Source organism: Pseudoalteromonas fuliginea (assembly GCF_000690055.1).
Lineage (GTDB): Bacteria > Pseudomonadota > Gammaproteobacteria > Enterobacterales > Alteromonadaceae > Pseudoalteromonas > Pseudoalteromonas fuliginea.
Genome location: NZ_JJNZ01000001.1, coordinates 57,672 through 115,342, shown reverse-complemented (window position 1 = coordinate 115,342; position 57,671 = coordinate 57,672). Strand labels below are relative to the sequence as shown.

Below are 57,671 nucleotides of genomic sequence, written 5' to 3'. Positions count from 1 at the left end.
TTAGAGTTTTCTGCATTTGCACAGTCATGTGTACTTCAAAAACTAACAAGTAAATCAACATTACTTTCGTCAATTGTTGGTGTACCGAACTCTTTAGGCCCAGGTGAATTATTACAACACTATGGTACAAAAGAGCAAAAAGATCATTACTTACCGCGCTTAGCGAGCGGTCAAGAAATTCCATGTTTTGCGTTAACTTCGCCAGAAGCGGGCTCTGATGCAAGCTCAATTCCAGACTACGGTGTGGTATGTAAAGGGCAATGGAATGGTGAAGAGGTTGTGGGTGTTAGTTTAACGTGGAATAAGCGTTACATTACACTTGCCCCAGTTGCTACCGTACTTGGTCTTGCTTTTAAGTTACAAGATCCAGATGGCCTAATTGGCGACAATAAAGAGCCAGGCATCACCTGTGCACTTATCCCAACGGACACTCCTGGAGTTGAAATTGGTCGTCGACATTTCCCGCTAAACGTACCATTTCAAAATGGTCCTACTCGCGGTAAAGACATTTTCGTACCACTTGATTATATTATTGGTGGTCCAGATATGGCTGGTCAAGGCTGGCGCATGCTGGTTGAGTGTTTATCGGTTGGTCGTGCAATTACATTGCCGTCAAATTCTGCTGGCGGCATTAAAATGATTGCCGTTGCAACGGGTGCGTATAGCCGCATTCGTCGTCAGTTCCGTTTACCTATTGGTAAAATGGAAGGTGTTGAAGAGTCACTAGCAAAACTTGCTGGTTACGCTTACAGCTCTGATGCTGCGGTTAGTATGTCTACAGGTGCGGTTGATTTAGGCGAAAAGCCATCTGTTGTTTCTGCCATTATTAAATACCACCTGACAGAGCAAATGCGTGATGCAACTATTCATGCAATGGATGTACTTGGCGGTAAGGGCATCATGCTTGGGCCAAATAACTATTTAGGTCGTGGCTATCAAGGTGCACCTATTGCCATTACCGTTGAAGGTGCAAATATCTTGACCCGTAATATGATTATTTACGGTCAAGGTGCAATTCGCTGTCATCCATTTGTACTTACCGAACTAGGTGCGTGCGAAATTGAAGACCGCGAAGAGGCGCTTAACGTATTTGATAAAGCGCTAATGGGTCACATTGGTTTTACTATGTCGAACCTTGTCCGTACTAAGTGGCTTGCACTGACTGGCGCTCGTTTTACAAGTGTGCCGTACAACGACGAAACCGCTGAATTTTACCGTATAGCGTCGCGCTTTAGTGCATCACTTGCTCTTATGTCTGACATTAGCATGGCAGTATTTGGTGGCTCACTTAAACGTAAAGAACGTATTTCAGCACGTTTAGGTGACTTACTTAGTTACCTATACTTAGTATCTGCAACGCTTAAGCGTTACAACGACGAAGGCCGTAAAAAAGAAGATTTTGCTCTAGTAAAATGGAGTTGCCAAGATCATCTTTACCATTGCCAACGTGCACTTGCTGATTTAATTAATAACATGCCTTCGGCTCCACTGCGTGGTGTTTTAAAAGTATTGTTATTCCCGTTTGGTCGCCCGGTTCGTAAACCAACTGACCAACTTGAGCATAAACTTGCGCAACTACTACAAGTACCTAGTGAAACGCGTAACCGTTTAGCAAGCTACGTATACTTAAAAAATGAGCCGCTAAACCTTGTGGGTCGTCAAGAGCAAACGCTTAAAGACATCCTAGACGTTGAGCCATTATTTGAAAGAGTATGTAAAGAGAAAGGCCTTAAACTGCCATTCTTCCAGCTTGATAAAGTAGCGCAAATGGGACTTGAAGCAGGCATTTTAAGCCAAGCAGAGGCTGATAAACTAGCTGCCGTTGAGCAATCTCGTTTAGATGTTATTAACGTTGATGACTTTGACCCTGCTGATTTACTTGCAGGCAAAGCAGCACGAAATAGCGTTAAAAAAGAAGCTGATGCGGCTTAACTAAGTAAGCATTTGAATACTAAAAGCCAGCGCCTAATGCGCTGGCTTTTTTGTGTAAAATCAATTCTTATATATCAAATCGCACATTTCAAGCAATCAAATACTCGACGAAAAGTGTAAATTAGCGCTTAGTTATCAATCGCTTCCATGCTAAAACTATGCCTGTATACACTAAAAAACATGCGAGCAATGATGCCAAACCAGCTAATGTTTGCCCTAAAAAACCAAAGTATTCACCGGTATGTAAAAATCGAGATGTTCCCCATGCTTGATCACCTCGCGTCCAATCCGATTTTTTTAATGTTTTAGCTATGTCGCCCGTGCGAGTATCTAAAAATAATGAATACGCATATTCTTGACGATTCCCTATACTGGTATCAATATAAAAACGTGCTTCGTGTTTTTTGTCACCTAATTCTAACCACATTGAATACCAATCAGCGGCACCATTGTTAATTGCATGTACTTTAGCTTGTTGAAATAAAGTATCGTACAGTACTTCATCTGCCGATAAATCGAATACTGGTAGATGCTTTTCTCGCTCGGGTACGTTTTGCCCAAACGCGCCATATAACGCTTTATTCGCCCAGTCAAAATGAAACAAAGTAGCCGTTAATGACAAAACGAGTAAAACCGGTAAACACCAAATCCCAAAAACTAAATGCCACTGCCTATTTCGATGATGTGATGATTTGTAACTCTTTGCTAGTAATAAGTATCCTTTTAACGCAGAGCGGTTAAATCGCTTTGGTAACCACAGATAAGCACCCGATAGTAATAAAAAGATAAAAAATAGATTAGCGTAGCCATTTATATTTTTACCAATCACCTGCGAAGCGCCATGCAGTAATAAATAACGATGTATATCAGTTACAACGTGAAAAAAGTCAGCCGCCAATCCCTCTCCTTCACGAAGCACGTCTCCTGTATAAGGGTGTAATAAGTAGCTATGCTTTCCAGCCCAGGCAGGAATGGCAGCCCCTTCTCGATTAACCCAACGAATATAAATATGTGATTGACTCGGATGCGATTTTCGCAAAATATCCACAACATCATCAGCCGATAGTCGCTGTTGAACATAGGTGTTATTTACAGTAAATCGCATTTCATCTAGCTCAACAATCTGTCGTTCATAGGTTAATAGAAAACCCGTGAACGACATGCTAAAAATAAATAAACCGGCGATTAGACCTATAATTAAGTGGGCCCAAAAGACCCACTTTTTAAATAGTTTTAAGAACATAAAATAAGTTACTTATTCTTAAAACTGGTAGGAAATCGATAAGCGAATATCGCGCCCAGATTCGTATGGACCAACAACAGTACCAAATACTTCACTGTAATCACCCACACTTGAATGATCGATATATAACTCATTAAATAAATTAGTAGCAGCAACATTCAATAATAATGAATTCGTCACATTCCACTGTCCATATAGATCAAAAGTGGTATAGCTTGGTTTATTTAGGGTATATAAAGAATCGGTCCAACCAAGATCAACGGCTTGATGAAGAGTATCAATATCAAGCGAATCGACTTTAGTTACACTAAAACCAACCTTTGCATCGGTGTTAACATCGTAATCAACGCCGGCAACCCATGTATTACCTCTGCTATTACCTAAACCGACAAACTCATAACCATTAATATCAATTGCATCATAGCTTACAGTATATAGACCATTACGAGGGTCAAGCTCTGTATCAGTAGCTGAAAATCCAATGAAGAAATCAAATGAATTTAAGCGATATGCTAGGTCAAACTCAAACCCTTTAGTATCTAACGTGCCTATATTGTTATAAACCGAGTCTCCTTCATATCCTTCAAATATCACATCATCTAAAGAAGAATTGTAAATACTGGCCTTAGCGGATAAATTTTCACTTGTGTACGTTATGGATGCCTCAATATTGGCGACTGTCTCAGGTACTAAACTTTCATCCGCCACGGGAATATCTGAGCCATCATATAAATATCCATCGATGGTAAAGCCATCGCCTATTTGTTTTCCACGCGCAGCTTCAGCATACCCAAGCCCTACTGTCCAAGCATCATTTATGTCGTATGCTAAACCTATATTAAAACTTACTTCACTATCGTCTAAACTCGATGCACTTTCTGTAATTGCAGTGCCATAATATTCATCTAATAAGATGTCTTGTTTAAACTTATAACTATCAAAACGCACCCCATAGCTCAGTAAAAGTTGTGGGGTAATATCACTATAACCTTGCGCATAAACCCCAAGTACACTGCCTTGTTCTGCATTTTCTTTTGTACCTGCTGCAGATCCGCTCGACACTTCATCGTTTCTATAATCAACACCATAAATAAATTTATGTTCATCAATAATACTTGTATTGCGAATATCTAAGCCATATGTATCAATGTCAGCAAGCCAAGCAAAACGACCACCATTAAAAGATGATTCGGTTTTGTATGCTGTCGCCTCTAAATACAATAAGTTATTGTGAGAAAATATATAATTAGCAACGTAAGTATCTCGTTTTGCTTCGCTTGGGTACAAAGCATCACCTTCTTGCACCGCCCAGTTAGGACGTGCCGAAAAATCCCCTTCTTCGTCGCGTTTTTCAATACTTAACGATAAATGATGATTATCTGCTAACTCACCACTGGCTTTAATAAACATCATATCTTGATCAGCAGCTGTACCATAAATAGTATCGCCATCACCATCTTCCATGTTGTCGCGATCCACAGTACTGAAATATCCTAATAACCCCCATGTATCACTTAATTTACCGTATACACTGGTACTGAAACGCGTGCTGTCATTTGAAAAATAACTTGCTTTAACACGCCCACCAAATTGTTCACCTTGATTAAGTAGGTCTTGTGCGTCTTTAGTTTTAAAGCGTATAGAGCCACCAATCGCACCAGGACCACTTGTTGCTTCACCGGCCCCCGCTTGTACATCTATTTGTTGCAGTAGGTCTGGATCTATTGTTACACGGCCAATATGATGAAATAACGTTGATGTTTGTTGTGCACCATCAACCGTTATATTTAATAAAGAATCTTCAACACCACGAATATAGATCTTTTGCGCAACGCCTACCGAGCCACCCACGCTAACAGAAGGTGAATGTCGAAAAATATCAGCCAGATCACTTGCTTGATATTGTTCTATTTCTTCAGCTGTAATACTCAAATTAGTTGCAGAGCCAACTACAGATATTTTTTCAACAGATGCTTTACTTTTAGCAAGTTCTTGCGCGGATATAGGTGAACTGAATGATGTACAAATGGCACTCACTAAGGCTAACTTTTTCAAGGGGAACGTTCCTTCTTAATGGTAAATAAGAAGGATTATCATTTTCTTTTAAGGAAAAGCATAGCAACTTTACATTTGTTACATTTAGCGTGAATAAAACACAGAAATGAAACCTACTTAAGCTATAGGATTAATTAAGATGCTGATTTAATTATTCATTAATTGGATGTATTAACAATAATAAATATAATTTTATACACCTTTAGGTACTGTTACCGTCATGATTAAGCCACCGGCAATGCTATTTGTAGCAAATACTGTTGCTGCGATCGCGTTTAATTGTCGCTGTGCTAAAGCAAGCCCTAAACCAAAACTATCACTGTTGCACGAACGGGCTGAATCAATCCGAAAGAAAGGCCTAAAAATAGTATTTAAATGCTCTTTAGGCACTCCAGGGCCTTGATCTGAAATAATAATTTGATATTCATGATCATGATCAATGAGACTAACGCGCACTTGTTTATTAATAGGTGTGTAACGTAGTGCATTTCTAAGTATATTCTCAAGTGCTTGACCTAATGCCCTATGATTACTGTTTTCAATATGAGCTTGATTAGGTAAGTCAGCAGAAATCAGTTTATCTGGGTACTCAAAACGTCCATCTTCAATGAGGATTTCGAGTAAATCGACTAAGTCCAAAGATTCAATACGTAACTGAGGTGATTCATTATCTAACCAAGACAAAGTTAGCGTGTCATCCACTAACTTACGAATGTGCTGTGACTCTTTATGAATACGTTCTAATTTAATTTGTGTGTCCTCTACGCCCTCCTCCCTGTGAGAGAGTAAGTTATCCGTTGCGATATCTAAGCGTGTTAAAGGTGTTCTCAACTCGTGGGAGAGATCCGTTAATAATACACGTTGGTGCATAATTTGCTCACTGATCCGCTCAGCCATTAAATCAAATGTTTCAGCTAATTGAGACAGTTCGTCGTTACGTGAGCCCAACTGCTCCCGAACCCTGACGCTAAAGTCTCCTTTACTAAATGCCCTACTTGCTAAGTCGAGTTCTTTAATTGGATGCATGATATGACGATATAACACAATAGATAAACATACCAATATAGACATTGGTAATAAAACTTGTAACGACAAGCGTGTTAAATTCCAAAGCGACCCCGGACGCATTCTTTGCGGCAACTGCACAACAAGGCTAGTTGTACCATCTTTAAAAGGTAACTGCATAGCCGGTGCACGGTCGAAGTACAGATGGATTTTCCAATCAATGCTACGCCCTAAATTATACCCGGTATACTCATAACGATGAGAGCGATTACCAGCTAACTCAACCACATTCGCTTTGGCAATTACAGCCCAAATATTTTCTTGTTGCTGCAAGTTATCGACCCAACGCTCAAGCTCGCTCATATCGCCTTGATCAAATATAATCTCAGCCTTTGTTTGCCAATCAGTTAATTCTGTTCGGCTTGAATCACTTAACATACTCATATCATTTTCAAAGTGATTAACCGCGACATTAATTAAATAGAACATCGCAACAACACCGGTACCAATAATTAAGCACAGCTTCCAAAATAGACGTCGTGTCATTTAATACAGTATCCTTGGCCATGCACTGTGTGTAAACGACTGCCATCCCAGCCAGCATTATTTAACTTTTTTCGAATACGACTCATATGCATATCTAAACTACGATCGTACTGGCTAAAACGTTTGTTTAGCACCACTTGATATAAGAAAGGTTTTAACAGTATTTGTGCTTGGTTTTTCATTAAAATTTGCAGTAAGCCAAACTCAATAGGCGTAAAAGTTAATAGCTCACAATGTAGAAAAACCTGTTGATGTAAGCTATCTATCTCAAGTCCATCAATATTAGCAATATAAGGAGTATTAGTGTCTTGTTTAAAAACACGTCTTAGTACTGAATCTACGCGTAATAATAATTCTTGGCTATTAAAGGGTTTCGCTAAATAATCATCCGCACCGGCTGATAGACCTAGAATGCGCTCTTCTTCAGCATGTTTTGCCGATACAATTATGACAGGGGTGCTATTACAACTACGTAAAATATTGAGCACTGCCAAGCCGTCTTTTCCCGGCAACATAACATCTAATAAAATAAGGCTAAAGCGCTGAGCAACTGCTAAATCAAGTGCATGATTACCATCAAAACACTGTGTAACAGAGTACCCTTGGTTAGCTAGTAATTCAGTAATTTGATCATTAAGTAATGTATCGTCTTCAACAACTAAAATATCAAAATCAAATTTGTTGCGTTGATAGGCCTGTGGTGCAGACATAGAAAGCCATAATTTTTATAGTATTAAAACAAATTAAAGCAAATGGTAATACAAATCAATATCAAAAATGGTGCGCAGGAAAAAAGTTAACTATTTGAGTGTTTTGAGTGTGTTGAGTGTGTTGAGTGTGTTGAGTGTGTTGAGTGTGTTGAGTGTTTGAAATCATAAACTTGTTATTGAGGAAATAACAAGTGGCGGAGTGGACGGGACTCGAACCCGCGACCCCCGGCGTGACAGGCCGGTATTCTAACCAACTGAACTACCACTCCGCAGTGGTATGTGCATGGGGTAATGCACTTACTAATTTTAATCATGATATCAAATGGCGGAGTGGACGGGACTCGAACCCGCGACCCCCGGCGTGACAGGCCGGTATTCTAACCAACTGAACTACCACTCCGCAGAGATATCATTATACTTGTTATTACTTAATTTGTTGGCGGAGTGGACGGGACTCGAACCCGCGACCCCCGGCGTGACAGGCCGGTATTCTAACCAACTGAACTACCACTCCAGCATACAAATTTTGTAATATAACATTGTTTAAATAGTTGGCGGAGTGGACGGGACTCGAACCCGCGACCCCCGGCGTGACAGGCCGGTATTCTAACCAACTGAACTACCACTCCAGCGCATATTTAAACTGTTATTTTTTCTTATTGGCGGAGTGGACGGGACTCGAACCCGCGACCCCCGGCGTGACAGGCCGGTATTCTAACCAACTGAACTACCACTCCATAATAAGAATATGTTTTACAACCATACGTTGTGTAAGTGTTGGCGGAGTGGACGGGACTCGAACCCGCGACCCCCGGCGTGACAGGCCGGTATTCTAACCAACTGAACTACCACTCCAGCTTTTACTTACAATTTTTCGAAAATGGCGGAGTGGACGGGACTCGAACCCGCGACCCCCGGCGTGACAGGCCGGTATTCTAACCAACTGAACTACCACTCCATATTTTCGTTGCTGTTTAGGTCTCCCTGACAGCGGCGTGAATAATACGAACCAACCCCTATTTCGTCAAGGGCTTTTTTGTTTTTTTATAGGTTTTTTAGTCATCTGTCATCGAAAGGTTTAAAATTTCACCTGATTTGTCACTTTTTGAGCCATTTTTACCGACTTGATTTTTTTCTGAGTCAGTAACGTCATCTTCACTTGCTTTCTTTTTCTTTAAAAAAGGCAGCCTGACGTTAAATTTAATCGACTTTTTCTGAACAAATATACGAATTAACAGCCAACCAACCAATAATATGAATATATTACAGCCGACAATCAAACTAATTATTGTTGATGTGGTCATTTTTCCTTCATCAGGATCGCTTTTAATCATTTCATCAGGCGTAATAATCGTTGCAGGGTCAATTTCGGGCACCGCTTCTATGGGTCGTTCTATCTCAAATTTATATGTGGGTAGCGTTGCCATAAATTCACGATCATTTATATTAGTGCCAAAAACAGACAGTTCAACACTATACCGACCCCAGTCATAATTTTTTATCGTAAGCTGGCGTGATACATTTGCCATTGCATCAATCGTAAACATTTGTTCTTCATTATTGGGATAATATATTTTGCCCTGAATTATCACGGTTTCAGGTTTAACAATGTTTGCATCAATAGTTATAGCTAAAATATGATCATCAAAATCCTCTTTAGCTAAAGCTATATCAAACTCAAAAGGCGGCTCATGAATAATAAGTGCTTTTTGGGTTATACGCCTTTGTAGCAAAGGAGTCGCAATGTAAAGTTCTGGTGTCCACTCTCCTGCAGGGAAATCTAATTTAAATTCACCGGTAAATACACCATCTTTTGGTCGTTCATCAAACCCACGACCATCATCTTTAAACTCAGCAACTTCTTGTATACCAGCACCGAAATTCGCAAAACTCTCGTTGTTAGTACTGACAAAATCGACATGTAAACTAACCACATCTTTAAATAAGTTAGCATTAATTGGTTCGCCATCATTTAATACTCTACCCGTAACCTTTACAGATTCGCCTCTAAATAACACCGATGGTAACGACTCTGCCTGCAACGACACCTCACCTAATACCACGATTCGACTATCTGGTAATATGCTGCCTATAACTTGCCAAGGCCCAGGCGTTGGCTTTTTAATTGTAACGAGATCGTAGTTAAGTTCATCAAACCATTCAATGTTAGGATCTTTAACTGAGTCGGGAGCAAAGTATTTACTGCCATCTGGCCTTACTAAAATAACAGCAGGTGTACCTGCCTTTCTAAAAAAAAGTAACGTTATTTCATCAATTTGACTATCTATACGAAAACGATTTTCTAATAAAGGTATTTCATTTTGTTGGCCATCGCGTTTAAGTACTTCCACTTGCTTAGCGCTATAAGCATTATTTGTAAAACAGCTAACCGCTATTAGCACAGTTACAAAACACATCGTTTTCATATTATGGCCTTATTCAGCGCGCCATAAACATTGGCCGCCTTCTTTATTTACAAGATCTAATCGGGCTTCGTGTGCGCTTTGCTCAGCATCGCTTGCTCGCAATACAACTAGTGGGGCTCTGTCACTATTTAAACGCTTTATACCCCCCTTTCGCTGCTCGCTGCCGTCATCTTTGTTTTGATTCAAATTTAGTTTTGTTTGACCGCCCGTCATGGCAAGGTAAACATCAGCTAAAATCTCAGAATCCAGTAACGCACCGTGAAGCGTTCGCTTGGCGTTATCTACATCGTAACGACGACATAAAGCATCAAGATTGTTCTTTTGACCTGGATGCAAGTCACGCGCCATTTTAAGCGTGTCAAGAACTTCACAAAACGTACTCGTTTTAGGATAACCCTGATTAAGCAACGCAAATTCGTTATCCATATGACCAACATCGAACGGCGCATTATGAATAACTAGTTCAGCCCCTTCAATATAGTCGAAAAACTCTTGCGCGATTTGATGAAACAGTGGTTTATCACGTAAAAATTCGTTAGTGATACCGTGAACGTCGATTGCTTCTTCTTCGCTTGGGCGTTGTGGGTTTATATAAACGTGAAAGTTATTGCCTGTTAAACGGCGATTTACTAACTCTACACACCCAATTTCTATAATACGGTGCCCTTGTTTAGGGTCGATGCCGGTGGTTTCTGTATCTAAAACTATTTGTCTACGTGCCATATCGAATTTAGCCTGATTCTGGTATCTTTCTATAATCACTTTATTGTACATAAGATCAAGGTAAAACAGTGCAAAAAACCGTAGAGATTTACACCGATGGCTCATGTTTAGGTAATCCAGGCCCCGGCGGTTATGGTATTTTTATGATTTATAACGGTCACGAAAAAGAAATGAGCCAAGGTTATAAACTCACAACGAATAACCGAATGGAAATGCTCGCGGCTATTGTAGCCCTAGAATCACTCACTCGAGAATGCGAAGTAAATCTAACAACCGATAGCCAATATGTTAAGCAAGGTATTGAATCGTGGATCACTAACTGGAAAAAACGTGGCTGGTTAACATCAGCTAAAAAGCCGGTTAAAAACGTCGATTTATGGAAACGCCTAGATAAAGCCTGTAGCGAGCACAATGTAACCTGGAAATGGGTTAAAGGGCATAGCGGCCATAAGTACAACGAAATAGTTGACGATTTAGCGCGCGATGCCGCAGGCAGTAAAGATTTACTAGAAGATGTAGGCTACCAGCCTTAAATTTATTCTAAGCTAGTTGTTATACCAATTTATTAAAAACATGTTCATTCTATCGCATTAAATAACTCACTAACTGCGTTAAAAATTATTCATATAGAACAACTATATGTCACAATTTTCGCCTTGTTAATGTGCTATTTTCTTAGCGCTATAATAGATCACTTATTTAATGCAATTGGTATTATTTTTTTGGTCACACGTTTTGTAATGCTGCTTAGAGGTTTGCCTAAGCCCTGCCCCTTTTACGGGTGCAAACTGCGGCCTTGCATGCCACTTAGGTTTTATCGGCGTAAGTGGCGCAACTCTTTTTCGTGCCACCAGCATATAAACACTGCCCATTGGTTTTAAATACTGTTTTGCAAAAGTCCGCCAAAACTCAAATCTTGATAACCTGTTACCTCTTGCCAGTGATGAATAAATAAAACGTTCGTCACTTACAATTTCAAAACCCAATAAATTTAGCCAATCTTTAACCCTCGCAGGGGTAAAAAAGCGCCCTGTCCATGGTAATTTCTGACCACTAAAAGGCAGCATTTGTGCAAGCCCGCACAAACTAAACGGATTAAAACCAGTCACGAGTATATAACCGCCTGGAATAAGCGTGCGATGTGCTTCTCGTAAAATATGATGCGGGTCTGAATGATACTCTAAGCAATGGCTTAGTATGCAAGCATCAATACTGTGCTCGTAAAATGGCAGTTCATCTATGTCAGCAACTACCCCGGTGTAAGGTCCTGGCTCTGCAACACACACTTGATGTTTAATCGTACTTATACTTGTGTTTAATTCGCCACTTAAATTACCCAACTTAAGCATATGATAGCCAAACATACGCGGCAGCCATTGCTCCATTTTGCGTTCAATATCTGCACGCAAATAATCCCCATGAGGAAACTGCTGCCACGACAGTGGTTTGGGTCCTTCTTGAAAACTAAGGGCTGGTTTCATTTTTTGAGCTCGTTATACTATGCGATAAGTGTCACTTTATAGAGCAATTTACCATGGTGCAAGTCAAAGCAATTAAAGCCTTTTCTGATAATTACATTTGGTGTTTAACTACCGATAACAGTAACCAAGCATGGGTAGTCGATCCAGGCCAAGCACATCCCGTATTAACGTACTTAGCTGAGCATAAACTAACGCTTGGTGGCATTTTAATTACGCATCATCACTACGACCACACCGATGGCGTAACTGAGTTAGTTGACGCCTATCCAGATATATCGGTTTATGGCCCTGCAAATAGTCCATTTAAAGGCGTCACTCACGCACTCACTGATGGACAAAGCATCAGTGTGCTTAATATTAACTTTACTATTTTAGCAACTCCCGGGCACACGCTTGATCATATTTGTTACACAAATGATGAACTTGCTTTTACCGGCGATACATTGTTTAGCGGTGGATGTGGGCGCTTATTTGAAGGCACGCCAGAGCAAATGTGGGAGTCTTTTAATAAACTAAGAGAGCTGCCTGCAAGCTGCAGTGTGTATTGCACGCACGAATACACGCAAGCTAACCTTGCCTTTGCCAAAGCCGTTGAACCACGTAACCCAGAACTCCTTGCGTACAGTAAAAAAGTAGATGAATTACGCAGTAATAACCAAATCTCCCTACCCACTTCTATTGGACAGGAGCTAAAAATAAATCCATTTATGCGTAGCGATTTGCCAACCATTACAGAGTTAGTGCCAGAAGAGTTTACCTCGGTTACAAAAAACAATGAACCTTGGGGGAACTTTGCTAGTCTGAGGCAGTTCAAAGACAATTTTTAATGCACAAACTAATACTTTAACATTTATTTTATTAGAATCATTAACTTAAGATATAGTGATGATTCTATTTCTGCGTTTTAAAAAGTCATTCAGTGGCAATGTTAACTCATAACAGGTAGTATTCGCCGAGTTTTTTACCCGATGTATTGGTATTTATGAATAAATCTCCCCTATTAATAGCCTTGGCGTTAGCGCTAAGTGGTTGTCAAACTGTGACAACTTTAGACTCAGACTCTCAAGTCGCCACGCAAACAAACCAACAACTCGAAGGCGCAAGTCCTAACGACATTAACAATGCATTGATGGTAAACGCACAATATCAGCAAGTCGACCCTGATGAGCAAGAAGCTCCCGTGTTTGATGATGTGTGGGAGCGAATTCGCTACCAACTTTCTATCGAAATACCGCAAAACCGCCCTGTTGTTACTGAACGTAATTATTATGCTCGCCACCAAGCCTATTTAGATCGTATTTCTAAACGTGCAGAGCCTTACTTACACTTTATTGTTGAAGAAGTAGAAAAGCGCGAAATGCCAATCGAAATTGCACTACTGCCTATTGTAGAAAGTGCATTTGACCCGTTTGGTTATTCTAATCGCAGCGCATCGGGCATTTGGCAGTTTATGCCTGCAACCGGTGAGCGATTCGATTTAAAACAAAACTGGTGGTACGACGGTCGTCGCGACATAGTGCAGTCGACTCGCGCAGCACTTGATTACTTATCGTATTTACATAAAACACTTGAAGGCGATTGGCTAAATGCGATTGCTGCTTATAATTCAGGTGAAGGGCGTTTAATGCGCGCGATTAAAAAGAATCGTAAAAAGCATTTACCTACCGATTTTTGGTCTCTTGATTTACCAAGCGAAACAACAGCCTACGTACCAAAGTTATTAGCACTTGCCGATTTATTAAAACGCTCAGATGATTTTAACGTTACATGGCAACCAGTAATTAATGCACAAGTGGTTGAAGTGGTTGATGTTGGCTCGCAAATAGATTTAGCACTTGCTGCTGATATGGCTGATATGACGCTTACTGAGCTATACAGATTAAACCCCGGTTTTAATCGCTGGGCAACTGATCCCAATGGCCCACATTCTTTATTATTGCCTGTTGATAAAGCAGAGGAATTTAGCCAAAAACTAGCAAACACTGATGTTAAAAACAGATTACGCTGGCAGCGTTATATTGTGGCTCGAGGCGACAGCTTATCGGTAATTGCCAAAAAGTTTACAACAAGCTCAAGCGCAATCCGATCGCTTAATAAACTCAAATCAAATACGATTAAAGTAGGCCAAGAATTATTAGTCCCGCTTACTGATGGCGCTATAAATAGTGAGCATTTACCAAAGCAGATGCGTTTAGCTGCTAATAAAGCAACTCGCACAAAGCTTTCGCACACAGTTAAAAGTGGCGACACGTTATGGGACATTAGCCGCGAATATGACGTAACTATGGATGAGTTGGCTAAATGGAATAAACTAAAGAAAAACTCTGTATTGCGCCTAAATCAAAAACTAACTGTTTATAAGTCAGCTAATAAACCACAAGCAACGGCAAGCACCAACCGTACTATTACATACAAAGTACGCCGAGGTGATTCACTTGCACGTATTGCGTCTAAGTTTAATCTAAGCGTTAACGAAATTATTAAGTGGAATAATTTAGCCGGTCAAAAATACTTACAACCTGGCCAAAAGCTAAAACTTAAAGTAGATGTTAGAAGTAGTTAATTTATAAAGCTATAAAAGCAAAAAGGAGCGCATGCGCTCCTTTTTTAATACCTTAAAGTTAAGGATTAAGCAGGTAGTTTTTCTAGCCATACTTTTAACCAAGGCTCAGTTACTGGCCATGGTTCAAAATCTTCACATGCATCTATTTCTAGGCGGTTGCCCACAGGCTTTGCTTGTAAATCGCGTAGTAGCTCGTCAAAGCTTCGCCCTGCGCCACAAAATGTATCGCCGTAGCATCTGTCACCCATTGCAATTACACCAAACGGTTTATCGGTAAGCATTGGGAAAGTGCTATTCATTGCAAAGTACAATCCTGCCAAATTACTCGGTACATCACCTTGCCCTGTTGTGGAGGTGACAATTAAAATATGCGATGCATTTTTTATATCATCAAGTGATGCTTCAGTAATTACTGTAGCAGTATGACCCGCTTGCTCAATTGTGGCTGCAACTTCATCGCTTAAACGCTCAGCACCGCCATTAACGCTGCCTACAAAAATACTAATATGTGCCATTAATAATCCTTTTCTTGCTCTGGCCAACCTAGCTGCTTACATATTTCAAGCATGTCTTCACCTAGTGGCGCTTTAATTTTTATTGATTCATTACTATAAGGGTGCACAAAACTAAGCTCTGTTGCAAATAACATTAAGCGTCTTAGTTCAAAATGCTCTCTAAAAAATTGATTATGCTGATTATCACCGTGATTTACATCACCAATAATAGGCAGTGATAAGTGCTTTAAGTGTCTGCGAATTTGATGCTTGCGCCCGGTTTTTGGAAAACACTCAACTAACGAGTAACGCACTGTTGGATACTTACCTATAGGAATAGGCAATGCAGCTTGGTGCAAGCAATTAAACTGGGTTTGCGCTTCTTGCGGTGCTTTATCTTGATCTGCAAACTTATCGGCTATTTTATCAAGTTCTTCTTTAAGCGGTTTATCTAAAAATACTGACTCTGGCGCAAAACCGCGCACTAAGGCTAAATAGCGCTTAGCAATAGTACCTTCAATAAATAGCTGGTTCATATCGCGAGCTGCTTCCGAGCTCAATGCAAACAGTAATACGCCCGACGTAGGTCTATCGAGCCTATGTACTGGAAATACATGTTGCCCTAGCTGGTCGCGCAACATTTGCATAGCAAACTGGGTTTCGTGTTTATCTAAAAACGAGCGATGCACTAATAAACCTGAAGGCTTATTTATAGCCACATAGTTTTCATCTTGATACAAAATAGTCAGCTCGCCATATTCAATAGGCGCTGGACGCTCACTCATTTGGTTCTCCTAAAAAGGTATCAAGGGCTGTTAGTAATTCAATTATTTCATCGCTTCCGGCTTTATTCACAAGTGTCATTTGCGCCATAGGGGCAATAGCAAAGTTACGCGGCAGTGGTTGCCTATGTGTTATTAATTGCTGTATTTTTTCAATAAATACAAACTGTAACCACTGCTCAAATGCCATTGTATCGTGACAAAAAGGAGTCTTTGAAAGCAGTGCCTCAGCGTCTATTGGCCCACTTTGCCAAAGCGCGTGTTTTTGTAAAAGTGCCGTTAGCTGCACTAAATAAGTTTGGGTTTGCTGGTACATAACCACCCTCTTTTATATATGTAATGCAATTATACCCTGTTCCCTCATAGGCGGCTATGACGTATAATTAATGTAATTTTGCAGTAAAAACAGTTGAGAAAACAATGAGTGATCAAATAGCTACATTAGGTCAGCTTTTAGATGGTGCGGGTACTCAGTGGCGTGCTTTTGATATTGGCAGGCACATTACTAAGCTTGATAAAAAACAATTTTTAGCTATTGAACAAGCTCAAGTGCCTTACCCTTACCCACTTGCTGGTCATGCATGGCTCGCTATTCAATTTTGGGATACTAAAGCCAGTAAAGAACCTTATGTATGGTTTTTAAAGTTTCCACTTGATGAGCAAAGTATGCTGGTAAGTGCTAGTCGCGATCACTTTGCTGATATGGTTATTCAAGCGCTAGGCACTGAAATTACAGGCGAACAAGCCGATGGAAAACTTGATAATAATCCTTATGTTTTTACGCCAAACGCAAATAAATTAGCGGCATTTAACGCCCAAGTAAAAGTACTATTAAAACAGCCTGCGTCACAGTATTACGAGCATGCACAGCTGTACTTTAGCGGTAAAATTGGTTTTGATAATTGGCAAAGTGTTGCACTGCAGGGTATTGCCGATTTTGCACTACGCTTGGGCAGCGATACAAACTTATGTAATCTGCAAAAAGCATGGGCGCATATACCTATTGAAGTACTGCAACCACTCAGTGCCATGCTTGAACACGTTGAAATACCAACATCAATGAGTGAGTTACTTGTTGATTACACGCAGGGTGCAATTAGCAACAACGATACAGTGGCTATAACCGCAGCACTCAGATCAGTTTCAAAAGGTCAAGCTCAAGGGTTATGCGCTCAATTAGTTGATACTGTACTAAGCTCACCTGCAGGGCAAGATTCAGATGTGTTATTAACGGTAGCTGGGCGTTGTTTTAAGCAATTAGAAAACCCTGAACGCTTGCATGTATTTATGGATAATTGCGCGCATCATCAAAAAATTGAAGAATTGTTTCCAAGTATTTTTGCTGATTTAGTTGCAATACCGACTATTCGCCCGCATTTATTAGGCTTATTACGTAAAGAAAATCGCAGCGAAACCCTCGCGCGTGCAATTGGAAGGTTATTCTCTTAAATGGCAAGTTTATGGACGTTCATACTTATTGGTAGTGTAATTTACTTATTTTGGCTTAACCGAAAGGTGGCAGAAGCTGCGAACGTTCATGCTAAACGCCAAAGTGAGCAACTGCAGGTGCAGTTGATGAGTGTTGCTTGCACAAAACGCCGCTTTGGTTTTTTAAAGAGCGGCAAGCCTGGCATCAAAAGTGAATTTATATTTGAATTTTCAAGCGATGGTGAAAATGCTTATCAAGGTGTGTTAATTATGGAAAATGAGTTTTTGAAAAGTGTGGTTGTTCCACCACATAAAATATAAATGGATTAAATTTAGGGCTAAATTAAATTTACTCAAACACAAAAAACTAAGGCGTAACTAAAGTTACGCCCCAATTGGACTGCATCCTGCTAGATATCCGTTATCTATTAATCCGTATTATCATCCCCTGAACGAGTAAACAGCCTTATTTACCCTCACATTGCATCCTGCAATATCCATAACCATCTTGGCAAATCCACGCAAACTAACGCTTAGCTACATCCTGTAGCATCATCCCTGGTAATCCTTTGAAGTAGCTCCTGCCACTTTTGCATCCTGCCATGTCCTCTCGCCACCTTGGCCTATGCGTAATCTAACGCTTGGCTATATCCTTTAGCATCATCCGTGGTAATCCTTTAAGTAGCTCCTGCTACTTTAGCGCACCTTGCACTTCCTATTCGTCCTTGCTTTCCTTGTTAACTTGTCCTTTTTGCTTCCTGCTAGCGTCCGCTACGTTGCCTATTCCATATCCTTGGCAGTAACTCAATCATTGAGCTATGTCTTCTTGACAAAGTAAAGTTTAAAGCAAACGAGTGTGAGTAATAGGACTTAACATTAAATAAATAAGCGTCACAAAAATGAAAAAACAAAATAAACATTTAATAACAGCAACTTAAATTTAAAAAATCCACTTAATAGTAGCCTTAAACTGATTATGCTCACAACAATGTAAGAGATGTCTCACGGCCTTATGTCCGTTTGGGCGCATTGGCTTACATTATAATTTTAAATAGCTGGCTCAATTATTGATTTAAACAGTAATTCGCCCTCTACTTGGTTAAAAGTAAGGTGTTTAAATGCTTCAAACTTTTCAGTTTTAAAAAATTCAATGTGCTCCTTACGTGTTACAAATACAGCCATCCCTGTTGACTCAGCGTTACATTTAACTAAGTCATCCAGCCCACGTAGTAAGTAACGGCCAAATCCTTGCCCATGAAAATGCGGATCTACGGCAATAAAAGCTAAAAAATAGTAATTACCTTTCTGTTTAAGGGCGTCTCTAATTGTTTGTTCTTTATCTATTAATTGATTTGTTTGCAAGTAGCCCGCACTCAGCATTAATTTTAAACGCCAGTGCCAATAACGCTGCGCTTGTAATTGGCTATTAGATTCAAATACACACGCTACTGCTTTTAATTTATCGTTGCGGTATAGGCCAATTAGTGGCTGTTTTTCTTGCCAAAAACTACTGAGTTCTTCGCGAATTAATGATCGTAGTTTTTTTTCGTAAACTGATTTATTTTCATCACTGTAGCTAAGCATGTTTAGTAATACAGGATCGTCATGATAAGCCTGATAAATTAGGCTCGCTGCAGTACTAATATCTTCTGCAGCTAAATACTGTACGCTGAACGTATCAGCTGGTGTGGTTACACTCATTGTATTTCCTTTATTATTTTAGCTATAGGCTGTTTAACTTTAAACCTAACTATATACCTAAAATTATTAACCGTAAATTCAGCGAGAGTTTAACTAGCAAGAGGTACAGTTAGGCACTAGTATGAGTTTTCATTCATTTAAAGGAGCAATATCATGGATACGACAAAACACGACATTAACACACTTTTTGCACAGCTTGGATTACCAAATAGTAATGAGCAAATAGATGCGTTTATTGCCTCACATGAATTAGAAGACACAACACGACTCCAAGAAGCTTCTTTTTGGGATGAAGCACAACAGCACTTTTTAGCTGAATCCCTTGCAGAAGATGGAGATTGGAGTGAAGTAATTGACGAGTTAGATGTACGCATTCGTCAAAGTAAGTAATTTTATTTAATGTACCCTCCCTTATTTATTGCTAACATAGCATTTGCGCAGCATTTATATGCTGCGTATTTATTTTATTAAAGAGTTATATATCTAATGAATTCAGTTGTATTTGATGCAATCAAAGCCCTTCTCGATGAAGGCAAAACCCCTACTGTAGCACTAACTAAAAGCCGTTTGGCGCAACCGGTTCCAATGCCGATGATTATTGCAGCAGTAAGCCAATATAAAAACAATCCTGATTCAATTAATAACTTCATGAGAAACCCACAGCAGTCAGATAATACTGAGCTTAAAACAAGTCAATTAGATAGAATTGAGCAAAAACTCGATAAACTTCTTGCGCTGCTAGAACAAAAATAATTTGAGACTATAAATGTTCGTTGTTGATTTAACTTTTGATTGCTACCAAGACACCACCCTAGAACAAGCCGAACAAGCAATAAATCGCTTAGTAAATGCACTGCGTTTTAATGGTCAAATAATGGGGGAAGAATTTCCAACCGTTTTAAAAGATGGATTTTTTATTACCCGCGTAATGTGCCCTACTGAAGATGCAATGCACCCGCTAAATAACAGCCCGTTTGTTAAGCACAGTATCGAAAAGTTACATAGTGCTGGGCTACTTGCGCCAAAAGTAAAAGTAATTGGACAAGATATTCACTCCAACGGCGCTGATTGCTGCAAAGAACCATCAAGTTATATTTTATATACAACCTATGTGCATACGTGCAGCCCGCTTTATTGTGGTGATGACTTTTTGCCTGTGCCGCTATTTCGTATTCCGGCAATTGCTAATGGTGACTATAAAACGCTTATAAAATGGCAAGAAGATTGGCAAGCCTGCGATCAAATTCAAATTAATGGCGCAACCCGTTGTGAGTTTCCGGCACTTGAAGAAATATCGAGTGTCCAAAGCGACCTATATAGACGTGGAAAAGACATAACAAAGCGAATTAGTTTTTTAACTAAAAAGCCAACCTATTATTATTTATACCGTGTAGGCGGCGTAGATAAAGCGTCTGAACTTGAACGAAAATGCCCTAGTTGTCATGGCGACTGGAAATTACCTGAATCGTGGTTTGGGTTATTCGACTTTAGGTGTGAGCCATGTGGCTTAGTGTCTAATATATCGTGGGATTTTCAGTAACCACTTTAATGAGTGCTTAAAATCAGCTTAGTGATGACGCTAAGCTGATTTATTAAACACGTTTTAAACCTCTAATGCCTTTAAAAAAGCATTAATGTTAGGTGCAAGTACATGGTGTGTTTTTTTGCCTACGTGCTCTAAACATACTTCACCAGTGTGCACCAATACACTTACTAGTAAATCATCTTGATCAGTTAAACCAATAAATACTGTTTCTGGTTGCTTGAGCTTGCGTTTCATTAAAACATGGCCCGTTATATTTTGCTGTAGCAAATGAAAGTCTTCTTCGTTCCATGCTTGTAGTAATTCAACCTGATGCCCATCAATACTTGCTAAAATACTTCCACCGTACATATGCCCGTATAGCTCGCTAAGCGCTTTTGGAAACTCAAGTTCTAGTGCACTGGCTAAATCATTAAGCGAACCTGCAGGTTGCTGACGCGCGCCCTGCCATTGAATGTTTCCTTGCTCGTCAACCTCACCAACTTCACATGGGCTTGGCCATTGCTCGTCGTGCGCAATAAGTGGGTACTTTGTAGTGTTTTTAAGGGTATTTTCGCTAAATGTTTGATGAAGTTGTTCTATAAGCAATGCAACAGACATACTGTGAAACTCATTTAAATTAGATATAATGTCCCTATTGTAACTATTTAAGAGCAAACATGACAGATTACAGCAATTCTCCAGACCTTAAAGGTAGCGTATTAGGCCAATCTACTGAGTATGTAGATGTGTACACGCCAAGCTTGCTTTTCCCTATTGCGCGCAAACTAAATCGTGATGCTTTAAATATTGACGAAGCAGAGCTTCCATTTAAAGGCCAAGACATTTGGACAGGTTACGAGCTTTCATGGCTAAACAATAAAGGTAAACCGCAAGTTGCCGTGGCCTTATTTACCTTTGAATGCCAAAGCAGCCATATTATTGAGTCAAAGTCGTTTAAACTTTATTTAAATAGCTTTAACCAAACCCGATTTGAAAGCATTGATATAGTAAAACAGCATTTAATTGATGATTTATCAAACGCAGTTAACAGCCCTGTCAAAGTGACTTTATATAATCCTGATGATTACAATTGCTTACCGTGTACAGCGCTGCCAGGTGAATGTATTGATGATTTAGATATTGAGATTAATAATTACGATATTGATGCTAATTCACTTAAAGCAAAGAATGATAACGTAGTAACAGAAACGCTCTACAGCCATTTACTTAAATCAAACTGTTTAATTACCTCCCAGCCTGACTGGGCAAGTGTAATTATACGATACACAGGCGAGCAAATATGCCGCGAATCGTTACTGCGTTATTTAATTTCGTTCAGAACGCATAACGAATTTCATGAGCAGTGTGTTGAACGTATTTATAGCGATTTAACAACACAACTTAATATTAAAGAGTTAGAGGTTTACGCGCGTTACACTCGTCGCGGTGGGCTTGATATAAACCCGTATCGCTCTACGCATTATAACGATACGCCATTTGCAGTTAAAATTAATCGTCAGTAGGTTATTTTAAACTGGAATATGAGTATTAAAAAGGAGCCTAGGCTCCTTTTTTACATTCTTTAATTAATACCAATTCCATTAAGTATGTGATCTAAATTTTACGCCGAAAAAATAATTCAGTTCTAGGCGTAAATTGATGTAAATGGTTGTTCCCTTTGCGAAATTTACAACAAAAAAATGGGTTGTTTTAGCAAGTAAAATAGATCAGCTATTTATTGGAATTGGTATAACTTCGCGCTTAGTGGGTATGGCCATACCACACACATCAACGTAGTTGTGTGCTTTAACAAACCATGGTTCAACACGGTTTTTACGAGCACTGATTAAGTTTTTAAACACTGATGAGTTTGTTTTCATCACTTTAAATATACTTTTATCACTTTGTACATCGCCAAGGACTTGTATATTAGTAATTGGGTTAAATGCTTTTCCTTCAGTTGGTGTGCGCGCTAAACGGTTAAAATGCTCTATACCTTCTAGCACTCGACCAAACACCGTAATATTTTTATCAAGGTAGCGCGGGCCTTGCCCTATTGTTACAAAAAACTCCGTGCTCGCACTATTTATATCGTTGTCGCGCGCCATTGCAAACACGCCACTACAATGCACTTGCCATGTTTGCGTATGTGCTGAGTTTTGAGCTACTGCAAAGCCGTTTAAAAAGCCGGTAACTGGTGCATATCCGTCGCCATTTAGCTCAGTAATTAAAAGTGGTTTGTTTGTTGTTAAATAAAACTCAGCAGGGACTGTTTTATCTGCCGTTTTAATTAGCTTTTTACCCGAGCTGTCGCCACCTTGCGCTACAAAACCCTCAACAAACCGATAAACGCTGGTGTTTTTATAAAACCCTTCTCGCGCTAACTTTTTAATGTTTTGAGCGTGCTTTGGGGCAAGCTGTTCATTAAGTTCAATATACGCATCGCCCGTTGGCAGCGTTACCTTTAAAATATTTTGAGCGTTCACTACTCGCCAGTCATTATCTGTTGCACTCGCAATTACCTCACTCGCGCTCAATAAAGGTAGCTCTTGATTAGCAACACCATTACCTAGTTGTTGAGCACAACCGCTTAATAAAACACTAAGCAGAGTCGGCAATATAATTTTTTTCATCGCTTATATCCTTATTATAGTTTTGGTTATTCCCAATCAAACTTATATAGCACATCAACATTTTGGTATAGCCCGCTCGTTATTTCTATGTATAGCTGTGAAAGTAACTGATAACGCACAGCCACTTCACTGAGCGAATCAAATACACCCACGCTATATTTAACTTGCAAACTGGGTGCTACGTATCCTGATATTTCTACTTTGGTACTATCACCACTACCTGATGAGCTTAAACTTACATCTGACAACCCAAAGGTTTCACCTACCTTAGAAACAACCCCTTCGCTGCGGCTAACCCCTTGAGAAAGTAATAACTGTGTGAGCATAGCATCGCTTGACGAACTTTCTCCATCGCCTAAAGGTTGGCCATTAAGTAAATATGCGAGTGCTTGTGCTTGATCCATCGCAGGCTCAGAAAATATTTTAAGCGTTGGTTGTTCAACATTACCCGTAAGCGTAACCCCTGCAATGACACCATTTGCAGTCGTATCGGGGTTACGTATTGCTTTAATATTTAAAAATGGTTGTTCAATTGAACCGCTAAAACCGACTTGCCCTGTGCTGATTATTAAATCTTGCCCAAAGGCTAAGTAAGTACCTTCAATTAAGTTAAGCTCACCTGTGGCTATAATTGGTGCACCTTGACTCATTTTTATCGCTAAATCACCCGCAACTTTTGATTCCAAGCCAAATGATTCTACTTTTACATCGTTTTTAACAATCACTTTTAAATCTATGTCGTAATCAAATGGAACTGTTTCTGTGGCCTCGGTTTTTTGATCAACAATAATTTCATCATCGCTAACTTGCACCGCCCCCTCAGGAAGCTCTTCAATCATTATACGACCGTAAGGCACAACTACCTCACCAGCTAGCTTGAGTGCATTATTAGCCAAGCCTATTTTTAAATCCGGTGATACTTTAAAAGTAACCCCTTGCTGCGCACGTACATAAAACTGCTCGCCAACTACCGCCACATTTACAGCAGGTTGCGCACCTTGCCAATCAACGTCACCGGTTAGGTTTATTTTACCGCCCTGGTTGTCGTTTAAGTTGCCTTTTATTGTGGCTGTTGTTTTATCAAACAATACGTTTATATTTGATTTTTGCAGCGCTATAGGTAATTGCTCGCCCTCTAAACTAATATCGCTCACATTAAGCTCGCCATTTAATAATGGATCTTTTAACGTACCTGCTAACGCGACTTTTCCGCTAATATCACCTTTTAACTGCTCAAGGGTTTCAAGAAAAGGTTGTAAGTCTGAAAGGAGTATTTTATCAATATTTATAGTGCCGTTAAGCGCTTGCGTATTTTGTATGTCGTCAATATCAATTTGTGTGTTTATTTTACCAAGCACACTTGATTCTAAATTAGCTTCAAGCTTGCCAACTTGAGAGTCCGAAAATGCACTAACAGTTAGAGTTTCGATTGGTAACTTAAAACGATCTTCTTCCGAGGTCAGTACCGCTTCTAAGTCGCTAGAATCGATATTTGCGCGTAATGTTTTAAGCGCACCGCTTTGCCAATTAAGTGCTACATCGCCCGCTATATTACCGCGAGTACGAATGCTATTAGGTAAAAAGTGCTTAAGCTCCTCAAGTGCTAAGTTGCTTAGTTTAGCATTTAGCTGACCGAGGTTTTTTGATTGCGCTAAGGTGTCTATGCACAATTTACTTTGCTCAGATGCCCAACAATGTGCACTTACATCAAAGTCGCCACTTTGCGTATTAACCATAATGGCAATGTTTTTAGTATTACTAAAACTAAGCTTTTTATCGCTTAGCATTACATTACTAAGCTCGCCATTCCAAGTGGTATTATTAATTTTGCCATTAACTTCAAGCTCTACACTGCCTTGCTCGGCATCTACAGATGCCGTAAGTTGATGATCTGTTTTGTCGCCGCTAATATCAATTTTAACGCTATTAATTTGCTGTTCGGCCACAAGCGCCGAACCAACACTTACCGAAACATCGGTTTGCCAATCGGCTGCGGTATCTAACTGTCCTTTTACTGATAATTTATTAATGTTTATTTCATCAAAAATAAAGCGATCGAGTATTAGTGCTAAATCAACAGAAGGCGTTAACCTTTCCCCCCTTACTTTTAAATTTGCGTTGCCGTCGGCAGTAAATGGGATATTAGCTTTTTCATCACTTTTAAGCGTTACTTTGCCATCAACTTGCCAAGTGTCATCAACTTGCCCGCTTAGTGCTAATTTATTGGTGCCACTACTTAAATAAAAACTATCAATATTAGCTTTTAACGTGTTGTCGAGCTTAAAGTTTGAGGCAAATTCTAGTGGCACGTCGTTAAGTAATCCGTTTAACTTTGTATTATTCATTTGTAGCTGCCACTTGTCGTCAGCTGCATTAAACGAGCCTTTAAACTGTCCTGAAATATCACTGGTAGCGGCATCAGTTAAGTACTGCGCTTTTAAGTTAGCAAGCGTTCCATTAAAGTTAGCCTGTATGCCTTTTTGCCAATCAACATTGGCTTTTATAGTTGCACTGCTTTCGTTTGCTTTGATGCTTAGCGCTTGTAAAGTTGCTTTGCTGAGACTGCCTTTTAATTGGGTATTTAAGTCAACAGCTGGGTACGCGCCTAATTGGCTATTCCCCTGCAGGCTAAGCTGGTAATCGTCGGCATTACCTTGTGCATTGAGGCTTACATTTCGCACTTTAAGCTCATTACTTTGTGCATCAATAAGCCACTGTTTAATTTTGCCATTTAACTCAAACGGATAGTTTTTTTGCTTTAAATTTGCCGTTGCCGTTAAACTAAGCGGATATTGCCCCTGTGTTTCTAAATTTAAGTTTAGATTTGATAAGTCACCATTCAACTGTAAATTGGCTTGGTGCTCATCACTTTGTAAAACAACATCCCCTTTCACGGGCAAATTCCCTGCAAGCTCAGCGTTAAGATGCGTATTAAGCTGCCACTGTTCATACTTTGCTGAGAATGACTCTAAATTAATAACCGCATCTTCCACACTTAATTGCAGCGAGATGTTTTCAATAACATGTTGGGCTTCGTTTTGCTCAATCGTAATTTTAGCAATTTCAAAGTCTTCAACAACTAAATCAAGTGGCGAAGTAAATTCTATATTAGGCAATGCGGGTAGGTGCGTTAAAGGCGCTTGAGTATTTTGCGCCGTTTGTGTTTTCGCATCTTGTTCTTGCTCTTTTAAGGCAACAAGTATGGTGGGAATGTTCAGGCTTTTAACCGTCAGCTTTGAACCCTCTGCTTTTGCTGAGAGTTTAAAATTATTAACGCTTACGTTTGCACTTGGATGCTCTAGAGTAAATTTATTGATCGCAATGTTTTTTACAGCAATATTAAAAGGTAAGCTGATTTTTTCAAGCGGCTCTGTCGGGGCTTCTTCTTGTGACTCTGCAGTTTTTGGTAATGTTAAATTTATAGATTTAGCACTTAAGTTATCTATACAAATTCCATCGCACTGCCACCAAAACAAATCAATTTTCAATTGTTGTGCATTAAAGTCCAATCCGTTGCTAGCAAAGCGTACATTAAAGGCATCATTATAAATAAAACGACCATCTTTAATTTCAATATGTAGTCCATCTACCGCTTTGTTTGCACTATAAGCAATAAATTGATTACCGGGTGCGGTAAATAACAAACAAAATAGTGCAACAACTAACGTGACAAAAATAGCACTTACGGCGGCTGTTATCTTTTTTAATACTGACATTAAATTTCTGGCCCTATGGTAATACTTAAACGTGTGCTTTTACTTTCTTTTGTTAATCCCCAAGCGTGGTCTATACGCACTGGGCCAACGGGTGTTAAATAGCGAAAACCAAAACCAGCACCTACTTCAAAATCATCAGAAAAATCATTCGTCGCAGTACCACCATCAACAAATAAAGCTGCTCGCCAATTTTTAGCAAACTGGTAGTTATATTCCATCGTGCCCGATAGTAAATACTTACCACCTATTAGCTCGCCGTCATCGTTCTCAGGCGAAATTGATTGGTACGCAAAACCACGAACACTTTGATCGCCACCTGCGTAAAACCGAAGTGAAAATGGCACGTTGTTAATATCATCAACAAGCATTGCCCCCACATTCGCTTTTAAAAACACCAAGTGGCGGTCAAAATAAGTGCGTAGCCATGCATGTTGCATTTGCACCCTAATCAGATTAGTACTCGAAAGCACATCATCTAAGCCAAACTCAGCAGATATAAGCCACTGCTCTCCCCAATAAGGAGTCGTGCCGCCTTTTGATTTTTTGCGCGCGTAGCTAATGCCAGGCATTAACATTTCGGTACTTTCTTCGTCTTCATCACCAATACGGTAGGTTTCTTGGTCGCGGCGTAAAAATGCAGTACGCACCCACTTATTTTCGGTCAACCATTGGCGCTGAACTTGCCCTGTTAATATTTCACTGTAAGTGTCGTTTGTGAGCTCATCTTCTAGCTTATAACCGACAGAGAATCGCCATAAATCATCATTAGGATTATCAACCGGAATTGTATAAGCCATGGAAATATCTTGCTGCTTTTGTGCCACATTTAAATTAGTTTCGAGGTAATGGCCGTCTTCTGTGATCCATGGTTTACTCCATTTAAAACGCACCTTAGGCCCTAAGTCAGTACTAAAACCACCGCCAATTTCATAGCTGTTAGCTGGCTTGGGTAATACTTCAACTTTAATCGGTACTTGGCTGTTTTTGCGCGCTGCAATGTCAGCATAAACACGTACACTGGCAAAGTAAGGGGTACTTGATAAATCCAAGTTATAGTCAGCAATATGTGTTGATTTATAAGGTTGGCCCTGCGAGAAAGGCGCTATAGAGCGTATGTATTTTTCAGCGGGTGTACTACTGGCAATTTGCATATCGCCAAACTCATACCTAACTCCGGTATCAATTATGAAAGTAATAACAGCACTATTTTTTTTAAGCGATACTTCTAATTTACGCGCTGGCCACTTAGCATCAAAATAGCCAAGCTCCAATAGCATAGATTCTATTTTTTTATGAGCAGAGTCATATTTACCATGATTTAAAACATCACCTTGCTTTAAGTGATTGCTTTTAATCAATGCCTGTAATTGAGTATCACTTTGACCATCACCGTTTAGCGTAATATTAATTGCTTCTATGCGAGTTGCAGGCCCCCGTTCAACTTTAACAATTAGTTCGCTGTCGTCTTTATCATAAATAACCTCGACGGTCGGGCTATAATAGCCAAGTGCTTTGATGCTATTTTGTACTTGTTTTTGAGCATAACGGCGAAGTGTACGGGTTGGTTTCTCGCCAATTAACTGCTTAAGGTAAAGAGCTACGTTATTTTCTAAATCGCCACTTAACCCTTCAATTTCGTAATCTTCTATGACTTTTTCTGCCGCATAGCTATTTGTCGCAATAAAAGCACTCACAACACACATGCAACGTAAAAACTTAATAAACAAGTAAATATCCTTACTTTTAATATCTTACAAAAAACTGGCTAATTACACGCATGTTAGCATAGCCATAATGAGCAACACATTAACTTAATAACAATCTAACGCGTAAATTTAACTTTGAATAAATATCAGCATAATTAAAATTAGTACGCGTTAAGGCAATATTTTAGTTACAATAGTGCCTACGAATAAAAAATTAATTTTAAATGAGTTTTTAATGCAATTCCCTGATGATGATAACGGCCAACTTTTAGCCGAAATAGCCGCTGCTGGCATTGATTTAAATAAAATGCACCAAGTCGATTTTTTTATTTTATTTGAACAAGAAGCCGATGCTGAAAAATTTGCTAAAGAAATAGTCTCTGATGCATTAGTTCAAAAGACTGAACTTGAAAAATGTAAAGACACTGGCGTTTGGGAAGTAATCACTCAAGTACAAATGGTGCCAGAGCACACTCTTTTAGGACAAGCAGAGCAATACATTGAAAGCATTGCTAATAGCTTTAATGGATACGGTGACGGCTGGGGACTAATGGACGGTGAAGAAGCTTAATTGCCTTTTAGTTCAATGTACTCTATCAGTTAAGCTTAGCGGCTTAACTGATTTGCCTTTCTAAAACCCCCTTTATAGTCAAATAGCTTATCAGCTACTTTCCAACCATATTTTTTGCTTTTTCGTGCAATAACAAAATCCGGTGGTACTAATTCAAATTGTGCGTTTACTACTTGCTCTGCAGTTTTAAAATTAATAGGTGTTTGCCCAAGCCCCACACGTTGACCAAATTGCTTATTAAATATAAATTGCCCGCCTTTATTTGCGAGATTATATACTTCATCGCAACTTGCACCATCTTCATCAAAATACGTTACTTTAATAAGCTCATCTTTAATTTGAGTTACCGATAACCCACTACATCGAAGCACAAGTGCGTCTTTTAAGTTTAATGCATTACGTAACTTATCATCAGGGTCGGCCATTACCGCGCCGCAATCATGGCATTTACGTGCAGCAATATCATTTTGGGCACCGCACTGCTCACACTCTTTAAACCTAAAACGATAATCGCACTGCTCTTTATGTCCATCATCATCTTCTAATAGGCCTTGGCAACGCCTGCCAAAGTGCTCTATTACTTTGCCAGTGGAGTCTGTTTTACCCCAAAATATATTCGCAAACCCACAACCTGGGCAAAGCACTTGTACAGGCTCGTTATCACTATCGCCTTTTTTGTCACCTACTTCAGGGTGAAATAAATTAAAACCATTGCCGGCATAATCTATTACTAAGCAATCCGTTTTCGATTCAGATAACCTTAAACCTCGCCCCACAATTTGTTGATATAAACTAACCGATTCTGTAGGTCTTAAAATAGCTATAAAGTCGACATGTGGCGCATCAAATCCTGTAGTTAATACCGAAATATTAACTAAATACTTTAATTGCTTAGCTTTAAATTGCTTAATGATTTTATCGCGCTCAGTGTTTGGCGTATCACCTGTTATAAGTGCACTTTGATGAGCTGGTAGGTAGCTTAATATTTCCTGAGCATGCATTACCGTAGCGGCAAAAACCATAACACCTTCGCGCTCTTCACTGTATTGAATTACTTGCTGTAATATAGCTTTCGTTGCGCGCTCACTGTTTTTTAAAAGCGCATTCATATCATCAGTCGTATATTGCCCAAATGCATTGCTATCTAAGGACGAAAAATCATAATGGCTAATTGCTGCATCAACTTCGTTTGGCGGCGTTAAATAATTATGTTTGATCATATACCTGAGCGGCAATTCAAAAATACAACTTTTAAACGGACTTTCTTTAGTCCCTTTAACAAAACCATGATAATGGTGGTGGTATATCCAACCCATTCCTAACCGATAAGGTGTTGCTGTTAAACCCAATACTTTTAACTGAGGGTTATACTCTTTTAAACTGCTTATTACTTTTCCGTACTGGCTTTTTTTATCCCCATTTACCCTGTGGCATTCATCAATAATAAGTAATGAATAATGCTCATTTAATTTATTTAAATTACGGGAAAGTGATTGCACACTGGCAAAGGTTACTTGATGGCTTAATGATTTTTCTTTTAAGCCCGCTGAAAATATACTCGCCTCTAAACCAAAACTTTTATATTTTTGCGAATTTTGCTCTACAAGCTCTTTTACATGAGCAAGCACTAATATTTTTTGCTTAGCAATACGGGCAAGTTCAGCAATAACCAAACTCTTACCTGCACCGGTTGGTAGTACAATAACGGCAGGATCATTGCTCTTTCTAAAGTGTAAAACGGTGCGTTCTACGGCTTCTTGCTGGTAAGGTCTTAGTTTATAGCTCATGGGAAAACAAATAGGTTTGAGTGAGGAGATTTTAGCAAATAATAGCTAGGAGTTTTAAACTTTAATTATATTTTATTGAGGGGTAAACAAAAAAGAGAAGCCGAAGCTTCTCTTATATTTAGCTTTAAGCTAAAAACTTTTCAAGCTCAACACCTTCAAACGCTTTAGGACGACGGCCACGGCCAGTCCATTCAATAGTCTCACCATTCAGTTCCATGCGGTACTTAGGCTTAACTTTGGTGCGTTTGTCAGATGCTCCATCTTGTAAATCTTCTAGCGTAAGTCCTTTTTCTTTTAAAAGTTCCAAAACTTCCTGTTTTGCTTTTTGTTGCTGGGTATATTTTGAAATTGCATCACCAATCAACTGCTGTGCTTTCTCAAGCTCAGCTAATGATGCAGTTTTAATAAAAGATCGGACTTCTTTCATCTATATCTCGCTAAATTTATTTGGTTAGATTTACTTTAATATTCTGTTTTAGTATAGGCGGATTCTTTTGAAATGACTATGGTATAAATTATTTGCTATCAACAATATACACAAAAGAAGAAAATAAAAAAACCGCGATAGATATCGCGGTTTCAAATTTTAACAATTAATTAAAATTTAGTAGTTAAATTTAACTGTAAGTAACGACCTGTTACATCATAAGCTTCTGATACTGTGTTAATACCTGTACCACCATTTGATGAACTTTGGTTAGCAACTGGTGGTTGCTTATCGAACAAGTTACGTACTGTTAATGTAACACTTGTACTATCTGTAAAGTTATAACCTGCTGATACATCATGATAAACAACTGATGGGAAGTTATTATACTTCTCTAACGGTGTAAAATCAGTGTAGTTAAAGTTAGCACCTTCAACACTATCTACAGAACGATCCCAGTAGCGCATACGCCATGAAACGTTTAAGTCTTCCATACCATAAGTTAGGTTTAAGTTAGCTCTGTTATCTGGTGTGAGTACTTCACCAGCGTATTCAACTGTTTCCCCGCTTTCGATACCAGTTGTATCGTATTTACTTAAGTGGTTCCAAATTAAGTTAGCACCAAAAGCACCATACTCTGTGTCTATTTTATATGCTAATTCAATATCAACACCTGAAGTTTCGATATTATTTTCATTACCAGTACCTGAATTAACTTCTACTAATGCACCTTTCGCATCACGTAATGCATTACCACCACAAGATGGGTCAAAGTTAGCTGAACTAACATCAAAACAACGATTTAGTACAGTAGTACGGCTAGTGGTAGATATTGCATCCTCAACAGATATATCGTAGTAATCGACAGTTAAAGAAAGCTCTTCTGTCATCTGCCAGATTACACCCACGCTGTATGTATCAGCGGTTTCTTCTTTAACATTCTCGTTACCACCAACAAAACCACCTGCGCTTTGCGCTTCTATTTGCGTAAGCTCAAATTTACCATCAGCTGCAACACGCGCAGCAACTTCAGGAATAGACAGACAGTTTTGGGCTGCATTACCAACATCAGAAGCAGTTACACCGCTACAAGGGTCCGTAACACCAGCAAATGTTTCACCACGTCCACCAAATAAATCTGCAATATTTGGAGTACGGATAGCTGTTGCTGCTGAAGCACGGAATTTTAATGTCTCTAACGGAGAATACTGGATACCTGCATTCCATGTTGTTTGACCGCCAACAATTTCATGATCTGAGTAGCGAGCGGCTAAATCAACCTCAAGATTGTCAAGTATTGGTAGAATAGTTTCAGCGTAGTAATCGTTTGAATAATAGCTACCATCTGTTGGTAGTGACTTATTAGTACTAGAAGCACCTGTTTGAGCTAAATCACCTGGGTTGAAGAAACCACTTTCTAAACGATGCTCTGCACCAAATGCAACACCTACAAAACCACCTGGTAGTTCTATTGGTAATTGACCAACTAATGATGCTGAAACAATGAACTGTTCAGTTTGACCAGCGATTTTTGCAGGAACTTTAATATAATCAACAGCTTCCTGAGTCACAGTGCCTGCACCAAACAGGTTAAGCGGCACACAACCTTGTAGAATAGCAAGGTCGTCAGCACATTGAAGTGTACCGTCTGCATTCTCTACCACATCAAATGCTTTCGCAGCTCTTTCAATATTTACTTGACCACCACTGTCTTGACGTTGATCTGTTTTACCCCAAGAAACATAAGTATTCAAAGACCAATCGTCATTTATAAACCAGTCAAAGCCAGTTGCAATACGGATAGTATCTCGTTCTAAATCTGTCGAACGAGCACCAAACTCAACCATACGACGAACCATATTTGGAATATTACTATCCATTGTTAGATCAGGGTCAGCAGCCATTAAGTTTTGACGTAGCAAATCAGGAATCATAGGGTTGCTTAGTTTTATACCGCCTACCCCACCTCGCTCTGGGATAAACACATCGTTAGTCGCGAACGGTGTTGGTTCAATTGTTGAACCGTAAGTTTTTGACGAGTTCCAGTTCATTTCAGCAAAAAAGCGAACCTCATCATTAATGTCTTGCTTTATATTTAAAGCTGCATATTTTCTTTCTAGAGGTGTAACAAGTTGACGAAAAGCAGCACGGTTGAAAGCTTCACCCCCAGCTAAACCTTGATAAGCTGTACCGTCACCATTAAAAGCACCAATACGCCCTTGTGGTGGGTAAGATGAAAATACTTTATCTACATATTCGTTACCATTATCATCTAATAAAATTGCTTCATCAAACTCAGAGAAATCACGGTCAGCTGGCTTTAAACCTTTGTCATCATCGTAACCAAATGATGCAGTTACATTACCTGTGTTCCAGCTATTACCAGCAGTTAAACTTAATGAATATTTTTCACGGTCGCCTTCAGATGAAATACCTGTTTGAGCATTAACTTCAACACCTTCCACGTTATTTCGAGTAATGATATTAACTACACCTGCAACAGCATCTGTACCATAAACAGCAGAAGATGCGCTTTTAAGTATGTCGATACGCTCAATCATTGATGCTGGAATAGAGTTTAAGTCAACTGCGTAACCGCTCGAAGGTGACCGGCCAGATACAAAACGACGACCGTTAACTAGTACTAGAGTTCTTGATTCGCCCAGGTTGCGAAGTGATGTTGTATTAAGACCAACGCCTGAAGTGCTAAATGATGAATTAGATTGGTCTGCACCAGCAATTGTTACAGGAGACTGGTTTAAAATATCAGAAACATTAATTGCGCCCATAGCTACGATATCAGCACGTCCAATAGTAGTAATTGGAACTGTGGTTTCAATGTCAGTACGTTTAATACGTGAGCCTGTAACTTGAATACGTTCTACTTTTTCTACGCCTTCTTCAGCAGCGATTGTACTTGCTGAAAATGCAGCTGTTGATGCTGCACCAAAAGCAATCGCTAAGCGAACAGCTTTTGTTACTTGATTATTTAACATTTGATTCTCCCAAGAATACATTTTATTAATTATAATTTTCAATCTAGCGTGGTGGCAAAGTGTTACCAAACGCTGCAATTGTGTGATGAATGATAATACCAGTGAAACAACAACGTCAACAATCAATTAACCTTAAACCCTTTTAAATTACAAAAAAAGCTTAGATACACAATTAAATATCAATCACTTAGAAAAACACAAAGGCATAACCAACTGTTTTAAAAGAAGAAAAAAATAAGTAAAAAGGTTCAATTTAAATTACATAAAACAGGAAATTATTAACAAAACAACATGAGGGAATCATAAATTTTAACAAAAAAAGAGAAAAACACTTCATCCCACACTAAATCAGATTGAATTTCATACAAAAAATATGACTATTTAAATACGAAAACTGTAAAGTAATTATAAAAATGAAAGTTGAGCCCCTTGATATTCAATTTCTTTCAAATTCAAGGCATCAAGTACCATTTCGGCGATAGGAGTTAGCTGTTTTTGTATGTAAACCGAATAATTAAAATTATTTGAACCATTGTATAATTGCGCCCCATCATCAGAATAAACATATTCAATAATTTGACCTCGTTTAATTTCAAAATCAGGATTACTAGCTTTATACTTTTTAATCGCTTGCACTTGGGGAGGAACATTTTTTACGTAATCATTTAGATTTTGTCCTAACTTTTTACGGTATATTAACTTTTCATCGAATTCACCAGCGAACAATCTTTTGGTGTAGTCACTTATAATCTCGTGAAGTTGTTTTATTTCAAATTTTTCATTAAATAAAGTTTTGAATAACTCTTTTTGAAACTCTTGTGCAAATTCGGTCCAATCGCTGCGTACGGTTTCCATTCCTTTAAATATAAGTTCAGGCATCCCATTTTTTATAATTTGTCCTACATAGCGTTTTTTTGAACCTGTTTTTTTACCTCTTATTGTTGGCATAAAAAATGGGCTATAGTGGGTTTCAAACTCTATTTCTAAATAACTAGTAAGCCCAAAACGGTCTTTAATATCGCAGCTCCATTTATTATTAATATAGATCGTTAAATCTTTGCCTATTTGATTGCAACTCAGAGCACTTAGCTGATCGTCAGCTTTTACAAAAATAGAGTCTGTATCGCCATAAATTACTTCATAACCTAACGTTTCAATCCATTTACGGGTTGTTTGCATAATTTCATGCCCACGTAATGTTATTGAACTCGATAATCTTGGATCATAAAATCGACACCCTTTAGAGCCAAGTACGCCGTATAAGCTGTTCATTATTATTTTTATAGCTTGCGATAACATTGGCTGATTTGTGTCTTTTGCCCTTTGCCGTGTATGTGTTAAATGCTTAATTAACGACGGTAAGTGGTGTTCATTTCGTGAAAAAACGGCTTCATTAAACCCTTCAATTGCATTTTCAGGTGAGTCTAACCCTTTAATAAGCCCAAGAGGGTCAATACAAAAAGTTCGCATAATTGAGGGATATAGGCTTTTAAAATCTAAAACAAGTATATTCTTATAAAGCCCAGGCACTGACTCCATTACATAACCACCGGGGCTTTCAAAAGATAAACCGTGATCGCCTAAATTTGGCGCAACATACCCGCTGCGATGTAGTAATGGCAAATATAAGTTAGTAAATGCAGCAACCGAGCCGCCCATTCGCTCAAGCTCAAGACCGGTTAACTGAGTCCTCACTATTGCAAATTCAAAGAGTTGTAACTCTGCAAAAATCCTCTTAACGAGTATACAATCTTGTCGGTTATAAGCTGCTAAGTTGAGCTTATCTTCATTAAATTGACGAACAATTTCACTTAAACGATTATCTGCCTGAATTAGTTTAGATTCACCAAGGACTTTATAAGAAATATTCGCAAGCGAATAGTTATCAAAGTGATAAGTGGCATTTTTTAAGGTATCAATGCCATCTATAACGCTTCGCCCAGGTAAGGTGAGGCGAGTGTAATGCCCTGTTTTTATATTTAAAGGCTGCTGATCTCGGCCAAAATTAAGCGTTACCCCTAGTGCCTCTGCCCGAGAGTTTAACACTGTAAAATCAAATTCAATGACATTCCAACCCACAATAATGTCAGGATCATTATTATTGATATACTGCTGTAGCTTTTGTAGTAGATTAATCTCGTCAAAGCACCAATCAATATTAAATGGCTGATTATGCTGTTGAGGTTCACCAATCATTAATACAGTATCAAGGCCATTTCCTACCAGCCCAACCGAAAACAATACGCCCTCACCATTACACTCAATATCTAATGAAAGCGATTTCAGCGTGGGTGTATATTCAGGGCTCGCTTTTAATTTAGCATTGCTAATTAAAATAAAGCCGTTTTTTTGAGATACTTCACCCGTAACCCATACACCACCTTTAATAAAACGTTCCATTAAAAAACGATCGCTGTGGCGTATATCCGCTTCGTATATACTTATGTGCTTTTCAAGTAATGTGCGTGCTTTGTAAAGGTTACTTACATCATTAAAATAACAGCCTATGCACACAACACCACTAAAATGGCGCATTTCTACCGTTTTAAAATTAACACTTATATTTTCTTTATTTAGTATGCTTTGTGCAAAATTGTGTTCATCTTGTGGGATAAAAAAAACAGCTTGCTGGTTTTCAATTAGTACTTTAATTGGGCCATTGTCAGATACGAGCCAGTAGCAAAGCGTGATCCCACGCTTACTCTTAGACGAGTATTGTTGTCTTGATAAAATAAAGCCCTGATAGATTGCTTGTGTCAATGTACGATCCCACTTAATATATACACTGTAATTATATACATACTTTAGGTAAATCATCCCATGCTTTCTGACTCACTAAAAAAAACAATTAGGCAAGTACACCAGCATGTGGCTAATAACCTAACTGATTACCGCCCGCGAAGTAGCCAAAACTACCTTGTTGCCGAAATAGCAAAAACACTCGCAGGCGACTATCACAAAAAACAACGTATATGCGTTATTGAAGCAGGCACCGGTACAGGTAAGTCTCTTGCCTATTGTTTAGGTGCATTACCACTGGCCTTGGCACAAAAAAAGAAACTGGTTATTTCGACTGCTACCGTTGCACTGCAAGAACAATTAATAGCAAAAGAGCTCCCGTTTTTTAAAAAGCATTCAGGCCTCGACTTTAAATTTGATTTGGTAAAAGGTCGTCATCGTTATATTTGCGCCCACAAATTACACAATGCTGTTAATGGCGATAGCCAAACACAAATGGATTTTATGCCATCGCTTACTTCACCACTGAGCGCAATGGAAACCAAGTGTTTAAATGAGCTATATAACGCCTATGTGAATAAAAAATGGCAAGGCGATAGAGACAGCTGGGCCGATACTGTACCCGATAGAGTGTGGAACTTAATAGCGTGCGATAAACATTCGTGTCAGCGCCAAATGAAGGCCCATCAAACGTGTCCGTTTCAGCTTGCTCGTAACCAATTAATGCAAATGGATGTACTGGTAATTAATCACTCATTACTACTTGCCGATTTAGACTTAGGCGGCGGTAAAATTTTACCAGAGCCCGACAACACCATTTACGTTATTGATGAAGCGCACCATTTAGCACATATAACACGCGATTTTTCATCTGCTGCTGCCACAATAAAAGGTACAATAGAATGGCTTGATAAGCTCACCAAGTTTAGCGGGAAAATGGCGAAGGTTTTAGTAGGGCAAAGAGCCATTGGGCAAAACTTTAAACTTTGCGACAGTATTAACGACGCAAATAAAGACTTAAAAGTAGTTCGCGATATTCTTGATAATGCCGACTTTGAATACTCAAAAGACGATACTTACCGCTTTGAGCACGGTGAAATCCCAGAATCGCTGCACAGTAAAGCTAAAGACATAAGCGAAGCCACGCAAGATGCGCTGCGCTGTTTAAACAAAATGCACGACACCCTTACCCAAGATGTAAGCGACGGAGATATAAAACCTTACGTTGCCGACCCAATACTAGGCGAAAGCGGTCAATACATAAACCGCTTAGAGCAACTAAACAAACTTTGGTTTAGTTACGCAAAAAAGGGTGAAGGTGCACCTCATGCACGGTGGATAAAACGCCTTGAATATAAAAGCCATCACGATCACTTGTTAAGCGACTGCCCTATTGAAGTCGGTTACTACTTAAAAGATAAATTGTGGCGAGAATGCGCGGGCGCTGTTTTATGCTCTGCTACATTAAGTGCACTGGGCTCGTTCGATCACTTTGCTTACGAAACAGGGCTTGCTAAAGAAGAAGGCGTTAAATTTATTAAAGTACCTTCTCCTTTTGATTACCCAAAACAAGCCACTTTACGTATTCCGGTATCTAAAGTAGAACCTACCGATAAAGACTTTAGTGACCACTTAGCTAAAACTTTACCAGAGTACCTAAATGATAAAAAAGCGAACCTTGTACTATTCGCTTCTTACTGGCAAATGGACCACGTAACAAAGTTTCTTAGAACAAAAGGTTTTAACTTATTAGTACAAGGTGAGATGTCGCGAGAAGCGTTGCTTAAATTACACACCAAAAATGTAGACGAAGGCAAAGGCAGTATTTTATTTGGAACCCAGAGCCTTTCAGAAGGTCTTGATTTACCTGGTAAATATTTAGAGAACTTAATAATCACTAAAATTCCGTTTGCTGTACCTACTTCGCCGATAGAAGAAGCGCAAGCAGAATTTGTACAAAGCAAAGGTGGTAACCCATTTTTAACGATTACCGTGCCAGACGCCGCAAAGAAATTGGTACAAAGCTGTGGTAGACTGCTGCGAAAAGAGAGTGATGAAGGCTGTATTACTATTCTCGATAGGCGCTTAGTTACTAAGCGATACGGTAAAGCCATGCTCGACACCCTACCACCTTTTAAAAGACAAATAGATTATTAATGTTTGAACTCGCACTCGATCCAACAACCTGGGCTGTTTTATGTGCTGTTGCACTTGCAGCAGGTTTTATAGACGCTATCGCCGGTGGCGGTGGCATGCTAACTGTGCCCGCTTTATTAACTGCTGGCTTACCTCCACATTTAACATTAGGCACCAATAAATTAGCGGCTAGCTTTGGCTCGTTAACGGCAAGCTATACATACTATAAAAAGAACTTATTTAGTCCTAAGTTTTGGGCAGCCTCTATTATTGCCACTGCAATTGGCGCACTGGTAGGTACTGTTATTGTTGATCATTTAAGTATCGACTTTTTAAACAAACTACTTCCAATTATTATTATTTTGGTTGCCGCTTATAGTTTATTTGGTAATTTAAGTACCACCGAAGGTGATAAACTTCCTAAACTAAACAAAGCGATGAAAATAAAACAGTGGTTACAGGGTTTATTATTAGGCTTTTTTGATGGTTTAGCAGGCCCAGGTACGGGTACTTTTTGGACAGCCTCCAATGGCATGCTTTACAAAATGAACCTGCTACTCAATTGTGGCTTAGCGCGTTCAATGAACTTTGTTTCTAACTTTATATCTTTAATTACCTTTGTTGCACTCGGCCATGTAAACTTTTTACTTGGCATAACAATGGGCTTTTTTATTATGCTAGGCGCATGGTTTGGGGCGAATTCAGCAATACGTTTTGGTAGCAAATTTATTCGCCCAGTATTTAATACTATGGTTATACTTTTAGCATTAAAACTAATTTACGAGGCTTACTTTTAATATGCACCCTACAGCTTTAGATAAACTACGCCAACAAGTTGCAACGCTAAAACAACAAGCTGAGCAATTTGATAAAGCTAAGCTTTTTTCTAAAAATCGTTACATGCAAGCGCAACCTAGCTTGTTTGACCGCGCAGTTTTTAGCACAAAGAGCATGAACCTAGTCGATTACGTAATAGAAATAGAAGACGAAGTGTCAAGGTTACCGCCAAGCGAACATCGTCATGCATACACCTACGCACTTGAACGTATTGCAGCTCAAGTACAAGCCGTATTCAACGTTATTAAATCAACGCCTATTTGGGTTAAAGAAAATAAAAGCCATTATAAACCTCGCCCTAAGCAAACCGTTTACAAGCAAGCTGTGCAAAAAATAATGCAATCGTCGCATGAGCTTTACGACGAATTAAAACAAAACCATGAGTTTGAACGCCGTTTAGTGCTCATGATTGAAGAGCGAAAAATGCAAATGGATAAAGCCTCGCCTGCTAAAGCACAAAAGCTTAACCTTGAAATATTAAGCACACACGCTCGATTAGGCCGCTGCAGAAAAGCAATTTCTGCCACCGAAGATAAAATTCAACAAGTCGAAAAACAACAATTACGCTAATGCAGCTTTTTTACCACCCGCTATATTCTGCTTTAACGCTTCCTGAGCGCCATCGTTTTCCAATACAAAAATACCAAAAGCTTAAAGCAGAAATTGAAGGACTAGGCTTAACTCCCAATAATTTTACTTCACCTATAAAAGCAACGCCTGCTCAGCTTTCGCTTTGCCATAATCAAACTTATATAAATAACTTTTTAAACGGCACGCTTAGCAATAAAGCCATAAAAAAAATGGGCTTTCCTTATTCAAATGAATTGGTAGAGCGCACATTACTATCAGTTGGGGCAAGCATCCAAAGTAGTGAACACGCGCTAAAACATGGTTTTTCGGCTAATTTAAGTGGTGGCTATCATCATGCATACAGTGATTACGGTAGCGGTTTTTGTATTTTTAACGATCTAGCTATTGCAGCAGCACATTTAATAAATACAGAGCAAGCCGACACTGTTTTAATTTTTGATTGCGACGTACACCAAGGCGATGGCACAGCACAAATCACTCAAAATCATGACCAAATTATTACCTGCTCAATTCATTGTGAGCAAAATTTCCCTCGTAATAAACAGCAATCCACTTACGATTTTGCATTACCCGCTAAAACAACCGACGCTGAGTACCTCACTACATTAAAACAAGCACTCGATTTTTGCGTGCGTATTCATAACCCCGATATTATTTTATATAATGCTGGCGCAGATATTTACGAAAAAGATGAGTTAGGGTTATTAAATGTATCGCTCAATGGCGTATATAAACGTGACTTTTTTGTTCTCAATTTTTGTAAACAACAGAAAATACCACTCATGTGCAGCCTTGGCGGTGGTTATCAACGTAATTTAACCTCATTAGTTAATGTACATAAACAACTATTTAAAGCCGCTATCGATTTATAGTAAGCCTTGGTATAAACTCAATTAAATGGATTAACAAAGAGTGATAGGAATATGCGATTACATGACGATATACACAACTTTTACGAAAAAATTGTTCTAGAAGAAATAATTAAAAGAAAACTTGATAGACAATACAACGAAGATGTAATGGCTGACTTTTGCTGTACTGTACTAAACCAACTGCCACCAAGATATATTCGCTATGACGTAGACATGGCATTTTACTTACCACAAGCCGAACGTACACATATGGAAGAACGCGTACAAACTGCGATTGATGTGGCTATTAGTCAAATTTCTAAAAAGAAAAAGCACCATGACCAACCCACTTGATCAAGCTCCAACATACATTAAACTTGCAGTAGATTTAATTATGATATTAGAGCAACACGATGTTGCTCCAGAAGAAGTACTAAAAGCACTTGAAATAGTTAAAAGCGACTTTGAAAAGAAGCGAACCGAAAGTTAACTTTATTTAGCATGCTCAATTGGATAGGTAGTTACAGTCTCTTCGTATTTCTCACAATTAACTTTTCTTTATTAACCTTGGTTTATTATTTTTTATGTGTCAGTTCCGAATATGGCTTACACCATTTATAAACCCTGTTACTCTAAAAGCTAACCAGTATAATTAAAGTATTATCATGACCTTAGCAAGCTTACTACGATTGTTTTTTTTGGCCGCTATTTGGGGCGCTTCTTTTTTATTTATGCGAATGGCAGCTAACAGCTTGGGGCCTGCAGTATTAATTGAGTTTAGAGTAGGCTTTGCTGCAGTTACTTTATTTATTGTTGCTTTGTATTTAAAACGCCGTTTAGCGTTTATCCAGCATAAAAAACACTTTTTTATTATAGGCGCGTTTAATTCTGCTCTGCCGTTTTTATTTTTTGCTTACGCAGCCCAAACTATTAGTGCATCCACACTCTCTATTTTAAATTCTACAACACCAATATGGGGTGTTGTAGTTGGAATTTTATGGACAAAAACAAAGCCCACAAAAAGTATGGTGCTTGGTTTACTGCTTGGTTTGATAGGTGTTGCAATACTTGTTGGGCAAAATCATTTTGTATTAAATAGCCAATCAATTTTAGCCATAGTAGCAGCATTAAGCGCATCACTTTGCTATGCCATTGCATCGCATTACACTAAAAACGCGCCTAAACTGGCCCCATTTGATAACGCCCATGGCTCAATGTGGGCTTCAAGCTTTATGGTATTACCGCTTATCTTATTTATGCCAATACGAGAAATACCAAGCACCAACGTTATGCTAGGTGTACTCGTATTAGGAGTAGTGTGTACCGCACTTGCTTATATTTTATTTTTTAAATTAATCGACGATATAGGCCCTACATCGGCGTTAACAGTCACGTTTTTAATTCCACTATTTGGCATTTTTTGGGGACATTTAATTTTAGATGAGCAAATTGGGCCAAATACGTTACTCGGCGCATTATTTGTAATTATAGGTACGATGCTTGTAACTGGATTTTTACCACGAAAAAAAGCACTTAGCTAAAGTAAGCTAAGTGCTTAAAATTGCATACTACTTCTTGCGTCAAGATTTACTGCTTATTCACTAATTTGGGATTGCTGAATAAGTAACAACAACTCAGCAGTAGCGGTTGCATCGGCCAATGCGCGGTGATGGCTCGTTAAATTTAAATTAAAATGCGATGAGAGATTGCCAAGCGAATACGACTTTAAACCTTTAAACGCTTTGCGCGATTCAACCACGGTGCACATTTTTGGCATTTTAAAAAAGTGCCCTGCCATCTCGCATTCTTTTTTAATAAAGCCATAGTCAAAATTAACGTTATGGGCTACAAAAATACTGCCTGCGAGTTTATCTAATAGCGGCTTGGCTATATCGGCAAATACAGGCGCGTTGCGTACCATGTTATCGCTTATGCCAGTTAGTGACGTAATAAAGCCGGGTATATGGCGCTCGGGGTTAACTAAGCTCGTCCAATTATCAATTACTTTACCGTATTGCACTTTTACAAGGCCTATTTCGGTAATACGGTTACCGCCTTTTAAGCCGCCCGTGGTTTCTATATCAACGATGCTGTAAACACGGTTTGGATCTACAAACCATTTAACCGCAGCAATATGTACTGTAAAGCCCACATTTTTTAAATTATCTATGGTGGTAAGTTGGTTGCGCCTAAGCTTATCCCCTGGGGCTTTTACCTCTTCAAAATGTACTTGGCCATTATTAATGACCATTAAGTCGGGATAGCCGTCTTTTAGCTGTAAATAATGTTTGCTCATGGCTGTTAAGTGCGCAATTAGCGCCTTAATAGGGCTGTTTAAAATAAGCGCTTCTAGTGGCTCTAATAAATTGCTGCGCCACCTAAACAAACCGTTAGGTTGGTCAAAGTATTGCGCTGCATGTTTGCATACTAAATTAAGTAATGCTTGCGACGTTTGGCACTGTGCTAAGCGCTCGTTTATCTGTGTTTGCTGCGCTTCATAAAAATTACCAAGCCTTAATACTTGCGGATAAATATCAAACTCATTGCATGGCGGATAAGGCGACTCCACAAATAACTCATGCCAAAATACTAAACCAAACAAACTTTGCCAAAGCGTGTTTTCGGTATTAAATACAGCCATACCTTGGCGAGTATAATAATCGTTTACGCCCTGCTCTACTTCACCTCGGTACAGTTCATCTATTTCTAGCACGCACTGAGTGTTGGCAAGCATGGCACTTAAGCGCGAACGTGTTTTTTTATTAAACTTGCGCATTAAAAAATCGTCAGCAAAATACAGTAAATCGTCGGTGAGCGGGTTTTCAATAATGGCTTCTAATCGAGCTTTTACCCACTCTTTATTACCAAGCCTGTATTGCTCTCTTATTTGAATTTCTTGTGCTTCGCTATCATCCACGCACCCTTCAAGTAAACTAAAAGCAAGTTCGCTATCAACTGTTTTTAGCTGCCTATAAAGCCTAACTAATAATCTATTTTTTAATACAACGGCTATTGCACCATGTGCAGCTTGCTCTAAAACCTGCGACGCTAAAGCAACGTAATCGCTCTCATCTGTAATATTTTTAAATGCTAACCGGTAACGGTTTAATAAATAGTTTGATTGCGCTTCGTCTAGTGTTTCAAAGCGCGACAAACTCTCACTATGTCCTTCGCGTGTAGCGGTTAAGCCTAAGTCTCGCATTACAAAACGGTTTTGATGATTCACATCACCACTGCTTAGTTTGCCTGCAAATAAAAACTCAAAATACTCGTAGTAATCACTGCGGTTATTAATTACATACTGGCTATAAAGTGGCGCAAGCTCTTGTGGGCACGCTTTAAAAAACTCACGCGCAATATCCACCAGCGCGCCTTTACCGGCGCTCTTTTTAAAGCTTATTTGCTCACTGTAATTACTTAGCAACTCAACCAAAGAAGGCTTAGTTAAGTGCGCTAAAAGCTGCTGGTAATGCTGCTCGTTTGGCTCAAATAAAATGCCGGCTTTTTTTAGCGTATAAATAGCCTGATGCGGCGAGGTTATTTCTTCATAATTAAGCGATTGCGCCTGCACTAAATAAGGCTTTCGCGAATACACACGCGCCAACATGCATTGGCTTTGCTCATCTAGCTGGTTAATTTTACTAATAAATTCACTGTGCTTGGGCTCAAGTAAATGCATACATTTACTAGTTATAAACTCAATAAGCTCTCTAAAATGCGCTAAATAGTATTTTGCTGGTAATTCTTTTTTCATAATATCGCCATGACTGTATATAAAAACAGTATCTAGCATTTATGCTTATTATTCAATCTTAAACTTATAACTAAAACACGCTATAGTGAGCGTATAAAAGCAAATTCATTAAAAATAAAGGACTTACCATGAGCGCGCATCCGTACGATGTTTTATCACTCAATAACGGCGCAAATATTATTTTTACGCCTTGCCCTGGCACAAAAACGCAAAACCTAGCGGATTCAATCGCTACATTAAAGGCGGCTGGCACTCACATGCTGCTTTCACTTATGCCGCAAAAAGAACTTGAAAAAAACAACGTACAAACAATTAATAGTGAGTGCAATAAGCACGATATAACGTGGTTTCATTTACCTATAAATGACGACGAAGCACCCAAACAGCCTTTTACATCAAGCTGGAACACCCACAAAACCGACATATTACAGGCCATACAACACAAACAAACCATTGCCATACATTGTAAAGGCGGTACAGGCCGCACAGGGTTGGTCGCTGCGCTTATTTTAAATTCGGCAGGTTACACAAAAGAAGAAGTATACAGCCTAGTACAAGGCATTCGCCCTAAAGCGCTCACTATAGAATTGCAAAAAGAGTACTTTGAGAGCTTTGAGAGCTTTGAGGTGTAAGGCAGGAACTGGGGGTGATTTAGCACTATGGATAGTGCTAAAAATACTTTAATGCTAGTTATGGATTAGCAGCTGATGGGTTTAACCATTTGCTAGTTATCACTTAATCACAGCTATATTGATTTTAACTTGTAAGCTTTTTCCTGTACTCATCACTGAACTGTAATTCAGAAAAATAATCATCAATACGCTTCACACTATCTATGATAGGCTTAATTTCATCCCACGTATCAATCATAACTTTATGATATCTAACCATTCCAGGCCTTTGAAGACTCCCCGCAAGAAAGAAATCACTTGGTAATTGAGGATTCATTTGACTATTTTTTCTAAGCCAAAAAAGACCTACAGTATAAGATGACCATGAAGTTATATTAATGAGGTAGAGCCGATCTATTGTTGTTAATTTAGAATATAGCTCGAAGATCAATGGTGTAGTTTGCTCAAGCCTAATTAACGGTGGCGGATGCGAGCCTTCAGGAACTTCCATTGGAATATATGAATTAACCCCATGAAACCTATAAAGTACAAGTGCAAGAGCAGAAGAAAAATACCTAATCTCAGATTTAAGTTCGTCTCCTCCAAAGTGACGAAGCAAAGCCCTGAGACAAGAAACCATAGCGTAATAATCAGCAGCCATTTCCGTAACATGCGAAACGGCTGAAGCCTTCCCGGATAGCTTTGTATTAGTTTCACTATAATTCGCAGCGCAATCAACAATCTTATTGCCTTCATTACAATTATATAAAGATCGAATATGCCCGTGCTCTTGAAGTAAGTGCCCTAGCTCATGGAATAATATCCACGTGATGCCGCTTATAAACATGTTTTTACAGCAATGCTCTTGACCTGATTCAGTAGATAGAGTTTTTGGATATTCAAAATCTTTGAAAATAACATTAAGTTTTTGGTTGTCTGCGCCAAAATCAATATATAGGTGGTAATCTTCTATATCTCGATAAAGTAAAATTGCAGTCTCGTAAGTTAGGCCAATAAAGTGCTTTGGTGCATCGCTTACATCAGAATTTGTAGCGGCATATGCATAAAAGCACCTTTTTTCACCCCAACGAATCGACAATTTGCCATTTAGTTCCTCATATAATTCTGAATTTAAATCAGTAGTAATAGTAGAAAAAACATCACATGCTAAATCTATAATATCGATGTCTTTCAATAGTTATTTCCTTAGAATTTGGTAAGATAATCTACTTTGAGTGCCGCTGCATTATAGCAACTAACGTTTCAAACACGGGCGTAGCTTTGAGTTGTTAACCTTCAACATCTGTAGTTCTCTCGCTAATTCGTGCAAGCCTAATTTTAGATATTGGAGTGAGATCCTCACCGTCAAAATGAAGAATCCCCTCTTCTTTCATTCGCTCAACCTCTCTGATAACTCTATGCGAAGGCAAGAAGTCACCTAACTTATCCACCAACTCTCTAGCTATAGCTACCTTACCCATTCGACGAGTTTTGCGAATTTCAGATAAGATATGATTTCTTATAGTTTCTTCCCTAGCTTCAGATTCTACCATGCGCGACGTTTGAATAGCGTTTTCTAACAAATTCTCCAGCTCCTTTCCTATGCCAGAAACTTTCCCATCTGCAATTTTTTGTCTGTTTAAAATTTCATTAAGCTGTTTATCCAAAGCTGATTTTATCTCTGAGACCTTCTCATCAGCTTTTCTATCTGCCTCTTCAAGTATTTTATTTCTTTCCTCTTCGCTAGAAACTGATTCATCATCAACGTTCCATATGTGCTTTCGCATATCAGACACTGTTTCTTTCATCATCGAGAAAGTATCTGAGTACAATTTATCAAAAAGCTTCTCAAGTCGCTGAACACTTGCATCTATACCTTTCGCGGCTTCTGTTGTTGCTTTAGAAGCTTCATTTGACATCCGAAAAAACACAATCGATAACCAAATCGCTCCAACTGCAAGTATTAAAGATGCAATCGATGCAATGAATGCTACTAATTCAATTCCTGTCAAACTTGCCTCCACAGTTTCTGAGGTCATAATTATTCCCTGAAAGCTAAAAACTCATCTACGACATTTGTAGCTTTATAAACCGACAAATGTCCCTATATTCAATGCATTTACCTTAACCACCAAATAATCACTTGTAAACAATTACCTAACTTCCAATCAGTTTATGCAATCGCCAAAACATACCAAAATGGTAGAGAACTGTAATATTAGAAAAAACAGACACTTCCCATACAAACTTATTGTTTATTGAAATTCAGCATGTGTTATTTAAAAGGCGCTACTTAATTTCAAAGTATTGAATCTAACGCCTTTAAGCTAATACCTTTAAATTAAAACCTTTAAAACGGCTCAATTTATACTCGCCAAACCCTTTATACCTGCACAAATGTATTCAACCATAACGCTTTACGATATTATGCTCTTTTATATTTAATTTAACTTTCAGGGCATATAATGACAACGCACACACCGCCTTCCCACTCAGCCAACACAGCTGAAAACACCTCTCTTTTTTACGTAATATTTATATCGGCTGTGGCTGCTATTGGTGGCTTTTTGTTTGGTTTTGACTCGGGCGTTATTAACGGCACGGTGTCGGCGCTAGGTAATGCATTTAATTCAAGCAGTGTGGCTACGGGCTTTAATGTAGCGTCTGTGTTATTAGGGTGCGCCTTAGGTGCACTTGCTGCGGGGCCGCTGGCTGATAAGTTTGGTCGCCGTGCAATTATGATCATCACCGCGATTATTTTTGCCATTAGTGCATTTGGGTCGGGCATTAGCGAAAGCTCTGCGGAGTTTATTTTTTACCGTTTATTTGGTGGTTTAGGTATTGGTGCGGCATCGGTATTAGCGCCAGCTTACATTGCAGAAGTTGCGCCACCAGCACTACGTGGTCGTTTAGCTACACTACAACAACTCGCTATTGTACTGGGTTTGTTTGCTGCGTTTTTAAGTAACTATTTAATAGCTGATGCAGCAGGTAGTGCGCAAAATATTTTAATGCTTGATATAGCCGCTTGGCGCTGGATGTTTTGGGCTGAGCTTGTGCCTGCTGTGTTATTTTTAGTGGGTGTTTTGTTTATTCCGGAGTCGCCTCGTTATTTAGTGGCGCAAGGTAAAGTGGATGATGCAAAAGCGGTATTTAGTAAAATTTCGAACGACAACCTTGATGCGCGCAAATAAGCGATGTTAAAGGCTCTTTGCATAGCGATACAAAGCCAAGCATTCGCGATTTATTTATTGATAACAGTAAAAAAGTACACCCAATTGTTTGGGTGGGTGTTGCGCTGAGTGTATTTCAGCAATTTGTGGGTATTAACGTGGTATTTTATTACGGCTCTGAGCTTTGGCAAGCCGCTGGGTTTGACGAGTCGCAATCGTTATTTATAAATGTACTCGCAGGCACTACTAATATTGTATCAACCTTTATTGCCATTGCCCTAGTTGACAAGATTGGCCGTAAACCACTGCTATTAGTAGGCAGTATTGGTATGTTTATCAGCTTAAGCGCGCTTACTTATATATTTGGCAGTGCAGGCCTTGATGAAGCAGGCAAACTTGCACTTAGCGATAACATGGGTACGTTTGCGCTTATTATGGCTAACTTATTTGTGGTATTTTTTGGCTTAAGTTGGGGCCCAATTGTGTGGGTATTATTAGGCGAAATGTTTAATAACCGTATTCGTGGGGCAGCGCTTGCTGTTGCGGCTAGTGCGCAGTGGATTGCTAACTTTGCCATTACCATGACCTTCCCTATTATGCTGGCCAATATTGGCCTTGCTGGCGCTTATGGCTTTTATGCGTTATCGGCACTTATAAGTATATTTTTTGTTGTTAAATACATAAAAGAAACACGCGGTAAAACGCTCGAATCTATGTAGATTGATATTACATAGTCAGTAATGGCGAGGCTACTCGCCATTTAGCTACGAGCTTTAAAACTCAAATAATACACCCAATTGAGTTGTTTCATTGCGGCCGAACTCAACTTCAGTACTCGCATACGAAAGTGAAAGTAAAACCAGATCACCCAGCGGTACTTCAAATCTTACTTTATAAGTAAAATCAGTTCCTGAAAATTCCTCTTTTGCCTCAGGACCTGGGTTTAAAAAAAACCCTTGTTTAGTGTCTAATTCCCAGCGCGATAACCCAACCATTGGCACAACCCTAAAGTGTGTTGCTAAATCAAATGAATACCCTATCATTGCCTTAAATTCATACGTTTCGTAACTATCAAAAGTACCAAATAATACATCACTTGATGTATAGGCTAAATTAGCCTCTGTGACTACATTGTTTTCAAACTTATAACCGAGTATATAACCAAGCGAAAACCCGTCGGTGTCAAAATCTTCTTTTAAAATTGCAAAATCTTTATCTACTTTTATTTTTCCTGTACCAAGCTCAACGCCCATTCTTACTTGAGCCTCATTGGCATGTGTAGTAAAACTACTCATTAACAATGTAAATGCACTAAGTGTGATTATTTTTTTCATTTTATTATCCAATATTGAGTTGACCTTAAAACGACACTTTGTTGCTCCAAGGGTGTGTTCAATATATGATATTAAGCGTACCCAAATTAATCCACGGACATAACCGGACATTTTATGTATTGCGTTAGGAAACCTTTTGTCAAAATTGAAATCCCTCCTAAGCCGTAAAATATTTAATACCGACTTACAAGAGTGAAAATTGAACAATTCAAAAACTGCCCTTCTAAATCGAGGGCAATTACAGCAATATATAATAGAGCAATCGATAAAACATTTATGGCTTGCCAATCAAATAGGTGTAAGCGAAAAAACCCTTACCCGATGGCTTAATGGCTCAGTTACAAGAATACGTCTGAGTAATTTAAATAAGCTTGCGAGTGCTTTAAATTGTGAAAAAGGAAGCTTGATTGCCCGTTCAGAAGTGGATATTTACCCGAGTGAAGAGAACCGAGATATTTTAGTAAATGAATTGCATAACGATGGGCTTTTGTATGAACTAATGATGAGCAGTAAAATTAAGCTCGCTATTTCTTTAATTAAATCAACATTTCACTCCGCATTACCAAGCGCTATTGTGGCCAACTTCTATATTAAACTTGGTTATGCCGCGCTTATTCATCGTCAATATGAAAAAGCACTACAATATTTTGATAAAGGCCTTAATAAAGCAATTAAAGTGAATGATCTTCCGTTAGTGTTTTCTGCTAATTTAGGCACTGCAATTACTTTACTATTCTCTTGTGAGTTTAAAAGATCACACCATTATTTAGTAATATGTAATGCCACATTACAACACGCGAACCAAGAAAAGGCTCACTATTACAGCACAAATGCACTTTTCTATTTATATTCTGGTGATATAAACGCTGCAATCCAATCAGCTAATTTATGCTTAAACGAATGTGATATAACAACCGATTCAATAGAAAAGAATCTATTTAAGAGTACCGCTTTACAGCTGCTCGGCGCGTGTTATTTGTTACAAGGCGATATTGAATTAGCGTATACACTTTGCGCTGAATCACTAAACGTAGCCAATCTATCTGGGTATAATCGCTGTGTTGCGGTATCAAAAGGATACTTAGCCGCTATTCATTGCACAAACGCAAACTATGTACTTGCAGAGCAACTTATAGCCCAGAGTATTGCCTTAGTAAGTGACGAAGATATTGCACTACCGAGCTTGTTGTGTATCTCATTATTTATTTACCGAAAAACTGGGAACAGTTCAAAATTCGCGGTTTCTTTAAACGCACTAAACAAAATTTGTAACACCGCTACAGTCCCTAACACCTTTGCTATATATCAACTTTATTTAATAAATATAGAGCAAGGTGAGATGCACAAGGCATCTGAAAAATTAACTCATATCGAAAACACACTAACTCAGCTCTCACTCCCGCTTTGGCAGCCATGGTTAACTAAGCTAAGCTAGTATATTTTCAATATGTTAGTAAATCTTTTAACCAGAGTTCAGGTTATGTAGTTTTATTGCACTCATTTGTAAAAACTCACTTATTAGCTGGCTAATTTAATTAAGCTGCCAAGGCTTAATAAATTTTTCCAGATCCGCTTTTGTGACTGGTTTTTGTAAATAATGCGTAATGCCTTTTTTAAATAATTTTGCTATTTGAACATCATCTGTGAGACCCGACAAGATAGCTTTTGGTGTATCAGTATTTAAAGTACTTTTGCTTACTAACTGCTGCGCTACATCACTGCCAAATATTTCTGGCATAAATTCATCTAAAAGCAGTAAATCAAATTGATTATTTAAAGCTAGCGTTAATGCACTAGCACCGTTATCTGCACATGTTACCGAACAACCGAGCATTTCAAGCATCACTTTAGTCGCTACTTGACTTGGTAAGCTATCGTCAGCAACTAATACAGACAAGCGTTTTTGGGCAAACAATGAAGTTCGAATAGCGACCAAGTCTGTATCAAAAAAGGGCCATCCAAGCACATTGTCTGATAATTCTATGTCTTTATTTAGTTCATCAACTTTACCAATAGCATAAAGTTTTATACTGTTTTTTAAAAAGTTAGTATCCAGCTTTCGCATTAAAGAATGACTATTTAAGTGTCGTAAGTCCTCGAGTTGTAGAAATTCATTACAAGTATTTTCGTATAATCTAAAATTAAAAGCATACAGCTCATGAGTGTGCGCTGACATTATTGAACAGCTTTTAAATAATGTTTCGCAATCAGTTAAAACACCAACATTTTGATTAAGCTTAAGTGCTAAATCAATAGGTTGTTTGGTAACTAACAGACCATGCACATCAAATGTATTTTCTTGGTTAGCATCATCTATCCAATAGCAAACATTAACTCCTAAGGTATTCGCTCTAACTTTTAGCACAAAATTATCATTTACTGACTTCAAAGCAGGAATAATAAATTTTTCGCATTGCGCTAAAACGTGTTCATAAGGCGCATGTAAACATACGTAACTGCATTGCAACTCATTGATTAAAGTAATTGACATATACCGCTCTTGTGTTTCGCAGTATTTACCTATTACCCCTTGGATAATTTTTAAAATATGGCTTTGAGTATTCATATATACCTTATGTAACTTTGTATACTCAGCTTAAATCAAGTTACATGCCACATTTATAAACATTCTTTATTGAATATATTCAATAACTTAAAAATTAATATTAAAAACACTTTAGCCGTATTCGCATTTTAAAAATCATAATGCGAAGCATATTGGGGTAACTTCCTATATTTATGCTTTATTCGAACAGTCCAATCGATTTTTTGCGCTTTAAAATATTTTTTAATCATTTAAACTGATATCAATCAAATAAAGGAGAGCATTATGCTAACAGTAATTTTTGGCCGTGAAGGCTGCCCATTTTGTGTACGTGCAAAAGATGTTGCGGAGCAACTATCAAATGAACGTGATGACTTTAAATTTCGTTACATCGATATAATTAAAGAAGGCATTAGTAAGGCCGATCTTGAAAAGTCAGCAGGCAAACCTTGCCCAACAGTGCCGCAAATTTTTGTAGACCAAAATCACATTGGTGGATTTACCGAATTTGAAGCTTACGCAAAAGAAAACCTAGGCTTGTATAAATAAGCTTTGTATTAAATATGTTAACCAGATCAATAAACCCAATATTGAACTGGTTAAATTTCGACCAACATCAAACACATAGAAATTAGTTTCAATTTATACAAGCATTTGCCTCGCGAATCCTATATAATGCGCGCCTCTTTAAATTCGTTGAGGCGTATTAATGTCAGAACCAGTCACGTTTGAATCTCTAAATCTTTCTCCTGCAATTTTGAAGGCAGTTGAAGAGTTGGGTTACAAGACACCATCTGAAATCCAAGCTCAATGTATACCGTTATTGCTAGAAAGAAAGGACGTACTGGGACTAGCTCAAACGGGTACAGGTAAAACCGCAGCATTTGCACTGCCATTACTAAATAATATTGACCCGTCTGTGAAACAGCCACAGATCCTTGTACTCACACCAACACGTGAGCTTGCGATCCAAGTTGCTGAGGCATTCGAACAATATGCTAAACATGTTCGTGGTATTGAAGTATTGGCACTCTATGGTGGCCAAAGCTACAGTATCCAATTAAGCGCACTTCGTCGTGGCGCTCAGGTTATTGTTGCAACTCCAGGTCGTTTAATCGATCACATTAACCGTGGCACTATCAAGTTTGATGCTCTACAAGCACTTGTACTTGATGAAGCCGATGAAATGTTACGTATGGGCTTTATCGATGATGTAGAAAACATCATGGAAAAAACACCGCGCGAAAAGCAAACATGTCTTTTCTCTGCGACTATGCCTAAGCAAATTCAAAACATCAGCAGCAAATATATGAACAATCCTGAACAGGTTCATATCTCTGCGCGTAACTCGACAGTATCATCTGTTGAGCAAGTGTTTTGGAATGCAAGCGTACATAAAAATAAAGCAATTGTTCGCTTCTTAGAAGCTGAGCAATATGAAGGTGCTATTGTTTTCGTTCGTACACGTAACGATACAGTACAACTTGCTGAGTTATTAGAGCGCGAAGGTTTCTCTGCTGCTCCACTTAACGGTGACATGAACCAGCAAGCACGTGAACGCACTGTAGATCGCTTAAAAAGTGGCATGCTAAACATTGTTATTGCAACAGATGTAGCGGCTCGTGGTCTAGATGTTGACCGTTTAAGCTTAGTTATCAACTACGATATCCCACAAGATTCTGAAGCCTACGTTCACCGTATCGGCCGTACAGGTCGTGCTGGTCGTACTGGTAAAGCAATCTTATTCGTAAAACATAACGAACGTTATTTACTTAAAAATATCATTCGTCATACGAAGTCTGAAATTGCTCAAGTTGAATTACCAACAGCAAAAATTGTTGAAGAAAAACGTATTGAAGCGTTACAAGCAAAATTAACTATTGCGCTTGAAAACAAAGACATCACGTTCTTCAATGAAGTAGCGACTAACATGGCTGAAAAACTTGACCTTCCTCTTGAAAGCTTAGCGGGTGCGTTACTGTGTTTAGCACAGCAACAGTCGCCAATTAAAGTTGAAGAAGTTAAGATTCAACCTCGTGAACGTAACGAGCGTAACGACCGTAATTCACGCAACGACCGTGGTGACCGTGGACGTCGTAACGAACGTGGCGGCGAACGTGGTGGTGAACGCGCTGAGCGTAAACCTCGCGAACGTAACAGCCGTGATGCAGGTCCTATGGATACTTACCGTATCGAAGTAGGTCGTGAACATGGTGTTCAGGTTAAAAACATTGTTGGCGCTATCGCTAACGAAGCTGACATCTCAAGCAAGTTTATTGGTGATATTCGTCTACACGACAATCACAGCACGGTTCAATTACCGCAAAACATGCCTAAAGATGTACTTGATCATTTCCAAAAAGTGTTTATTTGTAAACGCCCTATGGGCTTAACAATTACCACTGATCAAGGCCCTGCTGAACCACGTGGCGAACGCTCTGAGCGTCCAGCTGGTGATAAGAAACGCAGCTTTAATAAAGATGACGGCGCACGCGGTGATAAGCGCAGCGGTCCTCGTAAAGAACGTCGCCCTGTAAGCTTCACAGCTAAATAAGCAACGACTCTTTAATAAAAAAACCTTGCCACGAAAGTGACAAGGTTTTTTTGTTTTTAAGCTGCTACAGTGAAAAAAAAGTAAACTTCCGCGTCAATTCAATAGCGGCTTGAGATAGTTTTTTTAGCCTGAGTTCGGGTTACTTAATGCCTATAAATACATTTCTCTGATTTTTAAAATAACAAAAATTCTGTAAACTAGACAAAGGCTATAGTTCACGGACGAATTAAAAATTGAAAAAGATTTACGACAACTTGCTCCTTGTAGCAATAATACTCCCCATTTTATTATGCATCACTCTTCCTATTTTAATGGACTTTACAGATCCACCATTCATCTCAAATGAACTATACGACGTTGTTTTCTTTATAACCCTCCCTATTATCTGTTGTGCACTATTTATCTATTTAAATATACTTATATTCAATAAATATAAACGCTGCAGTAAATATAGAGAATCACTTAAATACAATTTCTCAGATACTAAAATGAAATTAGCATTCATTTTCATGTACCCATTATCCCCTTTATTAATCTTTGGAATACTCTATGTTTTTATCTCTGATCCTATTAAATTATGGGCTTACTACACGCAAGGCGACTATTGGTATAAAGAATACATCCTGACCGATGTACAAGAGTGTGGCACTGAGTATGAAAATAGCTGTACTCGTTTATACTTCAAAGACCCTAAAACGAATAAGATTCATGATTTTAGGTGGTATGACAATAAGTCTACAATAATGAACAACAAAAATGATTATGTGTATATTGTTGGAGAGGCCAGCTTATTTGGCTATATAGTGAGAGATTTAGAAAGGTAACTTAGACTCATTTTTACATTACAGGACTTTTATTTAAAAACCTCACTCAAGTGAGTGAGGTTTTTAAAGGTTTAGGTTAAGGCAATGCTGGATAAATGTAGCTTGCATCTAAACCTAAAGGAATACCAAGTGCCCAATAACCTAATAAAAAGATACTCCAGCCAATCATAAAGGCGATTGAGTACGGCAGCATAATAGCAATTAAAGTGCCTATACCGGTACCTTTGACATACTTTTGACAGTACACAACCACCAATGGGAAGTATGGCATTAACGGTGTAATAATATTAGAGCTTGAGTCACCTACACGATAAGCGGCTTGAGTTAAGTCTGGCGAAATACCAAGTTGCATTAACATCGGTACAAAAATGGGGCCAAGTAACGCCCATTTTGCTGAACTTGAACCTACAAACAAGTTAACAAAGCCAGTTAAAAAGATAATGCCCACAACCGTTACTGCACTTGGCAATTCCATCGCCTTTAATAACTGCGCACCTTCAATTGCGAGCAGTGCACCTAAATTTGATTTACTAAATGCAGCAATAAATAGCGAACAGAAAAACGCCATAACGATATAATACGCCATGCCGCTCATCGCTTTACTCATTGCATCAATCATATCTTTTGAAGTTTTAAAGGTACCTACCGTAAAACCATATACAGTGCCTGGAATCCAAAAAAGTAAAAATATTAATGGTACAATTGATTGCATTAAAGGAGAGCTAAAATTAGTAAGGGATCCGTCACTACTGCGCATTGCAGAATCGTCTGGAGCAGAGACAAATGCTAATAACGCAAGTCCTGCAATCATCACGGTACTGGCTATATAAAAGGCACGTTTTTCATCACTACGTGCATCTTCAAATACAGGTAAATCCTCTTTAGCACCATCAACCGCTGTTTTTTGTAAACGTGGTTCAATAATTTTATCGGTAATGTACCAGCCTAATGCCACAATAAATAAGCTAGATGCTGAAGCAAATGCCCAGTTATTTAATGGGTTAATTGCTATTGCAGGATTAATTATTTGCGCCGCACTTTGGGTAAAGCTTTGTAGTAATGGGTCGATACCCGATGGAATAAAGTTAGCCCCAAAACCACCACTGACTCCTGCAAATGCAGCTGCAATACCCGCAAGCGGATGGCGTCCTGCAGCATAAAATATAACACCTGCAAGTGGAATAACTAATACATAACCTGCGTCAGTAGCGGTATGGCTCACAATGGCCACTAAAATGATTGAAGGCGTTAATAGCTTTTTAGGAGTAACTT

Annotated in this window: 48 protein-coding genes, 7 tRNA genes and 1 pseudogene (2 of these 56 cut by a window edge); 24 read left to right on the top strand and 32 right to left on the bottom strand. The window is 38.8% G+C overall.

What is annotated here, in order from left to right:
• Positions 1-1,932, top strand: partial view of an acyl-CoA dehydrogenase FadE gene (fadE, locus tag DC53_RS19740; RefSeq protein ID WP_007378005.1) — the 3' portion only. 525 nt of this gene lie to the left of the window's left edge; 1,932 of the gene's 2,457 nt are visible here — the last part of the coding sequence; the start codon falls outside the window, past its left edge; its stop codon occupies positions 1,930-1,932.
• 121 nt (positions 1,933-2,053) lie between these two features.
• Here fadE and DC53_RS19745 read toward each other — a convergent pair whose 3' ends face one another.
• The 13 genes from DC53_RS19745 to dnaQ all read right to left on the bottom strand — a co-directional run bounded on the left by DC53_RS19745 (position 2,054) and on the right by dnaQ (position 10,640).
• Positions 2,054-3,175: a PepSY-associated TM helix domain-containing protein gene (locus tag DC53_RS19745; RefSeq protein WP_033028278.1), complete on the bottom strand. Its 1,122-nt coding sequence runs from the start codon at positions 3,173-3,175 to the stop codon at positions 2,054-2,056.
• A gap of 18 nt (positions 3,176-3,193) precedes the next feature.
• Complete coding sequence (locus tag DC53_RS19750) at positions 3,194-5,230, bottom strand: TonB-dependent receptor (RefSeq protein WP_033028277.1); 2,037 nt, start codon at positions 5,228-5,230, stop codon at positions 3,194-3,196.
• A 192-nt stretch (positions 5,231-5,422) separates the two neighbouring features.
• Entirely contained in the window at positions 5,423-6,781 is a 1,359-nt protein-coding gene (locus DC53_RS19755; RefSeq protein ID WP_033028276.1) for a histidine kinase sensor domain-containing protein, read from the bottom strand.
• Complete coding sequence (locus DC53_RS19760; protein ID WP_007378009.1) at positions 6,778-7,491, bottom strand: response regulator transcription factor; 714 nt, start codon at positions 7,489-7,491, stop codon at positions 6,778-6,780. The genes DC53_RS19755 and DC53_RS19760 overlap by 4 nt, the downstream gene beginning before the upstream one ends.
• Positions 7,492-7,683: 192 nt before the next feature.
• A tRNA-Asp gene (locus tag DC53_RS19765) sits at positions 7,684-7,760 on the bottom strand.
• Positions 7,761-7,814: 54 nt separating this feature from the next.
• A tRNA-Asp gene (locus tag DC53_RS19770) sits at positions 7,815-7,891 on the bottom strand.
• Between the two features lie 37 nt (positions 7,892-7,928).
• Positions 7,929-8,005 (bottom strand) — tRNA-Asp (locus DC53_RS19775).
• A 38-nt stretch (positions 8,006-8,043) separates the two neighbouring features.
• Positions 8,044-8,120: transfer RNA gene (locus DC53_RS19780), tRNA-Asp, on the bottom strand.
• Positions 8,121-8,151: 31 nt separating this feature from the next.
• Positions 8,152-8,228 (bottom strand) — tRNA-Asp (locus tag DC53_RS19785).
• Positions 8,229-8,269: 41 nt separating this feature from the next.
• A tRNA-Asp gene (locus DC53_RS19790) sits at positions 8,270-8,346 on the bottom strand.
• Positions 8,347-8,372: 26 nt separating this feature from the next.
• Positions 8,373-8,449 (bottom strand) — tRNA-Asp (locus tag DC53_RS19795).
• A gap of 97 nt (positions 8,450-8,546) precedes the next feature.
• Complete coding sequence (locus DC53_RS19800) at positions 8,547-9,917, bottom strand: TIGR03503 family protein (RefSeq protein ID WP_007378212.1); 1,371 nt, start codon at positions 9,915-9,917, stop codon at positions 8,547-8,549.
• Between the two features lie 9 nt (positions 9,918-9,926).
• Entirely contained in the window at positions 9,927-10,640 is a 714-nt protein-coding gene (dnaQ, locus tag DC53_RS19805) for a DNA polymerase III subunit epsilon (protein WP_007378211.1), read from the bottom strand.
• A gap of 68 nt (positions 10,641-10,708) precedes the next feature.
• Between dnaQ and rnhA the strand changes: the two genes are divergently transcribed.
• Entirely contained in the window at positions 10,709-11,173 is a 465-nt protein-coding gene (rnhA, locus tag DC53_RS19810; protein WP_007378210.1) for a ribonuclease HI, read from the top strand.
• A 162-nt stretch (positions 11,174-11,335) separates the two neighbouring features.
• Here rnhA and DC53_RS19815 read toward each other — a convergent pair whose 3' ends face one another.
• The gene (locus tag DC53_RS19815; RefSeq protein WP_008138494.1) at positions 11,336-12,121 is read right to left on the bottom strand and encodes a class I SAM-dependent methyltransferase; all 786 of its coding nucleotides are present in this window, start codon (positions 12,119-12,121) and stop codon (positions 11,336-11,338) included.
• Between the two features lie 53 nt (positions 12,122-12,174).
• Between DC53_RS19815 and gloB the strand changes: the two genes are divergently transcribed.
• A complete protein-coding gene (gloB, locus tag DC53_RS19820) occupies positions 12,175-12,948 on the top strand; it encodes a hydroxyacylglutathione hydrolase (RefSeq protein WP_033028275.1) in 774 nt (257 codons plus the stop codon).
• 155 nt (positions 12,949-13,103) lie between these two features.
• Positions 13,104-14,684, top strand: a complete 1,581-nt coding sequence (locus tag DC53_RS19825) for a LysM peptidoglycan-binding domain-containing protein (protein ID WP_007378207.1) — start codon at positions 13,104-13,106, stop codon at positions 14,682-14,684.
• 65 nt (positions 14,685-14,749) lie between these two features.
• Here the strand turns inward: DC53_RS19825 and DC53_RS19830 are convergent, their stop codons facing one another.
• The 3 genes from DC53_RS19830 to DC53_RS19840 are packed head-to-tail and all read right to left on the bottom strand — an operon-like array spanning position 14,750 to position 16,276.
• Positions 14,750-15,199, bottom strand: a complete 450-nt coding sequence (locus tag DC53_RS19830; RefSeq protein ID WP_010553680.1) for a flavodoxin — start codon at positions 15,197-15,199, stop codon at positions 14,750-14,752.
• Positions 15,199-15,963 (bottom strand): tRNA pseudouridine(65) synthase TruC, encoded by a 765-nt coding sequence (truC, locus tag DC53_RS19835; RefSeq protein ID WP_007378205.1) that lies wholly within the window; start codon positions 15,961-15,963, stop codon positions 15,199-15,201. The genes DC53_RS19830 and truC overlap by 1 nt, the downstream gene beginning before the upstream one ends.
• On the bottom strand, positions 15,956-16,276 hold the full coding sequence (locus DC53_RS19840; protein ID WP_007378204.1) for a YqcC family protein: 321 nt from the start codon (positions 16,274-16,276) through the stop codon (positions 15,956-15,958). Before DC53_RS19840 ends, truC begins: the two co-directional genes overlap by 8 nt.
• Positions 16,277-16,380: 104 nt before the next feature.
• Here DC53_RS19840 and DC53_RS19845 point away from each other — a divergent pair, with 104 nt between their 5' ends.
• Both DC53_RS19845 and DC53_RS19850 read left to right on the top strand, forming a co-directional pair.
• The gene (locus DC53_RS19845) at positions 16,381-17,409 is read left to right on the top strand and encodes a DUF3549 family protein (RefSeq protein WP_033028274.1); all 1,029 of its coding nucleotides are present in this window, start codon (positions 16,381-16,383) and stop codon (positions 17,407-17,409) included.
• Positions 17,410-17,709 (top strand): DUF3301 domain-containing protein, encoded by a 300-nt coding sequence (locus tag DC53_RS19850; protein WP_007378202.1) that lies wholly within the window; start codon positions 17,410-17,412, stop codon positions 17,707-17,709.
• Positions 17,710-18,435: 726 nt separating this feature from the next.
• On the opposite strand, the gene DC53_RS19855 is transcribed toward DC53_RS19850, so the two are convergent.
• Positions 18,436-19,089 (bottom strand): GNAT family N-acetyltransferase, encoded by a 654-nt coding sequence (locus DC53_RS19855; protein WP_033028273.1) that lies wholly within the window; start codon positions 19,087-19,089, stop codon positions 18,436-18,438.
• 153 nt (positions 19,090-19,242) lie between these two features.
• Between DC53_RS19855 and DC53_RS19860 the strand changes: the two genes are divergently transcribed.
• The 3 genes from DC53_RS19860 to DC53_RS19870 all read left to right on the top strand — a co-directional run bounded on the left by DC53_RS19860 (position 19,243) and on the right by DC53_RS19870 (position 20,629).
• Positions 19,243-19,479 carry a DUF2789 domain-containing protein gene (locus DC53_RS19860; protein WP_033028272.1) on the top strand — a complete coding sequence of 79 codons (237 nt, stop codon included), beginning with the start codon at positions 19,243-19,245 and terminating at the stop codon, positions 19,477-19,479.
• Positions 19,480-19,575: 96 nt separating this feature from the next.
• A complete protein-coding gene (locus DC53_RS19865; protein WP_007378199.1) occupies positions 19,576-19,842 on the top strand; it encodes a hypothetical protein in 267 nt (88 codons plus the stop codon).
• A gap of 13 nt (positions 19,843-19,855) precedes the next feature.
• Entirely contained in the window at positions 19,856-20,629 is a 774-nt protein-coding gene (locus tag DC53_RS19870; RefSeq protein ID WP_008138509.1) for a Zn-ribbon-containing protein, read from the top strand.
• A 63-nt stretch (positions 20,630-20,692) separates the two neighbouring features.
• Here DC53_RS19870 and syd read toward each other — a convergent pair whose 3' ends face one another.
• On the bottom strand, positions 20,693-21,232 hold the full coding sequence (gene syd, locus DC53_RS19875) for a SecY-interacting protein (protein ID WP_007378197.1): 540 nt from the start codon (positions 21,230-21,232) through the stop codon (positions 20,693-20,695).
• Between the two features lie 59 nt (positions 21,233-21,291).
• Here syd and queF point away from each other — a divergent pair, with 59 nt between their 5' ends.
• On the top strand, positions 21,292-22,137 hold the full coding sequence (gene queF / locus DC53_RS19880) for an NADPH-dependent 7-cyano-7-deazaguanine reductase QueF (protein ID WP_007378196.1): 846 nt from the start codon (positions 21,292-21,294) through the stop codon (positions 22,135-22,137).
• 204 nt (positions 22,138-22,341) lie between these two features.
• Here the strand turns inward: queF and DC53_RS19885 are convergent, their stop codons facing one another.
• Genes DC53_RS19885 through DC53_RS19895 form a run of 3 tightly spaced genes read right to left on the bottom strand, consistent with a single transcriptional unit; the run spans position 22,342 to position 28,690 of the window.
• The gene (locus DC53_RS19885; protein ID WP_033028271.1) at positions 22,342-23,247 is read right to left on the bottom strand and encodes a peptidylprolyl isomerase; all 906 of its coding nucleotides are present in this window, start codon (positions 23,245-23,247) and stop codon (positions 22,342-22,344) included.
• Between the two features lie 26 nt (positions 23,248-23,273).
• Complete coding sequence (tamB, locus tag DC53_RS19890; RefSeq protein WP_033028270.1) at positions 23,274-26,963, bottom strand: autotransporter assembly complex protein TamB; 3,690 nt, start codon at positions 26,961-26,963, stop codon at positions 23,274-23,276.
• Entirely contained in the window at positions 26,963-28,690 is a 1,728-nt protein-coding gene (locus DC53_RS19895; RefSeq protein WP_033028269.1) for an autotransporter assembly complex protein TamA, read from the bottom strand. Before DC53_RS19895 ends, tamB begins: the two co-directional genes overlap by 1 nt.
• Positions 28,691-28,904: 214 nt before the next feature.
• On the opposite strand from DC53_RS19895, the gene DC53_RS19900 reads away from it, so the two are divergent.
• Entirely contained in the window at positions 28,905-29,240 is a 336-nt protein-coding gene (locus DC53_RS19900; protein ID WP_033028294.1) for a ribonuclease E inhibitor RraB, read from the top strand.
• 35 nt (positions 29,241-29,275) lie between these two features.
• On the opposite strand, the gene radD is transcribed toward DC53_RS19900, so the two are convergent.
• The 4 genes from radD to DC53_RS19920 form a co-directional block, all read right to left on the bottom strand.
• Positions 29,276-31,027 carry a DNA repair helicase RadD gene (gene radD, locus DC53_RS19905; RefSeq protein WP_033028268.1) on the bottom strand — a complete coding sequence of 584 codons (1,752 nt, stop codon included), beginning with the start codon at positions 31,025-31,027 and terminating at the stop codon, positions 29,276-29,278.
• A 124-nt stretch (positions 31,028-31,151) separates the two neighbouring features.
• A complete protein-coding gene (locus DC53_RS19910; RefSeq protein ID WP_033028267.1) occupies positions 31,152-31,454 on the bottom strand; it encodes an H-NS histone family protein in 303 nt (100 codons plus the stop codon).
• A 170-nt stretch (positions 31,455-31,624) separates the two neighbouring features.
• The gene (locus DC53_RS19915; protein ID WP_033028266.1) at positions 31,625-34,450 is read right to left on the bottom strand and encodes a TonB-dependent receptor domain-containing protein; all 2,826 of its coding nucleotides are present in this window, start codon (positions 34,448-34,450) and stop codon (positions 31,625-31,627) included.
• A 405-nt stretch (positions 34,451-34,855) separates the two neighbouring features.
• Complete coding sequence (locus tag DC53_RS19920; protein ID WP_033028293.1) at positions 34,856-37,210, bottom strand: DNA polymerase II; 2,355 nt, start codon at positions 37,208-37,210, stop codon at positions 34,856-34,858.
• A gap of 60 nt (positions 37,211-37,270) precedes the next feature.
• On the opposite strand from DC53_RS19920, the gene dinG reads away from it, so the two are divergent.
• The 7 genes from dinG to DC53_RS19950 all read left to right on the top strand — a co-directional run bounded on the left by dinG (position 37,271) and on the right by DC53_RS19950 (position 43,145).
• Entirely contained in the window at positions 37,271-39,346 is a 2,076-nt protein-coding gene (dinG, locus tag DC53_RS19925; protein WP_033028265.1) for an ATP-dependent DNA helicase DinG, read from the top strand.
• Positions 39,346-40,122: a sulfite exporter TauE/SafE family protein gene (locus DC53_RS19930; protein ID WP_033028264.1), complete on the top strand. Its 777-nt coding sequence runs from the start codon at positions 39,346-39,348 to the stop codon at positions 40,120-40,122. Before dinG ends, DC53_RS19930 begins: the two co-directional genes overlap by 1 nt.
• Before the next feature lies 1 nt (position 40,123).
• Complete coding sequence (locus DC53_RS19935; RefSeq protein WP_008138518.1) at positions 40,124-40,732, top strand: primosomal replication protein; 609 nt, start codon at positions 40,124-40,126, stop codon at positions 40,730-40,732.
• Positions 40,732-41,625 carry a histone deacetylase family protein gene (locus tag DC53_RS19940; protein WP_007378181.1) on the top strand — a complete coding sequence of 298 codons (894 nt, stop codon included), beginning with the start codon at positions 40,732-40,734 and terminating at the stop codon, positions 41,623-41,625. Before DC53_RS19935 ends, DC53_RS19940 begins: the two co-directional genes overlap by 1 nt.
• A 51-nt stretch (positions 41,626-41,676) precedes the next feature.
• Positions 41,677-41,958: a late competence development ComFB family protein gene (locus DC53_RS19945; RefSeq protein ID WP_007378180.1), complete on the top strand. Its 282-nt coding sequence runs from the start codon at positions 41,677-41,679 to the stop codon at positions 41,956-41,958.
• On the top strand, positions 41,942-42,094 hold the full coding sequence (locus DC53_RS21555; RefSeq protein ID WP_007378179.1) for a DUF2496 domain-containing protein: 153 nt from the start codon (positions 41,942-41,944) through the stop codon (positions 42,092-42,094). The genes DC53_RS19945 and DC53_RS21555 overlap by 17 nt, the downstream gene beginning before the upstream one ends.
• Positions 42,095-42,269: 175 nt before the next feature.
• Positions 42,270-43,145 carry a DMT family transporter gene (locus tag DC53_RS19950; RefSeq protein ID WP_007378178.1) on the top strand — a complete coding sequence of 292 codons (876 nt, stop codon included), beginning with the start codon at positions 42,270-42,272 and terminating at the stop codon, positions 43,143-43,145.
• 53 nt (positions 43,146-43,198) lie between these two features.
• Here DC53_RS19950 and DC53_RS19955 read toward each other — a convergent pair whose 3' ends face one another.
• Complete coding sequence (locus DC53_RS19955) at positions 43,199-45,397, bottom strand: exonuclease domain-containing protein (RefSeq protein WP_033028263.1); 2,199 nt, start codon at positions 45,395-45,397, stop codon at positions 43,199-43,201.
• An 89-nt stretch (positions 45,398-45,486) separates the two neighbouring features.
• Here DC53_RS19955 and DC53_RS19960 point away from each other — a divergent pair, with 89 nt between their 5' ends.
• Positions 45,487-45,990, top strand: coding sequence for a phosphatase domain-containing protein (locus DC53_RS19960; RefSeq protein ID WP_033028262.1), 504 nt, complete (start codon positions 45,487-45,489; stop codon positions 45,988-45,990).
• A 124-nt stretch (positions 45,991-46,114) separates the two neighbouring features.
• On the opposite strand, the gene DC53_RS19965 is transcribed toward DC53_RS19960, so the two are convergent.
• Positions 46,115-47,164: a hypothetical protein gene (locus DC53_RS19965; RefSeq protein WP_033028261.1), complete on the bottom strand. Its 1,050-nt coding sequence runs from the start codon at positions 47,162-47,164 to the stop codon at positions 46,115-46,117.
• Between the two features lie 94 nt (positions 47,165-47,258).
• A complete protein-coding gene (locus tag DC53_RS19970) occupies positions 47,259-48,008 on the bottom strand; it encodes a hypothetical protein (protein ID WP_033028260.1) in 750 nt (249 codons plus the stop codon).
• A 426-nt stretch (positions 48,009-48,434) separates the two neighbouring features.
• On the opposite strand from DC53_RS19970, the pseudogene DC53_RS0120250 reads away from it, so the two are divergent.
• Positions 48,435-49,861: pseudogene (locus tag DC53_RS0120250) on the top strand (sugar porter family MFS transporter).
• Between the two features lie 54 nt (positions 49,862-49,915).
• Here DC53_RS0120250 and DC53_RS19975 read toward each other — a convergent pair.
• Positions 49,916-50,476: an outer membrane beta-barrel protein gene (locus tag DC53_RS19975; RefSeq protein WP_237113693.1), complete on the bottom strand. Its 561-nt coding sequence runs from the start codon at positions 50,474-50,476 to the stop codon at positions 49,916-49,918.
• A gap of 199 nt (positions 50,477-50,675) precedes the next feature.
• On the opposite strand from DC53_RS19975, the gene DC53_RS19980 reads away from it, so the two are divergent.
• Positions 50,676-51,911: a helix-turn-helix domain-containing protein gene (locus DC53_RS19980; RefSeq protein WP_008138531.1), complete on the top strand. Its 1,236-nt coding sequence runs from the start codon at positions 50,676-50,678 to the stop codon at positions 51,909-51,911.
• Positions 51,912-52,007: 96 nt separating this feature from the next.
• On the opposite strand, the gene DC53_RS19985 is transcribed toward DC53_RS19980, so the two are convergent.
• Complete coding sequence (locus DC53_RS19985; RefSeq protein ID WP_033028259.1) at positions 52,008-53,042, bottom strand: response regulator; 1,035 nt, start codon at positions 53,040-53,042, stop codon at positions 52,008-52,010.
• A gap of 264 nt (positions 53,043-53,306) precedes the next feature.
• Here DC53_RS19985 and DC53_RS19990 point away from each other — a divergent pair, with 264 nt between their 5' ends.
• The 3 genes from DC53_RS19990 (at position 53,307) to DC53_RS22505 (ending at position 56,399) form a co-directional block, all read left to right on the top strand.
• Positions 53,307-53,570 (top strand): GrxA family glutaredoxin, encoded by a 264-nt coding sequence (locus tag DC53_RS19990; RefSeq protein ID WP_007585470.1) that lies wholly within the window; start codon positions 53,307-53,309, stop codon positions 53,568-53,570.
• A 160-nt stretch (positions 53,571-53,730) separates the two neighbouring features.
• Complete coding sequence (locus DC53_RS19995) at positions 53,731-55,575, top strand: DEAD/DEAH box helicase (protein ID WP_007378970.1); 1,845 nt, start codon at positions 53,731-53,733, stop codon at positions 55,573-55,575.
• Between the two features lie 488 nt (positions 55,576-56,063).
• Positions 56,064-56,399, top strand: a complete 336-nt coding sequence (locus DC53_RS22505) for a hypothetical protein (RefSeq protein WP_239462845.1) — start codon at positions 56,064-56,066, stop codon at positions 56,397-56,399.
• A gap of 76 nt (positions 56,400-56,475) precedes the next feature.
• Here the strand turns inward: DC53_RS22505 and DC53_RS20005 are convergent, their stop codons facing one another.
• Positions 56,476-57,671: the 3' portion of an AbgT family transporter gene (locus DC53_RS20005; RefSeq protein WP_033028257.1), read on the bottom strand. The gene runs 358 nt beyond the window's last position; only the last 1,196 of its 1,554 coding nucleotides appear in the window; its start codon lies beyond the right edge, outside the window; the stop codon is at positions 56,476-56,478.

Excerpts from the sequence above, each read along its gene's own strand:
- DC53_RS19885 (WP_033028271.1), bottom strand. The coding sequence starts at position 23,247 with ATGAAAAAAATTATATTGCCGACTCTGCTTAGTGTTTTATTAAGCGGT.
- radD (WP_033028268.1), bottom strand. The coding sequence starts at position 31,027 with ATGAGCTATAAACTAAGACCTTACCAGCAAGAAGCCGTAGAACGCACC.
- DC53_RS19975 (WP_237113693.1), bottom strand. The coding sequence starts at position 50,476 with ATGAAAAAAATAATCACACTTAGTGCATTTACATTGTTAATGAGTAGT.
- DC53_RS19955 (WP_033028263.1), bottom strand. The coding sequence starts at position 45,397 with ATGCTAGATACTGTTTTTATATACAGTCATGGCGATATTATGAAAAAA.
- DC53_RS19760 (WP_007378009.1), bottom strand. The coding sequence starts at position 7,491 with ATGTCTGCACCACAGGCCTATCAACGCAACAAATTTGATTTTGATATT.
- DC53_RS19840 (WP_007378204.1), bottom strand. The coding sequence starts at position 16,276 with ATGTACCAGCAAACCCAAACTTATTTAGTGCAGCTAACGGCACTTTTA.
- DC53_RS19900 (WP_033028294.1), top strand. The coding sequence starts at position 28,905 with ATGCAATTCCCTGATGATGATAACGGCCAACTTTTAGCCGAAATAGCC.
- DC53_RS19800 (WP_007378212.1), bottom strand. The coding sequence starts at position 9,917 with ATGAAAACGATGTGTTTTGTAACTGTGCTAATAGCGGTTAGCTGTTTT.
- syd (WP_007378197.1), bottom strand. The coding sequence starts at position 21,232 with ATGTCTGTTGCATTGCTTATAGAACAACTTCATCAAACATTTAGCGAA.
- DC53_RS19960 (WP_033028262.1), top strand. The coding sequence starts at position 45,487 with ATGAGCGCGCATCCGTACGATGTTTTATCACTCAATAACGGCGCAAAT.
- DC53_RS21555 (WP_007378179.1), top strand. The coding sequence starts at position 41,942 with ATGACCAACCCACTTGATCAAGCTCCAACATACATTAAACTTGCAGTA.
- gloB (WP_033028275.1), top strand. The coding sequence starts at position 12,175 with ATGGTGCAAGTCAAAGCAATTAAAGCCTTTTCTGATAATTACATTTGG.
- DC53_RS19755 (WP_033028276.1), bottom strand. The coding sequence starts at position 6,781 with ATGACACGACGTCTATTTTGGAAGCTGTGCTTAATTATTGGTACCGGT.
- DC53_RS22505 (WP_239462845.1), top strand. The coding sequence starts at position 56,064 with ATGAAATTAGCATTCATTTTCATGTACCCATTATCCCCTTTATTAATC.
- DC53_RS19745 (WP_033028278.1), bottom strand. The coding sequence starts at position 3,175 with ATGTTCTTAAAACTATTTAAAAAGTGGGTCTTTTGGGCCCACTTAATT.
- DC53_RS19860 (WP_033028272.1), top strand. The coding sequence starts at position 19,243 with ATGGATACGACAAAACACGACATTAACACACTTTTTGCACAGCTTGGA.
- dinG (WP_033028265.1), top strand. The coding sequence starts at position 37,271 with ATGCTTTCTGACTCACTAAAAAAAACAATTAGGCAAGTACACCAGCAT.
- DC53_RS19865 (WP_007378199.1), top strand. The coding sequence starts at position 19,576 with ATGAATTCAGTTGTATTTGATGCAATCAAAGCCCTTCTCGATGAAGGC.
- truC (WP_007378205.1), bottom strand. The coding sequence starts at position 15,963 with ATGAGTGAGCGTCCAGCGCCTATTGAATATGGCGAGCTGACTATTTTG.
- DC53_RS19915 (WP_033028266.1), bottom strand. The coding sequence starts at position 34,450 with ATGTTAAATAATCAAGTAACAAAAGCTGTTCGCTTAGCGATTGCTTTT.
- DC53_RS19995 (WP_007378970.1), top strand. The coding sequence starts at position 53,731 with ATGTCAGAACCAGTCACGTTTGAATCTCTAAATCTTTCTCCTGCAATT.
- DC53_RS19850 (WP_007378202.1), top strand. The coding sequence starts at position 17,410 with ATGGCAAGTTTATGGACGTTCATACTTATTGGTAGTGTAATTTACTTA.
- DC53_RS19950 (WP_007378178.1), top strand. The coding sequence starts at position 42,270 with ATGACCTTAGCAAGCTTACTACGATTGTTTTTTTTGGCCGCTATTTGG.
- DC53_RS19970 (WP_033028260.1), bottom strand. The coding sequence starts at position 48,008 with ATGACCTCAGAAACTGTGGAGGCAAGTTTGACAGGAATTGAATTAGTA.
- queF (WP_007378196.1), top strand. The coding sequence starts at position 21,292 with ATGACAGATTACAGCAATTCTCCAGACCTTAAAGGTAGCGTATTAGGC.
- DC53_RS19990 (WP_007585470.1), top strand. The coding sequence starts at position 53,307 with ATGCTAACAGTAATTTTTGGCCGTGAAGGCTGCCCATTTTGTGTACGT.
- dnaQ (WP_007378211.1), bottom strand. The coding sequence starts at position 10,640 with ATGGCACGTAGACAAATAGTTTTAGATACAGAAACCACCGGCATCGAC.
- DC53_RS19910 (WP_033028267.1), bottom strand. The coding sequence starts at position 31,454 with ATGAAAGAAGTCCGATCTTTTATTAAAACTGCATCATTAGCTGAGCTT.
- DC53_RS19815 (WP_008138494.1), bottom strand. The coding sequence starts at position 12,121 with ATGAAACCAGCCCTTAGTTTTCAAGAAGGACCCAAACCACTGTCGTGG.
- DC53_RS19945 (WP_007378180.1), top strand. The coding sequence starts at position 41,677 with ATGCGATTACATGACGATATACACAACTTTTACGAAAAAATTGTTCTA.
- DC53_RS19935 (WP_008138518.1), top strand. The coding sequence starts at position 40,124 with ATGCACCCTACAGCTTTAGATAAACTACGCCAACAAGTTGCAACGCTA.
- DC53_RS19830 (WP_010553680.1), bottom strand. The coding sequence starts at position 15,199 with ATGGCACATATTAGTATTTTTGTAGGCAGCGTTAATGGCGGTGCTGAG.
- DC53_RS19870 (WP_008138509.1), top strand. The coding sequence starts at position 19,856 with ATGTTCGTTGTTGATTTAACTTTTGATTGCTACCAAGACACCACCCTA.
- tamB (WP_033028270.1), bottom strand. The coding sequence starts at position 26,963 with ATGTCAGTATTAAAAAAGATAACAGCCGCCGTAAGTGCTATTTTTGTC.
- DC53_RS19940 (WP_007378181.1), top strand. The coding sequence starts at position 40,732 with ATGCAGCTTTTTTACCACCCGCTATATTCTGCTTTAACGCTTCCTGAG.
- DC53_RS19985 (WP_033028259.1), bottom strand. The coding sequence starts at position 53,042 with ATGAATACTCAAAGCCATATTTTAAAAATTATCCAAGGGGTAATAGGT.
- DC53_RS19845 (WP_033028274.1), top strand. The coding sequence starts at position 16,381 with ATGAGTGATCAAATAGCTACATTAGGTCAGCTTTTAGATGGTGCGGGT.
- DC53_RS19825 (WP_007378207.1), top strand. The coding sequence starts at position 13,104 with ATGAATAAATCTCCCCTATTAATAGCCTTGGCGTTAGCGCTAAGTGGT.
- DC53_RS19930 (WP_033028264.1), top strand. The coding sequence starts at position 39,346 with ATGTTTGAACTCGCACTCGATCCAACAACCTGGGCTGTTTTATGTGCT.
- DC53_RS19855 (WP_033028273.1), bottom strand. The coding sequence starts at position 19,089 with ATGAGTGTAACCACACCAGCTGATACGTTCAGCGTACAGTATTTAGCT.